This is a genomic window from Occallatibacter sp. (assembly GCF_035317045.1).
Taxonomy (GTDB): Bacteria; Acidobacteriota; Terriglobia; order Terriglobales; family Acidobacteriaceae; genus Telmatobacter.
In genome coordinates this window covers 1-57,671 of record NZ_DATHHT010000042.1, presented here as the reverse complement: position 1 = coordinate 57,671, position 57,671 = coordinate 1, and the positions used below count along the sequence as shown (strand labels likewise).

The window sequence follows — 57,671 nt, the reverse complement described above, 5'->3', positions numbered from 1 at the left end:
TTCTGGCCGGCAGAGTCGAGGATGCCCTTCACGTCGGCCGAGTACGGTCCACTGGGATCGAGTTCTAGATACTTTTGATAGGCTTCGCCGCAACCTTCAGGCAGAACGATGCGTTGGGTCTTGGGGTCGACGGTCGCCTTGGTGATGAGGGCCTGTCCCTTGAGATAGTAGGGCACAGCGTCGTTGGGATTGGCGGCGATGGCTTTGTCAGCAGCCGCGGCCTGGCCATCGCTGTTACCGACCTGGGAGTAGATCACGGCTTCGTTCTTGTAGTAGAAGCCGGCCTTGGTGGGGTCTGCCTTGACGGCGGCATCGTAGGCCGCTGCGGCTTCAGGAACCTTGCCATTGCGGGCATAGATTTCGCCCAGGCCGGAGTTGGCGAGACCCTGGATCTCGGGACGAGGTTTTTTCGAAGCGGTATCAAGGTCGATGGCCTTCTTGAAGGCGGTTTCGGCATCATCGTATTTCTTCAGCCCTAACTGACCCTGCCCCAGGTAGGCAAAGAGGACTGATTCGGTCGGCCGGAGCTCGGTGTCCTTGGTCATGAGGGTCACGACATCGGTGTACTTGGCGTTCTTGATTTCGGTCTCTTTGGCCGCGAGATCGGTCTTGGATCCAGAGGCACCGACTTGCTGAGCGGCGGTGGCTTTGGCATTGTCTGCGTCGTGAATATCTGCCATCGCGGCTTTGAGATCGGCGTTGAGATTTTTGATGACGGCGTTTGCCTTCATTGCCTCGGCATTGTGCGTCTTCATCTCAGCGAGCGACTTGCGGGTTTCTTCGGGGAGCGCGTCGATGTATTCCTTGCGCGACATGTCGTCGTCGGCAGCGGTGTCCTGTCCGACGACAATCTTGATGTTCTCGATTTTGTCGGTCTCCTTGTCGGGAGCCAGGCCGGGCGTGCGATAGACGAGGGTGTAGGAGCCCGGAGGTGCGGAGCCGCTGTAGTCACCGTTGGCGTCAACGGGGAAGGAAGCCACTTCCTTGGTGTCCTTGTTGAGAGACATCGTGCCATTCCCCTGAGCCGCGCCGGTGGGGTTGGTCACATGACCGTGAATCTTTCCAGTTGGTGCAACGTTGGCGGGCGCGGGAGTCTGGGCGAGTGCAGCGGGCAGTACGGCGAGTGCCAGCAATCCGAGTAATCCGGTCCAGAGCGAAATCGTGCGTTTCATGTTCTTCTCCTTGGGAGCTTGGGCGGGTACCAGTCCGCATGCTCGATCGAAAAATTGTCGTATCACTCCAACATCAACGAATCTATACCTGCTCATACGGTTGGATGCACTTGCGGTGGTATACCGGACTGCATCCAGGATCTCGACGTTCTTGCAAGGTTCCCCATATGCGTTGCCAACCAGAAAAATGCCAAAGCGAGCGGGTTGCAGGAGCAAACAGTTGCGAACGCAAGCAACTGCTCTTCTCGGCACGAATCAAGGTAAATCCAACGGATACTTCAGCACAAGGCCGGAAGACGCAACAGTCCCGCATGCCGACCCGATGTGCCGTCAGGCCTGCACGCTTACCGATGGTAGTTTGCGCCTTGGGATCCTTCTTGTGGCGCGCATCACACCCTACAATATCGACATGGCAACCACGATTCGACCGGCGGTGGCGGAGGATGTGCCGCAGATTCTTGAGTTTATTCGTGCATTGGCACGATATGAGCGCGAACCGGATGCCGTGACCGCGACGGAGGCGGACCTGCTGCGCGATGGGTTCGGGCCCAACCCGTACTACTGGTGCCTGATGGCGGAGCATGATGGGAAGCCGGCAGGATTTGCGCTGTGTTTTTTCAGCTATTCAACCTGGCTGGGGCGAGCGGGGGTGTATCTGGAGGATCTGTTTGTGTTTCCGGAGTTGCGCGGGCTGGGGATCGGCAAGGCGCTGCTGCAACGGGTGGCCGCCATTGCTGTTGAGAAGGACTGCCCGAGGCTTGGCTGGGAGGTTCTGGACTGGAACGCGCCGGCCATCGATTTTTATCAGGCAATGGGGGCGGAGTTCCTGGATGCGTGGCGGAATGTGCGCATGACCGGCGAGGCGCTGAGGCGGTTGGCAGGAGTTGAGGAGCCGGCACAATGAGAATTCGCGTGATTGGCGGAGGGCTGGCAGGACCGGAGGCTGCGCTGACGGCGGCGCGGCTGGGCTGCCAGGTGGACCTCTTCGAGATGCGGGCGATGGTGGATGGGAAACCGCGGCTGACTCCGGCGCACGAGACGATTGAATTTGGCGAACTGGTGTGCTCGAACTCGTTGAAGAGCGAGTCTCCAAATACGGCGCCCTGGCTTCTGAAGCAGGAGATGCGGCGTTTTGGTTCGGCGCTTTTGAAGATCGCGGATGAGACGGCGGTGCCTGCGGGGCATGCACTGGCAGTGGATCGCGTGGAATTTTCGCGGAGGATTGCGGAAGCGATTTCGAACGAGTCCGCGATTCGCGTGATTCGCGAAGAGGTGACCCGGCTCGACGATTCGGCAGATCAATATGCGCTGACGATTGTGGCGACGGGGCCATTGACGTCGGGTGCGTTGAGTGAGGAAATTGCGCGGATCACGGGAGCGGAGCACCTGGCGTTCTACGATTCGATTTCGCCGATTGTGGATGCGGAGTCGATTGATATGGAGCGGGTGTACTTTGCGGCGCGTTGGGACAAGGGCACCGCGGATTACATCAACTGCCCGATGAATCGCGAGGAGTATGACCGCTTTCTGGATGCGCTGCTGGCGGCGGAGGCGGCGGAAAGCAAGGAGTGGGAAAACCTTGATTATTTCGAGGGATGTCTTCCCATCGAAGTGCTCGCGACGCGGGGACGCGACACGCTGCGCTTCGGGCCGATGAAGCCGGTGGGGTTGCGTGATCCGCGAACGGGGCTGCGGCCGTGGGCAGTGGTGCAGTTGCGCAAGGAGAATGTGCGCGCGGACAGTTATAACCTGGTGGGATTTCAGAATCATTTGAAGTGGGGCGAGCAGGCGCGGGTACTGCGGATGATTCCGGGGTTGGAGAACGCGAAATTCCTGCGCTATGGACAGATTCATCGCAACACTTACATCTGTGCACCTGTTTTGCTCGACGAGTTGCTGCGGCTGAAGACCACACCGCGCGTTTTGTTCGCGGGGCAGATTTCAGGCGTGGAGGGATATACGGAGTCGATCGCGACGGGGATGCTGGCAGGGATCTATGCGGCGGCGCTGGCACATGGCGTTGAACCAACGCCGGTGCCGCGGGGAACGGCGCTGGGATCGCTGGTGCACTACATTACGCACGCGGATGCGAAGGATTTTCAACCTGCGAATATCACGTTCGACTTGCTGGAGCCGCTGGAAGAAGAAGTACGGAAGAAAGTACGCGACAAGAAGGAGCGGCACCGGATGGTGTGCGAGCGGGCGCTGGAAAAGTTTGAGGCATGGTGGGCTGGCCAGCAGACTTCGGCTTCGGTTCGGTAGAGGGGGCGGCGAAGAACTTCCGAATCGTTCACGACTCGACCGCAACCACCGGGACCGAGTTCTCAGTTCCATCCACGCACGCCTCACAGCTTCGCGAAACTCAGGATCGTCTGATAGATTCGGTAATACTTCCGGAGCACCTCCATGAGATTCCTAGGCCCTGCTGCGCTGACGCTGGTGATCTCAGCTATTCCGGTGATCAGTCAACAACCGTTTCAGCCACCCGTCACGGGGGTAGTCTCTCCCGGCCAGCACGTTTACGATCTTGGCAGTGACATAGCCGCACCCGAGCTGATTCCCGCATCCCAGCCGACCACTGATGATCAAAGTTGCCGCCAGCATCTGCATGGCAAAGTGACTCTGAACATGGTGTTGGATAGCAAGGGAGTCCCACAATCCTTCTATTTCATCGAAGTATCAGGAAACGTTCTGGATGAGCTGGCCGTCGTGATCGTTACGGGCGACCGATTCAAACCTGCAATGCGCGACGGTGTCCCCGTTCCGGTGAGGCAATCGATTGAGATTGTTCTTCGCGCCTGCGGCACAACAATTGCGGATATTTCAGGGAAGCAGGTCCCCGGATTTCGTCTAGAATCGCAGCCATCACAAACGTTTAGGTCATTTCGTGCCCCCCCATCAAATATGCCTTTGGTGAGCAAGGGCGTAACTGCTCCGTTTCCTCTTCTTACTCCCATCGCAATGTACACCGATGAGGCCCGAAGGGAGAAAGTAAATGGAACTTGCCAAGTTGGCCTGATCGTGGATGCTCATGGGATGCCGCAGAATCCCCGTGTTTTGCGTTCTCTCGGTTACGGCTTGGACGATATGGCAATCGAGGCAGTCGAGCGTTATCGGTTCAGACCAGCAATGCGTCAAGACCAGCCCGTTGCTGTGATGATGTCCGTCGATGTGAATTTTCGATTGCGGTAAGCCACTTTTCGGGGGCGGTTAACCGTCTATGCGGAGGTAAGCGTTTTTGTGGTTCGAAGGTTCGGGAAGGACAACCGCAGATGTTTCGACTGCCCCTTCGCTACGCTCAGGGTGCGCTCAACATGGCAAGCCTCTCTTACCGCTCATGGTGAATGGCAATCCAACCGAAGATAACCCGCAAAACAGTTCCACAAAAGTTGGTCTATTCCAAGTAGCAATGCCTACTATTTACGGCACCCTTGGCGGGTTCAGAGGGTAGCACTTGCATGGAACTGTCGGGGTGAGGTCTGCGTAGTCTGCATGGTAGGCTGGGTTCCCCTGGGAAAGGTGACGGACATGTACTCCATTTCTGCTGCAGATGCTATTTCCCCTGCAATTGAACGCACCAAGGCACTTCTGTTCAGGCCGTTCAAGTGGGGGACGTTTCTGAAGCTTGGACTGGTCGCCTTGATTACGGAAGGGCTGGGGAGTAATTTCCGATCGTCGTCGCCATCGCGGGGCGGCGGCGGATATACGCCGGGTCGTGGACCCATGATCCATTCGCTTGGCGACATTCAGCCGCTATGGATCGCCGAGGGTGCGGCGATGTTGCTTCTGCTGTTGGTGATCGCCGCGGCAATCTTCTACCTGGTCACGCGGTTGCGATTCGCGTTCTTTCATTGCCTGGTGCACAACACCAGAGAGATTCGGCCGGGATGGGAACTTTATAAAGAGCAGGCATCGCGCTTCTTCTGGCTGAATATCGCCGTGGGAATCTGCTTCCTGCTTCTGATGGGGTTGATTGCAATTCCATTTGTGGCGGGATTCTGGCGCGTTTTTCATGAGATGCAACCGGGCGGCGCTCCGAATTTCGGAATGCTTCTGGGCCTTATCCTTCCCCTGCTGCCCATTGTCTTTGTGCTGGTAGTGACGGGGGTCGCGCTGGACATCATTTTGCGTGACTGGATGCTGCCGCATATCGCGCTGGAAGACGCGTCGGCGGGAGAGGCGTGGGGTTCAGTATGGGCGCGGATCAAGGCGGAGAAGGGACAGTTTTTTGCGTACGCTTTGCTACGCCTGATTCTGCCAGCGATTGCAGGGATCGCCGTGTTCTTGATCCTGCTGATTCCTGGATTGGTGCTGGCAGGAACGGTCGCGGGCGTGGAGCTGGGCATTCACTCGGCATTTGCGAATTCGACGGGCTCGGCTTCAGTGGCAGGAGTGATGCTGCAGGTGTTCTTCGGACTGGTGGCATTTGGTTTCGCGCTGCTGGCGAGCATTTGCCTGGGCGGCCCGCTGAGCGCGGGCACACGCGAGTACGCGCTGCTGTTTTACGGCGGGCGCTACCCGGTGCTGGGGGACCTGCTGTACCCACCGGCGTTGCCGCAGGGGTCGACGCCCGCCGTGTAAGCCTCAATCATTCGACAGAGTGGATGATTGAGAAGACAAGATGTATGCGGCACACTGCTGTTCAGACGCGAGTGCGATGGTCGGCCCAGGCCTGCTGCAGCATGGATGCCGCTTTCTGGACAGGCATTGGCTTTCTCATTTGCTGATTGCGATACGCGGCCCATGCGGCAGCCAATGCAGAAATTCCGAGAAGATATAAAGACAGACGGAACATCAGAAATTATCCCTCCGTGATGACACGTTCGATGCACGGATTGCGGCGGGAGATGGGCTGCGGCTCAGAAAGAGAATGAGAGCGGCGCGGGTGCTCGTGCCCTTTGATGTTGCGCGGAGAAGTGCGCACGCGAGACATGATAGTTCCGTGGTAGGTTTATCGCGGAGCGAGCGTGGCTTCTCTGCGGATCAACGTTGCGGTCTCAGTCCTGTTCACCCTTTTCGGCGGACCGGGAATTCTGCTGGCGCTGATTCCGTGTCGTGTGACGCACTTTAACGTTCCAGCAGATGAACCGACGTGGCAGCTTGCATGCTGCACGGCGTTGATTGTTGCCGGGCTTGTCCCGTTGCTTGAGTCGATCTGGCGGTTCGTTGTGGTGGGACGTGGCACGCTGGTGCCGGCAGTGCCTCCGGAGCACCTGGTGGTGAGCGGGTTTTACCGCTATGTACGAAACCCGATGTACGCAGGGGTGATCTCGGTCATCACTGGCGAAGCGGTACTGTTTCGCAGCAGAAGCCTGGCGACCGAGGCTTTCTGGGTGTGGGTCGCGATTGAATTGTTTGTCCGGCTCTATGAAGAGCCGAAACTGTTGCGGATATTTGGCGATGAGTACACGAATTATCGCCTTCATGTGCGCAGGTGGCTGCCGCGGTTGACGCCGTGGGTTTCGTCACGTGCCTAAGTTGCGAACATTTCCGCCGTTGACGGTGTCAAAGAAGAGGTGTGGCCTGTCCACCGCGCCAGGCGGAGGATCCCGCGCTAACGAACCGGGTGGTAGCCTGAGATTGGGAGTCAACGGGATGCGGTGGATGGCGATGGCGGCGGGTGCGGTAATTCTGGCTGGTGCCGGGCTGCGCATGGAAGCGCAGCAGGCAGGGCCGAAGAAACCTGCGCCGATGATGGTGACGACGGGCACGCCCACCGCACCGAAAGAGAAGCCCCTGCTGCCTGAGACATTTGCTGGTTGGAATGCGGCGGAGAAGCCGAAGGCTGTTGGCGATCCCGCGCAACTGGACAATGCGAACGTGGCTGCTCTGAAAGAGTACGGCTGCACAGGCGGCGTTGTGGCCGATTACAAGCGCGGCAGCGAGACGCTGAGCGTGAAGGCGTTGACATTTAATGACGTAAGCGGAGCGTATGGCGCGTATTCGTTCTACCGGCAGGATGGCTGGCCAAAGGCGGACATCGGCATCGGAGGGACGTCAGACAACAATCGCGTTCTTTTCTGGAAGGGCAATACGGTCGTGGATGCGACCTTCTCGCACGTTGGGCCTATGTCGGCGGCTGAGATGCGGGAGCTGGCTGAAGGCCTTCCTTCGCCACAGGGAAACCGGGCGCTGCCGCCGCCGATTCTCGGCAGCCTGCCGCAAGGTTCGCTGGATAAGCAAACGACGCATTTTGCGCAGGGACCGGCGGGCTATGCAGGGGCTGGCGGCGTGCTGCCGGCCGAACTTGTGGGATTCAGTCTCGATGCGGAGGCGGTGACCGCGAACTACTCGCTCACTTCAGGACCGGCAACGCTGACGCTGATCGACTATCCGACACCGCAGCTGGCCGAGGCGCAGGAGAAGAAGATCCGCGCGTACATCAAGGCAGGCAGCGGGGCACAGCCGACGTTTCCGAAGCCACTGACGGATTCAGACCAGGCATCGCTGGAGGTGCTGCACAGCGGGCCGATTGTGGCGCTGGTGAGCGGCGATGCGATTCCGGATGAGAGCCACAAGTTGCTGGCGCAGGTGCATTACTCGGCCGAGCTGACGCGGATGCAGCAGGACAAAGAATCCGAGGTTGTGAAAACGAGCCAGTTCCTGATGGGTGTGGCGATGCTGGTGATCGTCGGGTGCAGTGCAGCGGTTTTGCTGGGGTTCTTTCTGGGCGGAGGCCGGGCACTGTATCGGGTTGCCCACGGCAAGCCAGCTTCATCGGTATACGAGGCGGAATTTATCCGGCTGCATCTCGAGGATTGAAATTGAAGAGTGACAAGTGTCACTGATGGCATCCGAACCGTTAACTGAGACGTTTTTCCTGTGGAAAAACGGCCGTAAACCCTAGAAAACACCCAAAAAACGCGGTACTAAACGTAGTTTAAAAGGCGAATGTCCAGCGAAGACATGGAGAGATGCGCAGGAATTTAGTTCGCTGTAAGTTATTGTCGATATACGTAGTTAAATCGATTCGGATTTATTCTTGACACTCTGTTCCCCCGCACCTACTATGCAGCCAGAAAGTTCTGATGGTTTTGCCTCCGTTGGAACTATTCTCCCTGAGGAAGGAGCTGCCCTGTTGCCGGGCGGCTCTTTCCGTTTTTTGGCTGAGAATTTGTCTCGTCACGCGCTACAAGTCACCCATAACATTTGCGTTCCTTCGATTCCCTGGCCTGTGTCAATGTCGAGCCTGGTTTTCCGAGACCTGGACAATACGGTCAGCGCGTTTTTGGAGGTTAACGACGGATGAAAGCTTTCTTTCTTGGCGAAATTGGCTTGTGCGCCGCACTCCTTGTTGGCGGCGCAGGTGCCTCAGAAGTGCAGAACTTCCCGCTGACAGATGCTTCGGGGCTTTTACCACACAATGTGAGCTTTGAACCCGTGACCTACCTGGGCCGCAAGGCGATTCGTATGACAACGGTGACCCACGGCGATGATGCTGGACTCGCGGTGCTGGCCGGCACTGATTTTCAGGACGGGACGATTGAAGTCGATATCGCGACCAAAATAACCACTCCGCCGGGCACGCGGATGCCGGGGTTCACGGGAGTGGCATTTCGATCGAAGCCGGATGGCAAAGAGTACGAGCTTTTCTACCTGCGTCCGAAGAATGCACTCGCAGAGAACCAGTCGATGCGCAACCATAGCGTGCAGTACTGTGCCGAGCCGGGGTATGGCTGGTACAAGCTTCGGCGCGAGTGGCCGTTTGTGTACGAGAGCTACGCCGAAATTGAGCCGGAGACCTGGACGAAGGTGAAGATCGAAGTCGCAGGACGCACGGCGCGGATCTTCCTGAATGGGTCAGGCAAGCCGAGCCTTGTGGTGGATGGATTGAAGAGTTCGAATCTCCACGGCGCCATCGGCCTGTGGGGTTACGCAGGGGAGGAATCGTATTTCTCAAATTTGCGGATTTCCCCGGCAGCGCCTCAGCCGATCAAGAATGTTTCGGAAGCGAAGGGCACGTGGGATGTAAAGGTTTCGAGCGATGCCATTGGATTTCAAACATCGATGAAGCTGACGCAAGATGGAAACAAGTTGAGCGGGACTCTGGAGGCTGGCTCGGGAGAAACGAGTCCGATAACGGGGACTTGGCGCGACGGCTACGTGGAGCTGTCGTTCCCATTCAACTGGCCTGCTGGTCGAGACGGTGCTCCGGGCCCCACCACAGCATTCATGGATGGCTGGATTGATGGGGATGGCGCGAAAGGCCGCGTCCGCGTGGATGGGCGCGCAGACGGAATGTGGGTGGCTCAGCGCAAGGCGGAGTAAGCGCGGTGTTGGCGGTAGAAAGGTTAGCCGGCTGGTTGAATTTCCGTCGAATCGGGAATGGGGTCGGACCAGGTGTAGCCGCAGGACTCGCAGAGCCAATTGTTGGAGGGTTCAACGGATTCGAGGATGGGATCTTCGGCTTTGCATTTGGGGCAAGTGGGGACTTCGTAGGCTGGAATCTCTTTTTCTTGCTTAACCTGATCGATGACGTCTTGCGGGATCGGTTGGACGATCACCGCTCTGGCTTGCTCGAGCTGGTCGGCGGCGACGTTGATCTGAATGTCACCCACGCCGAGTTCGTCAATCCAGGGAATAATGAATCGCGATCCGGGTCGTTGTACCCAAGTCTCAATGCCGGCGCGACTCAACATCTCGCACCATTGAGCCGCCTCGTCAATTGAATTGCAACGGCAGAGCCCTGTCTTCCACGTGTACTCGGTGGCTGCAATTTCGGAGGCGTTATTATCCGGGTCGAGATCGCTATCTTCCCTCCCATCCCAGTGGATCAACGAATTGTCTGGGTCGGGTGAATGAACGCTCTGGGCAACGGATTTTTCGGGAATGCTGCGCTTTTTCAATTCATCGCGGAGAATTTGCTGCGCATTAGGCGTGAGGTCGTTGATCTGGTCGACGAGGTCGCGAATTTCGATGTCGCCCATTTCGCTGTAGAGCGTGGTGAGGCGACGCCATTCTTCCATGGGGTCTTGTTGCATGGGGAGCAGTATAGCGGGTTGTTGGCGGTGGGAAGGAGTTCGAGAAGATCTTGGTATCCCCGGTCTCAGAATCGAGACCGGGGGCACCCGGCTTGCGGGGCTCAGGATGACAGGCCCTCATGCACAATCAGAACGCCATCGCGTCGCACGAATGAATGAGGACTGAGCTTCGCTTTAGTGGAAGGTGTTCCAGCCAATGTCGGAGAGCATGGCGCGGCCGACAACGAGAGCGGTAACGAGGAGGGCGGCGAGAACACATGTCCAGAAGCCCATGCGGCTGAAGGGAATGAAGAGAACGCTTTGCCTGCCGGCTAGGTTGACGCCTGCCTGGTTGGGCAAGAGGGCTTCGACAGCCACTGCGATCAGAAAACCTGCGGCCCAGATGAGGGCGATTCTGAAGGAGAGCTGCAGGGTAATGTTCATCATTGAATCGATCGACTCCTCTCGCATCGAATATTGAAGGGACGCCGCGCACGACGCTTTGGCTGCCTTTGACGCCAGCTTTACCGATTACCAGCGCAACGATACAATCGTGAAGGAGACACGAACTGCGGCGCTGTCAGTGTGCCCGTTCGCATCACCCCACAAACCGGGTTTGCGGGGACCCCATTTCATCGGCCGACGTAGCTCAGTTGGTAGAGCAGCTGATTCGTAATCAGCAGGTCATCGGTTCAAGTCCGATCGTCGGCTCCATCTGATTCGAACCGCAGGAATTCCCTTCTAAAAACTTAGACACCGTGGAACACGGGTGCGGGCAATTGGGTGTGCATTGCGCCTGAAGGTGAACCAGTTCTGCGGGGTCTGTGGTTGCCCGCTCATGGCGCGATAAAACCACGCCATGACGAGGGCAACCAATGATGTGTCAATTGACGTTTTCCCGGGTCTCAGAAGCGAGACCCGGGGCACCCGGCGATGGTTTGTCCCTGGCTATTTAATGATGACGACGTTCATGCTCCACGGAGCGAGCGTCAGAGTCAGCGGCAGGTTCTGCGCACCCATATCCGCGGTAGTGGGGTCGGCCCAGACGTTGTTTTGCGATTGGTCGTAGATCGCTTTGCTGTAGGTCTCGACGCTGACGTCGGAACTCGTGTTTTGCGCGGAGAGCGAGACCGCAACTTGCTCGGTTGCAGTTTGACTGACGTTGAACAGGACCAGCACCGTGCCGCCGCTGTGGGTGGCCGCATAAGCGCGGACGTTGGCGGTATCGCCATTCACCGTTGCGCTGAGCGCGCTTTCACCGTTCACAGCCACCTTGCTGAAAAGTTGGAAAGCGCGCGCCGTGGGCGACATGGTTCCGATGGGACCGGAGCCGGCGCAGGGGGCGTCGGTTGGGCCGTCGGCAAAGACGTTGTAGCCGCCGAAGTTCTGCCAGCCGTAGAGCGAACTGGAATCATTTCCAGCGGTGCCGTTGCAGTTGCCGAAGCCGATCCACCAGGTGGCGCGCGAAACGCCGTCGTTCATCATCTCTCCCAGCACCTGGCCTGCGTAGAGTCCCTGGGTGATGGAGAGACTTTGCTTGCCGGGGTTGGTGTAGACGGAGCCGATCTCGCCAACGTAGATCGGTGTGTCGGGCTTACCGGCAGTGGCCAGTTCCGCCTTGAGCGCATTGATCGAGGTGGTGAGGCCCTGCGCCGCCTGCTGCACAAGGTAGGCGTCGCTCTCGAGGCTGGGGGCCTGCGGATAGTAGTGGTACTCGACGAAATCATACTTCGAACCGGCGAGCACGGTCGGATCCCATGCCGGGTTGTTGCCGGGATTGACGTCGACTCCGACTAGCACGCTGGAATCAGCCGCCTTGATTTGCTGGTAGTAACCATTGCTCGACGAACTCCCCACGGCGGCAGCGTAGGTGGTGGCGTCGTTCTTGAGGGTGTGGTCATCGTCTTCCCAACTGCCGTACTCTTCGTTGCCCACGGTGATGTGGCTGACGTGCGGCGTTGAGCGACTTTGCCTTGGTGATCCAGGCTGCGGCCTCTGAAGGCTGGCCCGGGCCATTGCATGTGGTGTTGGTTCCGTAGTTCGCGGTGAGGGCGACGTCGAAGTTTCCGGGAACGACGAGATCATTGACGAAGTTTGTGAAAGTAGCGTTGCTGTTGGGAGTATTGCCACACATCGTATTGGTGGCCCAGTGATAGTCGTCGGACCAGGAACCGCCCGGCCAGCGCACGGCCTGAATGCCGGCCAATTGGAATGCGGGCACGACGGCCGAGGTGGTGGGGTCATACCACGCGGCCATGTTCATGCCGAGGATCTGGTCGCTGACGGCAGGCCCAACGCTTGCCTGATCGACTGCCACGGTGGTGGTTGACTTCGGCGCTGCAAAGGAAGCAGTGACCGTGGTGTTCGCGCTGAGTGTGACGTGGCACGTGACCGTGGCTGCGGTTGTGCAACCCGCCCACGACGTGAATGTGTTATTGCCGATCGCGGCAGGCGCGGTGACTGTGACTGTCATACCGGAGTTGTATGTCCGAGTGAAAGCTGCGTTGCCGTTGGCCGCGCCATTATTGTCGGCCGGAGAGACTGTCATCCCTACGCCGGTGGCCGGATTAGTCGAGGCGACGGTCAGGGTGTAGGTGGTGGGGGGTGGGGGGGCCATAGATCCGCCGCCTCCGCCGCATGCTGTCATTGCTGTTGCGAAACTCAATGCCACCCAAAGCGCTGCATTCTGGCGCAAATTCTTCATGAAGGTGCCCCGTATTTCAGGGTGAATCGTTTTCATGTTTCCGAGCCCCGCGAGTGCTGCAGAGCCTCAGTGAAAGCGATTTACGACGTTTCAGGACCGCTGGAAATTTTGGCGCAATCATATCCCATCCAGCGAACGAAAGGCGAGATGGAGGGCGGATTCGCAAGTGACTTTCAGGCAGAGGAAGAGTGGACCTCGGGTTAGTTGAATGCCTGCAGGGGGTTACACCCCCCGATCCTGCCCTGAAGAGTGAGTTGGTGTCATTCGTGGGCGAAGAGTTTCTTTAACTTGTCCAGAAGGCTTTCGCGGAGGGAGTGAAGGCACTCAACGGCTTCAGCTGCTTCGGCGGCGCAATTTTCGGCATGGAGAGTGAGGATGTCCACGCCACAGGCATGGAGTTGCTGGTGGAGCGAGGCGATCTGGCGATAAATGGGGGGGCGGCTCTCGAGGGAGAGGGATTCAGAGACTATCCATGCACCGAGACGGCATTGCGTAGGGTCGATCGAGGGCGGCACACGGCGCTTGCCGTGAAGAAATGCCTCGATGGCGCTGACCCACGCGATGTGTTCCGCGCCGGCATAGAGAAGCGGCCGGTCGGCGGGGTTAAGGACGGCGACATTCGACCACCCGGGATACGGGGTCCAGGAGGCGACCCAACCCGGAAGGTCGGTTGCCGGCATGGGGCGTGCGATGCCAAAACCCTGCGCAACCTGGCAACCGAGGCGAAGCAGCAGAATTCCCTGCTCCATGGTTTCCACGCCCTCAGCGACGGCGACCCGGCGAAATGCCGTTGCAAGGCCAAGCATCCCTTCGACGATGGTGAGGTCTTCAGGATCGTCGAGCATATCGCGGACAAAGGTCTGATCGATTTTGAGCACGTCGACGGGAAGCCGCTTGAGAAAGGCCAGCGAAGAGTAGCCAGTGCCGAAGTCGTCCAGCGCAAAAGAAACTCCGAGTTTCCCGCAGTTGTGAATGACCTGAGAAACCAGTGCCATGTCGGGCAGGGCGCTGCTCTCGAGAACCTCGATTTCGAGGCGGGAGGGATCAACGGAGGGGTGGGCGGCTAGCAGCTCATGCAGGCGGGCGGGAAAATCTGGCTGCTGCAACTGCTGCGCCGAGATGTTGACGCTGACCGGAATTTTGAGGCCGCAGGTCGCCCAGGTTTCCATCTGCAAGAGTACGTTCTCGATGACCCATTCGCCGATTTCGAGAGCAACAGGGTGCCCTTCCACGATGGGCAGGAATGCGCCGGGCGCAAGGAGGCCTCGTTCAGGGTGCTGCCAGCGGATAAGGGCTTCAGCACCGACGATGGCGCCGGTGGCCATATTCATTTTGGGCTGGTAATGGAGCAGGAATTCATTGCGAGCAAGAGCAGCGTGGATGCGCTCCAGGTCTTCGTGATGTCCGCGGGTAGAGCGGGCGAGCGAGGAATCGTAGAGGTGATAGCGGTTTTTTCCGCTGATCTTGGATTGATAGAGTGCTTGCGTAGCCTGGCGCAGAAGCTGGTCGGCCTCGACATCTTCGACCTGGGGATAGCAGGCTATTCCCGCACTGGCGGAGAGTTGAAGCGACGTATCCCCGATGAGAACAGTCTGAGAGGCGGCTTCGAGAAGCTGCCTGACTACGGGCAGACACTGGTCAGGAGTGTCGAAGTCGCGGAGCACGGCAATGAATTCGTCTCCGCCGAGTCGGGCGAGGGTGTCGTCGTGTCGCATGCAGGCTGTCATGCGATGGGCAACAGTGGTGAGGAGTTCGTCACCGACGGTATGACCAAAACGATCATTGATGCTCTTGAAGTTGTCGAGATCAAGACAGACGACGGCCAGGGTGTTGCCGCGGCGCTCGGCCTGGGCCATGGCTTGGCGCAGGCGATCGCGGAGGTGCACGCGATTGGGCAGACCGGTGAGCAGATCGTACAGAGCCACGCGTTCCAATTCCTGCTCGTGTTCCTTTGTCGATGAGATGTCAGAGAACAGGGCGACATATTGCTGCGTATTTCCTGACGAATCGCGCACGGCCGTGATGGTAAGCATTTCCGGGAAGACGCGGCCGTCCTTACGGCGGTTCCAGATTTCGCCTGACCAATGTCCGCTCTCGATGAGGTCGCGCCACATGTTGGCGTAGAACTCCTTGCTATGCCGGCCAGAGCGCAACAGACTGGTCCGGAGGCCTACTGCCTCATCGCGGCCGTTGCCGGTGATTCGCGTGAACGCGGCGTTGACATCGAGAATGATGCCGGCGGGATCAGAGATGACGATACCTTCCGACGCGTGGGTGAAGACGCTGGCAGCGAGCTGGAGACGGGACTCAGAACGCTTGCGGGCGGTAATGTCTTCGGTGAAAAGGATGATGCCCCCTGGATCTCCGGTGCCGGTAAGCCAGGGCCGCACTTCCCAGCGAAGATGCTGCACGAAACCGTCGGAGCGTTCAAAGCTGTCTTCATCGCTCTTGATGGTTTCGCCGCCGAGGGCGCGGCGATGAACGGTGAGCCAGCGCGGCGGGAGAACGGGAAATATTTCGTAGTGGGAACGACCCAGAATGTCTGAACCGCGAAGACCGAAGTCATCGCACCAGCGCCTGCTGACGGCGATATAGCGCATATCGCGATCGAACATGGCGAGAGCGGCCGGGGCATGCTGGATAAAGAGCTGAAGCAACTCCTCGCTCTGGCGGAGATCGGCTTCGGTTCGCTTTCTGTCGGTTATGTCCTGGATGGTGCCACGCATGAGGACGGGTTTGCCCGCTTCGTCGCGCTCGACGCGCCCCATGGCGTGGACCCAGCGGGGCGCGCGATCGTTTTGGCGGATAATGCGGTATTCGCGGTCGCAGAGCATATCCCGACCGAGCGCTTCCTGATCAAAATATGCGGCCATGTTGTCGCGATCTTCGGGGTGAATGAGCGCGACCCAGCCGTCGACGGAGCGATCGTATTCGGGCCTGATTCCGAGAATTTCATCAAGGACATCTGAGGAAGACCAGAGCCTGGTGTGGAGATCAAGCGTGTAGCTGCCAAGCCCGGCGATGCGCTGGGCCTCCTGTAATGAGCGTGCCAAGTCAACGAGGGTGCGGTCGGACTGCACGTCGTTGACAAGCTTGTCCATAGGTCCCGGGACTCACACTCAGGGCGTCGAGGCTTGATTAAGGATGAGCGGGGTCAAAAGTATCACAACCCGCAGTCAAAGCATAGGGGCTTACCTTACCTCAGAAGAAAAGCTACTGCGCAAGACAATCGGCGACTCGGCTGCGGGGAAACGCAGCGATCCCCAAAAGGGCGGGGCAGCAACGATACGGAAACGCGAACGTGATCTGCTGAAAATGGTGCTGTTTTTGTGCAGATGGAATCCGCCATGACACTGGAACCAAATGAGGTACGAGTTATCCACTCACTTTTTCATGCAATCTTGTTTCGTCCCGTCTTATCCACGCATATTCTTGGCATAATCCAAGCTGTAGCGTGACCTTCGCAGGGTGCGAGTTGAGCGGTCGACTTACGGGGTGTGTTTTGAGTCAGGGAAGACGGCCGCAGGTTGCGAACGAAAGACACATGATCGAGAGCGGTTCCTTTCGTCGCTGATCCAAGAGCCACGGGCAGGAGCAGAATTGGGAATCGATTTTTCAGGACCGAGTTCGAATCCTGCGGACCTGCGGACCACCGCGATGCAACCGGAGCTTGAAGAGTGAACAGCTTTAGCCGCCAGGATGTGTTGAGAATTCTGCAGATCAGTTCCCGCCAGTTGCAAGGGTGGGAAAGGGCCGGACTCATCAGCCAGCGCGAAATCTACACTTTCCAGGATCTGGGCCAACTGAGAACCCTACGTTCGCTGCGCGAGGACGACGTACCGGCAGCGTCGATCCGGCATTCGGTGGCGGCCATGCAGGCTGTGGCGGGGATGTCGAATCCGATGCAGGAGGCTTCGCTGGTTCGGACCGGGACGCGTCTTGCGTTTCGATGCGACGGTGCGATGGTCGACCCGATCCGCCGGCAGTTGCTGTTTGATTTCGAGCGCATGGAACGGCAGACGGGGAATGCGGGGGTATGCGCGCTACGGCGCGTACAGGACGATTTTCGCGGTGTGCAGGAACTGTTCATAGCGGCAGTGCAGGCGGAGGAAGCCGGCGAGAAACATCGCGCGATTGTCCTATACGAGGAGATGCTGAAGGTCGACCCCGACTACGCGCCGGGCTACATCAATCTTGGCACGATCCATTTTCATCTCCGGCAGTATGTCCGCGCCGAGGAGTTGTATCGCCAGGCAACGATGAAGGACCCCGGGTACGTGCTGGCGTTCTTTGATCTGGGCAACGTGCTGGATGAACTGGAGCGGCCGGACGAGTCGATTGCTGCTTATCAACGGGCGGTTGCGCTGGCACCCCGGTACGCCGATGCGCATTACAACCTGGCCCTGGCCTTCGAGCGCAAAGGCGAACCGCGGTCAGCCCTGCGCCACTGGCAGGCCTATGTGAAGCTGGATAAATCGGGGCCGTGGAGCGAGCATGCGCGAGTACAGATCCGCAAATTGCTGGACGGCGAGACCCTGTCGATCTCGTGGAGAGCCGCAGGGTACATGGCTCCGCGCAGGGGCATGGCGGCACTGCAGGTGCTGCACCGGCCGAGCTAGCTCTCCGAAAGATATTGACGGACAACTCCGTCGTGCGGAGTGCGGTGCCGACGGCAATCCGCTATTCTTCTAAAAACGGCGAGGCTCCGAGCACCGGCCTTGAACCGGAACTCCAGAGACTTGCTACTCGCATGAATCCAGCCCCTTACAACCGCCGGAATTTCCGAAGCTTTGGAGTGGCGGTGGTTTCAAAAGTTAGGCAAGCCACAACTTTGTAGTGGCATTGGAGTCTAAAAAGAGGGGCTAATGACTGGCGGTAGTCCAGAGGGCTGCCCCGACACACGTTGCGCCGTTGGCTGTTTCGCTTCCCCCTCATTCGCGAAGATACTCACCGCGCAGCTTGACATTGGCTTGACTCAAATATGGGCCGGTGCGGCTCACGTCTGGTCTCAAACCGTTCCGATTTCAAGGATGGCTATGATTACGAAGCTGCTTCAAGGTCAGGACAGGCTTCGGGTATGCGGGTGGATTGCTGCCTGTGCTGTGGCGACGACCGCCATGGCCGCACAAACGCCGGCTCCCCGCATTCGAAGCGAGATTAGCAACGTTGCGGTTTCGCCGCTAAAGGCAACTCAGCAGCCGCTCGGGTCAACCGAGCTCGATGCCGGGCGGATGCCGTCCGATGCCCGGCTCAATGGCATGAGCATTGTGTTCAACCGTTCGGCCGCCCAGGAAGCGGACCTGCAGGCGTTGATTGCGGCGCAGCAGGATCCGCGGTCGCCGCAATATCACCAATGGCTGAGCCCAGAGCAGTTTGGCGCGCGGTTTGGCATGGCGCAGTCGGACATCGACCAGGTGCAGACGTGGTTGCAGCAGCAGGGCTTTGCGATCGACTCGGTGGCGAGAGGCCGGACCATGATCCGCTTCTCGGGCACGGCGCGCCAGGTGGAACAGGCATTCCAGACCCAGATGCACTACTTCAGCGGCAACGGTGAAAAGCATTTTGCCCCGTCAACGCTGCTCTCGGTGCCGACGGCCATTGCGCCGACCATTGCCACGGTGCGGAACCTGAGCGACTTCAGGCCGCGGCCGATGCACATTTCCACGCACCGCGCGTTCACATCGAGCCAGTCTGGCAACGTGTTCTTTGCGCCGGGTGATATCGCGGTGACCTACGATATCAATCCGCTTTACAGTGCCGGCGTGAACGGTACGGGACAATCGATTGCGATTGTGGGACAGTCGGCGGTACTGGCAAGCGATATCGAAGCGTTTGAAAATGCGGCGGGGCTGCCTGTGAAGGATCCGGTGATGGTGCTTGTGCCCGGGTCGGGCGCCTCAACGGTGGTTGCTGGTGGAGACGAAGGCGAATCGGACCTGGATATCGAGTGGTCTGGAGCGATTGCGAAGGGCGCGACTATCGATTTTGTGTTCACGGGCAGCAGCACGAACTTCAACGCATTCGACGCGATCGCATATGCGATCGACGAGAAGATTGCGCCGATTGTGAGTATCAGCTACGGCGCATGCGAGACGGCGCTCGGCGGGTTCTCACTGGAAACACAACTGGCCCAGGCTGCGACGCAAGGACAAACGGTGGTAGCCGCATCGGGCGACCAGGGTTCGACGTCATGTTCCGGCGACACGGCTAACGGCCTGACAACAACACAGGAGTTCGCGCTGGCTGTGAATTATCCCGCGAGCAGCCCGAATGTAACGGCGGTTGGCGGCACAGAGATCAGCGCTACGAATGATGTTGCAACGAACGCAACCTATTGGTTGCCACAGGGCACGAACGATGTGCTGACCTCCGCGAAGACTTATATCCCGGAGATTGTGTGGAACGACGATTCGACACAGTTTGGGCTCGGAGCAAGCGGCGGCGGCACTAGTGCACTCTTTAATCGGCCGACTTGGCAGACTGGCGTACCCGGCATTCCGAGTGGCACCAAGCGGCTGGTGCCGGACGTTGCGCTATATGCTTCGGCCGGATTTCCGGGCTATCTGTTCTGCACCAGCGACCAGTCGAACTGGAATACCACGAATGCTCCGGTCCAGGTGGCGAGTTGCAACAGCGGGTTCCGTGACAACACTACAGGGGACCTCACCGTGGCCGGCGGCACGAGTTTTGCAACGCCGATCTTTGCCGGCATGCTTGCGCTGATCAACCAGAAGCAAGAGTGGACGGATGGACAAGGCCTGGCGAATCCAACGCTCTACACGCTGGCTGGAGGCGCGAATTACTCGACCTTATTCCACGACGTGACGAGCGGGAACAACAACTGCACCGCCGGAGCGACTTTCTGCGGCACCACAACGACGGGTTTTTCGGCAGGAGCGGGCTACGACGAAGTGACGGGCCTGGGGTCGGTGGATCTGGCGAACCTTGCCGGTGCCTGGCCAAAGAATGCGACGCCGCTGGTGGCGACGACGACCACGGCTTCGGCAGCGAGTTCCGCTCCAAATGTAAGCACAAATGACACCGTCACGATCACGGTAGCACAGGTGGGTGGAACAGGAACCCCAACAGGTACCGTGAATCTGTCGATTGACGGAAGCGGGACCGCATACGGCGCCACCGGCAGCACGGTGACACCTGTGACGCTGACAGCGAACGGCACCGCGACCTACACGGCAAACTTCGCGACCGCGGGTGCGCACACGATAGTGGCGCAATATGCGGGCGACACCGCGAATGCTCCTTCGACGGGAAGCGTGGTGATCACCGTGGGTGGAACGAGTTCTGGAAAAGGGACCTTCGCCATGGCGTTCAGCGTGCCGACCCTGACATTGAAGCAGGGAGCGCAGGGGAGTGAAACGCTGACGGTCACTCCTTCAGGCGGATACACCGGGACGGTCAACCTTACTTTCGCTACATCGAATGACACGGCGCTTGCCAACCTCTGCGTATTTGCAGGCACGGGTACCAACGCGAACGGATCGATCACTGTGTCGAGTTCGACTGCGGTTCCTGGGCAGATTACGATCGATACGAATGCATCCGATTGCGTGAGTTCAACTGGAGCGGCGCTGAAGGGGCGCGGGCTGCGCGTGATTCCGCACACGAGAGGTTCGCTGAAAACAAACAACAACACTCCGAAGAAGAGCAACCCGGTTCCAGCAGGGATCGCTTTTGCGGGGCTGGTGCTTGCGGGGTTCCTGGGACGGTCGTCGCGCAAACTGCGGCAACTGGCTTGCGTGATGGCTCTGGCATCGCTGGGGCTGGTGCTCTCGGCTTGCGGCGGCGGCTCAAGCAGCAGCAGCTCCAAGGTTCCGAATCCGACAAAGGGAACCTATACGATCACTTTCGCGGGACAGGATTCGGCCACATCCACGATTACAGCGCAGTCTTCGTTCTCGCTCGTGATCGACTAGAAAACTGGATTGGGTTGAAGGACGGTCGGGGCAGACTTCGCAAGAAGTCTGCCCTTTTTGTTTTCTCCACGCGAAAGCCTCGGCGACGGGTTTGACGGGAGCGAATCGAGTTGCAGCGGCGGAGGCTTGTTTGCTTACCGATGCGGTCATCGAGCGCCATGGTCTGATACACTCCGATGCCGGAGGCATTGATTTCCTTGTCTGACAAGAGCCATTCCCCTTCGCCGCTGACTCATTTGACCGAAGAAGAACGCATGTTTTTTGCAACGGTGCGGAAGTTTGCGCAGGAGACGATCGCTCCTGCAGTCCGCACGATGGACGACGAGCAGCAGTTCGCGCCCGGCCTGGTAAAGAAGCTGTTCGAGCTTGGATTGATGGGGATTGAAATTCCCGAGGCGCTGGGCGGTGCGGGTGGAAGCTTCTTTGACGCGGTGCTCGCCATCGAGGCGATTGCCATGGTTGACCCGGCTGTTGCCGTGCTTGTGGACGTCCACAATACGCTGGTGGTGAATGCGATTCGGCGATGGGCAAACGAAGAACAGAAGCAGAAGTGGCTGCCGAGGCTGGCCGCGGATACAGCCAGCGCTTATGCGCTGAGCGAAGCAGGCTCGGGATCGGATGCGTTTGCGCTGCAGACGCGGGCGGAGAAAATTGACGGCGGATATCGGCTGAGCGGGCGCAAGCTGTGGATCTCGAATGCCAGGGATGCGGGACTGTTTCTGGTTTTTGCGACACTCGATGCGGCGGCAGGATATCGAGGGATCACGGCGTTTCTTGTAGAGACCGGCACGCCGGGTTTTTCAGTCGGACGCAAAGAAGACAAGCTGGGAATTCGCGCCAGCAGCACGTGCGAGTTGGTGCTTGACGGGTGCGTGGTTCCGGCGACGAATCGGGTGGGAGAGGAAGGCAAGGGGTACAAGATCGCCATTGAGTCGCTGAACGAGGGACGCATCGGAATTGGCGCGCAGATGCTGGGACTGGCCGAAGGCGCGTGGGGACATGCTGCGAAGTACGCGAAGGAGCGGCGGCAGTTTGGCAAACCGATCGCGGAGTTCCAGGCGGTGCAGTTCTCCCTGGCCGAGATGGCGACGGAGATTGAGGCCGCAAAGCTGATGGTCTACAACGCGGCGCGTCTGAAGGATGCGGGGCAATCCTACGTGCGCGAGGCGGCGATGACGAAATACTTCACGTCGCATGTTGCGGAGCGTGTGGCGAGTCAGTGCGTGGACATCTTTGGCGGCAATGGGTTTGTGCGCGATTATCCGGCAGAGAAGTATTATCGCGACGCGAAGATAGGCAAGATCTACGAAGGCACGTCGAATATGCAACTGATGACAATTGGGAAGATGGTCCTGGGGTTGCGATAAGCGTTGTGCTCGGGATGGCGAGGGTCGTACGCACTTTACTTGTCACTGCCCGCCTTCGCGACCGGAAGATGATCGCGAAGACGGGCTATCCAAGGTGTTCGTGTGCCCCGTGCAAAAGGGCAACAATCCGGTTGAAAACCCGCCAAAGCTGACGGATATGGGGAAGAGTGGAATCAGGCTTGCGATCTGACTTCCTGTTTCGATTCGTGACCTGAGCCGCTTCTTGCTTCTTTGGGAATCTCGATGACTCCGAGTTGCTGCATCATTGTTGCGAGATTCCAGTTTGCGTACTCTTCGGCGATCTTCGAATTTTCGAAACGGTAGATCGAGGTGCCGTCCACGCTGAACTTCTGGTTGGTGGGTTGCATGCCGAGGAATTGTCCCTTGTGGGTTCCGTGGGCTTTCCAGTGGACAACGACTTCGTTGCGTTCGGCGATGGTGTCATCGATTGTGAATTTCAAATCGGGGAATGCCTTGCGACAACCCTCGATGTGGTTTTTGATGTTTTGTAGTCCGGGGCCCAGGTTCGGAAAGACTGGATCGTGGAATCGGACTTGGTCGGCGAGATACTCGGAAACCTTGTTAAGGTTCCCATGGTTCCAGCATTCATCCACGAACCGCTGGACGACCTGCTTGTTTACTTCGGGATTTTGGTTCGGTTGAGGCATCGTCCGCCCTCCTTTCCATGGGCCGAAATTATAGGCCTGGATGAGTCACGTGCTGATTGCAATTTGGGAGATTTTCTGAGGAAATCGCATGGGGTTTGGGGACTGCTGCGTTAAGACTCTTGTTTGCCGCAAGATGATCGAAGCAGCCTCTGCAACCATTGCATCTGTTCGAGTTACACACTGAAGTCTGATTCTAAACAAGAAAGAGATCGCCGATTTTCAGGGGGCGATTGGCCTTGTTGGCCGGACCAAAAGCTGTGTTTCGAGATGCAAGCTGGATTGGCGAAGCTGCGGGGATCTTCCTACCAGATTCCTCGGCCGGCGTCGGCGATTTGGCGTATGTGAGCGGGGCGTGTGCGGCAGCAGCCACCGATGATCTGCGCGCCGGCGGCGAGCCATTCCATGGCCATTGCCCCATATGCCGGTGGGTCAGATGTGCCGGTCCAGCAACGGTTCTGTGCATTCCAGCCTTCGCCGGAGTTGGGGTAGACGACGATAGGCTTGTCGGAGGCGGCGCGCAGTTCTGCAATCAAAGCGGGAATGAGAGTGGGATGCGTGCAGTTGACGCCGATGGTGACGGTCTGCGGAAATGCGGCGACGGCCGCAGCGCATTGACGGAGCAACTCTCCGTGGGCGACGTGCACGCGATCGGGACAGGTGAAGGTGAACCACGCGGCAAGTTCCGGATGCGGCGCGAGTGCCTGGCCGATGGCTTCGGCTTCAGCGAGCGAAGGCAGCGTTTCGAATGCGAGCAGATCGGGGGCTTCTCGCCCACTTGCGTTCGCCAGTATCTTGATGCGATCAGCGTGGAATTCAACCAGATCGTTGAAGGTGCAGGTGTAATTGCCGTGGTATTCGGCACCGTTGTGAAGGGCTGCACCGTAGGGGCCGAGCGACGCGGCGACGACGATGCGGCGGCCGGGAAATGCGATGGCAGCCTCACGGGCGAGTGCAACGGATCGAAGGAGCGCGGCGTCGGCGCGGGCGGGATCGAGGCCAACTTCGGCATAGCCCATGCGCGAAACCTGGTAGCTGGCGGTTTCAATGACGTCCGCGCCAGCTTCGATGTAGGCACCGTGTACTGCAAGGATTTTTTCGGGAGACTCTTCGAGAACTTGCGCGGACCAGAGCGGGCCGTTGATGTTGGCCCCGAGGTATTCGAGTTCGGAGGCCATGCCGCCGTCGAGGACGTGGACGCCGTGGAGAATACCGAATCTCAACTGAAGACCTTCCAGAAGAATGTGAGGTAGACGGCGATGGAGCAGAAGAGTGCACCGATAATCCACTCGATCCAGAAGAGCCATCGCCAGCGAGGGCGCAGTGCGGCCAGCACGGCGAGGGCGAGGAAACCAAGCAGGAATGGGAGTGTCCGAAGATCAGTGTTGTAGGCGGCCTGGCCAAGTTTGCTCACGCCATGTGCGAGATCGAGCAGCAAACTGGCGCACATGGTAGCTGGAAAGAGAACCAGCAGCCAGGTGCCGACGACACGCCGGCGGGTGAACTCAAGAACGGTGCAGGCGACGAGAAGGATGACTGCGAACCAGCAGAAGAGAGTTGCCACAGGGATTCCTCCTCCAGCTGCGGTTGCTGGAATGGTAAATGAGAGGGACGGCTGTCACTTCGTTGGGCAGAAAGCGAATGAATAAGATACCGGAGGGATTTTGCAGGTAGAGAGAGAAAACAACTGCAGGTCCTTCGACTCCTTCGCTGCGCTTGGTCGCTCAGGATGACGGGCAGTGGTTTCGTTTAGAGCTTTTGGGTGCGCTGGACGGTGCGGACGCCTTGCACTCGGCGGATGCCGAGGACCATGCGGTTCAGGTGGCGGAGGTCTTCGGCTTCGACGACGAATTCGATGATGGCCTCGCCGTTGTCGTCGTGGTGGATGTCGACACCGCGGATGTTGGTGTTGTCGTCGGAGATGACAGCAGTGAGCTCTTTCAACATGCCGGTGCGATCGTCGCAGTAGACCGTGATCTTGACGGGATAGCGTTGTGGGCGGCCGGTATCATCGCCTACGCGCGACCACTCGACGTTGATGCGGCGGTCGCTCTCGTAAAGCAGATTCTGCACGTTGGGACAACTGCGCGCATGTACCGCGACGCCCTTGCCGCGGGTGACGTAGCCGACGATCTCTTCGCCGCGAATGGGATTGCAACATCGCGCGCGATAGACCAGCAAATCGTTCTGGCCTTCGACCTGGAGCGAATCTGACCCGGTGAGGTGCAGCTTGCGCACCGCGTCGGACATGGCCTGATCGACGGTGCCGGGCTGCTGCGGCTCAGCGGTCTGCGAGCCGTCTGGCGGATTGGCATAGCCGGGCGCGAGTTTGTTGAGCACCTGATGCGCGGAATGCTTGCCGGCGCCGAGGGTCGCGAGCAGGTCGGCAGCGGTAGCTACACCGTATTCGCCGGCGATGCGAGCCAGATCCTGGTCGTCGATCTGGCTCATGGGCACTTTGAATCGGCGGGCTTCGCGCTCGAGCAACTTGCGGCCGATCTCGACGGCGCGGCGGCGCTGGTCTTCGTTGAGCCAGTGCTTGATCTTGTTGCGGGCGCGCGGGCTTTTGACGAAGGTGAGCCAGTCGCGGCTGGGCTTGTGGTCTTTCTGCGTGACGATTTCTACGATGTCGCCGGTGCGGAGCTTGGTGCGCAGAGGGACCATGCGACCGTTGACCTTGGCGCCGACGCAGGTGTGACCGACTTCAGTGTGGATGGTGTAAGCGAAGTCGACTGGAGTGCCGTCGGCCGGGACCACAACGACTTTTCCCTTGGGCGTGAAGGTGTAGACCTCGTCGGGGTAGAGGTCCATCTTCAGGCTGGAGAGGAATTCGTTGGGATCCGTCATCTCCTTCTGCCACTCAACGAGCTGGCGAATCCAGTTGAGGCGCTCTTCGTCGCGTGCGGTAAGGACGTCGTCCTTGGTTTTGTATTTCCAGTGCGCGGCGATTCCCTCTTCAGCGATGCGATGCATCTCTTCCGTGCGGATCTGCACTTCGAACTGATGTCCGCCTTCGCCGATGACGGTGGTGTGGAGGGATTGGTAGCGATTGGCGCGGGGGATGGCGATGAAGTCCTTGATGCGGCCGGGCACCGGACGCCAAAGCGTATGAATCAGGCCGAATACTGCGTAGCAGGCGGCGAGGTCATGCGTGATGACGCGAACGGCGAGCAAGTCGTAGACCTGGTCGAAGGTAACCTTGGAGCGCTGCAGCTTCTGGAAGATGGAGTAATAGCGCTTGATGCGCCACTCGACGCGTGCATCGATGTTGTTTTCTCGTAGCTGCTCGTTAAGTGTGTCTTCAACGCCGCGTAGGAACTGCTCGCCCTCGACGCGCTGGGCTTCGACGGCCTCGGCGACTTTTTCGAAACTGACGGGATCGGTGTAGCGGAAGGCGAGGTCTTCAAGTTCGCCGCGGACTTTGCCCATGCCAAGGCGATGGGCGAGCGGGGCGTAGATGTCGAGGGTCTCGCGTGCAATGGCTTCGCGGCGGTCGGGCTGCAGATGCTCCAGCGTACGCATGTTGTGCAGGCGGTCGGCGAGCTTGATGAGGACTACCCGGACGTCGGAGACCATGGCCAGAAGCATTTTGCGGACATTCTCCGCCTGGCGGTCTTCGCGGTTCGCGAACTGAATCTTGTCGATCTTGGTGACACCCTCGACAATGTGGGCGACCTGGTCACCGAAGTCGGCCTCGATCTGCTCGCTGGTGGCCGGGGTGTCTTCAACGGCGTCGTGAAGGAGGCCCGCGGAGATAGCGGTCGCGTCCATCTTCATTTCAGCCAGGACTTCTGCCACTTCAAGGGGGTGGATGACGTAAGGCTCACCGGATGCACGCATCTGGCCCTTGTGATGCTGTACGCAAAACTCCCAGGCTTTGCGAATAAGTCCAATGTCTTCAGTGGGTCGGTTTACTTGAACGAGGCGGAGGAGTGTTTCGAATCGACGGTCGATAACAGTCTGGTCGACAACCGGACGGACAGGCGCGGAGGGCGCTCCCGGTTCCCCGGTGGCGCTGCGAATCTCTGTCGGTGTGGGCTGGCGGACGGTCGCCATACTTCATTATAGGCTGCAACTGTTGAGCCTGCGTCTATGTGGGGGTCGGCAACGACCGGGTGTACGGGGCGAACGCGCCGAGCGAGTCGCTTTTGGAACAAATGTCTGGTTGTTTTCGGTCGGGTCGAGTCGAAGCAAGGGTTGGCAGGCTTCGGTTGTTTTAGATGACTCTCGGACGGTCCTATCGGTTCTCATAGCATAGTTAACGAAGTTTTCTAGAAATGCATTTATGCTTTCGTTATTAAGCAAAAACAGCAATAGCCTCACACTTTTAGGCTATGCGCTGTGTGTTGGCCATCACTGCCCGGTATCCATAAGACGGGCGTAGAGTCGGCTTCGGACTAGAGGTCCAGAACCGAGGAAATTATGCTGAAAAGCCTCTTAGTTACAGCTGTGGCCGCGACGCTTGCGGTTAGCTTGAGCTTTGCAGATCAGTCTCAATCGAAGGTAGTGATTCCTGTCAACAAGACCGCGCCGAACGACGGCAAGCAGATGTACAAGAATTATTGTGCTCCATGCCATGGCGCAGACGGAAAGGGAAGCGGGCCTGTGGCATCATCGCTGAAGGCACGTCCGACCGATTTGACGGAATTGACGAAGATCAACAAAGGGAAATTCCCTGACACGCATATCGTAGCCATTCTGCAGTTTGGCGCGGATGTTCCGTCACACGGATCGGCTACCATGCCGGTGTGGGGACCAATTCTTGGTACGATGAACAGGACGAACATTCAGGATAAGCAGCTCAGAATCAGTAATCTGACTCGCTATCTGCAGACACTTCAGGCACAGTAGACGCCGGCGGCATTGCTCCCCGTAGCGGCGATGAGCCCAAGGGGACCAATGACAAAGGCAAAGAAGCCCAGATCTGACCGGAATGAAAAGGCGCCCGAAGCATCACTGCAGACGGCGCCTTCTCTGCGACCTGGTAAGAAACGGCGGCCGGATGAAACGGTCGTTGCACACGAGACGCCCAGGCGCGACTCGAAACGAATTCCCTATTCCCAAGACAAAGCAGCGAGACAGAACGCGACCTCGCATGAACACGGGTTTGGTGCGCGCGTAAGCCGGCGCGCGGCTGACCGCCTGCGTGCGGGGCACGTGTGGGTGTACGCGTCGGATGTGGAGTCGCTGAACGCGGGCGAGGGGGATGCACCGGCACTGCTGCCGGTGGCGGACAGTCGCGGATTGCTGCTGGGGACGGCACTGTATAGCCCGACGTCGCAAATTGCGCTGCGACTGGTGGCGCGGGGGGCGATCGGGGAGTCGGAGTGGCTGGAGCTGATGGGGCGACGGCTGAAGAACGCCATTTCTCGTCGGGTGCCGGAGTTCAATTCGGAGAAGATCGATAGTGACTCGTTCCGCTTGTGCTTCAGCGAGGCGGACGAGATTCCGGGGCTAATTGTCGACAAGTACGGCGAACTGGTGATTGTGCAGTTGCTTGCGAAGGGGCTGGATTCGACGGCAGTGCGACAGAAGATCGTTGCGACGATTCGGGAGTTCATCAATCCGGCGTCAATTCTGGAGCGGCCCGATCCGCGTATTCGCGAGTTGGAAGGATTGTCGGCACCCTCGCTTGAGCCGCTGTACGCGGCTGATCCGAAGAATCCATTGACGGCGACGCAGTTCCGGTTGAACGGACTGACGTTTCACTATGACGCCAGTGCGGGACAGAAGACGGGGGCGTTTCTGGACCAGCATGCGAACTACAAGGCTGCCGAACGCTACGCCGGGCAGCTCGCCCCAGGAGGGAGGGCGCTGGATGTATGCACGTACCAGGGTGGATTCGCTCTGCACCTGGCGCGGGTTTCGAAGCGCGTGACCGGAATCGACACTTCACGTTCATCCCTTGAAGTGGCGGAACGGAATCTCGTCGCCAATCGTGACCAGTTCTCTGCCGCGGTGGATTGGGTAGCGGGCGACGCGTTCGAGATTCTGCGTGACTGGTCGGAGGCCGGCGAGAAGTATGACACCATCGTGCTCGATCCGCCGGCATTTGCAAAGACACAACGCGCGGTGGAAGGTGCGCTGCGCGGTTACAAGGAACTGAACCTGCGCGCGCTGAAGATGCTGCGGCCTGGCGGTCTGCTGGTGACTTGTTCGTGCAGCCACCACGTGGGATGGAAGGATCTGGTGGGCGCAGTAGCTGCGGCCGCTTCTGACGCCTCTCGGCGTGTGCGACTGCTGGAGCGGCGTGGAGCAGCGCTCGATCATCCGGTGGTACTGAATCTGCCGGAGACAGAATATCTGAAGTGCCTCGTGCTCGAAGTGGAGTGAAGGCGCACCGGACTGTGTGCGCTTGCCGTCGTCGAGTATTCGGTGCCTGAAAAATGCAGCGAGTCAGCGTCGCTTTCGCGACGTGGCGGGTTAGCAGGTCAGCAATTTCGATGGAGTCCGGAACAGCGAGTTATGTCTACGCGGGGCCACGCCAGTGAGGCAGAAGGCGGGCGCGCCATGATGATGCTGAGCGGGATTGAGGCTGGGGTACCGGATCGGTTTGCGCTGCGGCGTGAATCTCGCTCAGGGCTTCCTTCACCTGGGCGCGCAGAGACTCCGCCTCAAAGATGCAGGAGCGAAGGTAGGCGGAGACGGTGAGTTGAGCGGCTGCGGCGCGTTCGTGGAGTTGAGCCTCTTCTGCTTCAGTGAGGCGAATGGTGATGCTTGAGGTTTTGCGCTTTTTTTCTTTGTTGGCGGGATGAGCTAGCCGAGTCGTCGGCGCCGAGGGAAACTGAGATTCATTTTCGGGCAACGCGGCGACTGGCGGGACGCGGCGATGCGATCGGAGAGCCTGCTCGTAGCTGATGGTGGCGACGTCGTCGGCCAGCGCGCTGTCATCCCACGATGGACTCGTGTGCTGTAGAGAGCCGGTGAGCGATGCGAGCAAGCTGGCGAAGGTGCCCACATCCTTTGGCGGCGAAGTTGAAGCCGGATCGGACATCGCATAAAAGTCTATGCAGCCGCATAGTCGGTTTCAGCAAATTCGCAACCTGCAGGTTGCAAGGATTCCCATAAACGGAAAACTGCCACGCGAATTTCGGAATCGGGCGCAACTGAGGCGACGAGACGAAGGCCACTGGGGCTGAACAGGCTGCGGAAAAAGGAGTGATCACGGGTCAGCTTCCTCGAATGCATCCCGCAGCGGCTAAAGCCGACCTTGATTTGATTGGCTTTATCGGCACGACTGAAGTCGTGCCCTTTCAAAACAGAGGCTCCGATTGAGTTTTTCCGCAGCCTGTAAAGCCCTCTGTTTTTTTCCTGTTTTTCCCGGCATGACCGAAGGCATGCCCTGATACAAACCAAGGTCTACCTGCTCAAGGTCTATTTTGCGCTCGGTGATTTTAGTTTGGTTTTTATGGGCGCATCCGTCTCCGTCCACAGGAATGACAGCTGATCGGCATCGTCCTGAATCTGCTGTTCGACGCTGACGCCTGCGGAGTGGCCGCCGGCGGTGCTGTAGTGGAGCAGGATGGGCCGGTCGCTCTTCGATTCGGTTTGCATCAGTGCGGTCATTTTGCGCGCGTGCAGCGGATCGACGCGGGTGTCGCTGTCGCCGGTGAAGAACATGATGGCGGGGTAGTCGGAGCGGGACTTCACGTTTTGATACGGGGAATATTTCAGGAGATAGGGAAACTGCTTCTCGTTTTCGGCAGAACCGTACTCCGTTGTCCAGTGCGGGCCTTGTTCGAATTTGTGGTAACGCAGCATGTCGAGCAATGGGTAGCCGCACCAGACGGCAGAGAACAGCTCAGGATGCTGCGTGAAGGAGGCGCCCATCAGCAGGCCTCCGTTGGAACGGCCGGTGATGGCGAAGTGCTCGGGCGAGGTGTATTTGTTGTCGATGAGGTAGTGAACCGCGCCGAACCAGTCGTCGAAGACGTTCTGCTTCTTCTCGAACATTCCCTGCTCGTGCCAGCTCTCGCCATACTCGCCACCGCCACGCATGTTGGGAACCGCGAACCAACCGCCTTGCTGGAGCCACCAGGCCCAGGCGGGATTCCAGGCCGGCGTCTCGCTTAGGTTGAAGCCTCCGTAGCCGGTCATTAATAGACGGGCGGATCCGTCCTGCGGCAGGCCTTTTTTTCCGGCGATGAACATGGGGATCTGCGTGCCGTCCGTTGATTTGTAGAAGACCTGCTTGAGTTCGTACTGAGCGGTGTCGAAGGGGGTTTTGGGCTGCGCAAAGACTTCGCGTTTGCCGGTCGCAGTGTCGATGCGATAGAGGGTGGGCGGCTGAATCCAGGATTCGAAACTGAAGAAGCCGTAGCGGTCGGTGGTGCGGCCGGCTACACCGGAAGCGGATCCGATGCCCTCAAGATCAACCTGTCCTGCCGGCTTTCCATCGAGCGTGTAAACGCTGATCTCGGACTTCACATCGTGGAGGCGCTTGACGTAGATCTTGTCGCCAACGATGGAAAATGTTTCGAGAACGTCTTTGCCTTCGGGAACGATGGTTTTCCAGGCTTCGGGCATGATGCCGGGATCGGCGCGCAAGATGCGGCCGTCGGGCGAGCTGTAGTCGGTGCGGACATACCATGCGCCTTTGGCGTAGATGGTGGAGAAGCGCGAGTCCAATCCCCAGACGAGAACTTCGAAGGGCGAACCAGGCTTGGTGAGATCGCGGAAACAGATGTCGACGCGTTTGGCCGGCACGCCGCGCTCGATGGTGATAACGAGGTAGCGCGCGTCATCAGTGATCTGCGCGCGGAAAGTATCGATAGGGCCGAGCAGTTCGCCGTGAAACTCGCGGCCGAAGATCAGCTTGTCGTCGGCTGTGCGTGTGCCGATGGTGTGCAGGTAGAGCAGCGTGCCTTTGCGGTCGGTGCGCGCGTAGTAGAGACTCTTTCCGTCGGGAGAGAAATCGAGCGAGTAGTAAAGGCCCGAGGGAATTTCGTCTTCGAGGGGCTTCTTTTTCACGATGCTGAAGATGCGAACTGTGGCCTCGTCTGCGCCTCCCTGGCGGACCTGGTAGGCGAGGAGCATGCCATCGCGCGAGACGGCGGCAAGACGCACTGACGTGTTGGGGTCGCGGCTGAACGCAGCGGGATCGATCAAGCGCTGGTCTTTCGGCGCTGCGGGCTGGCCTTTCAAGGCTGAGACCATCAAGCCGTGGCGCACGTAGATGGAAGCCTGCTCTTCGCCGGCGAGACGCTTCATGAAGTAATAGTTGCCGGCGCGCTGGATGGGGATTGTCCAGCGGGAGGTGTGTTCGAGCGGGTCTAGGTCGTCGAGGGCCTGGTTGTGGATGGCGTCCTGTCTCAGGTAGCGGGTTGTATAGACGTTCTCTTCGTTAATAAAGGCGCGGGTCTCGGTGCTTTTGGCGTCTTCAAGCCAGCGGTAGTTGTCGGTGATTTTTGTTCCGAAGTAGTTGTCGATGACGGGATCGGATTCGGCGACGGGAGGCGCGGAGAGAGTGATGCCGTCACGGCTGTGGATGGACTGGGCAGCCGAGTGGGTGGCGAGCAGAACGATGAAGAGGAACAAAACACCAGCGGGACGCCGCATCGAGAACCCCCTGCCAGACAGGATACTCGGGGGAAATGGGCCAATGCGCGCTGGAATCTGCGCAGAACGAACAGTCAGTTGACGCCGTTGGGACCGCGCGTGTGTTGCATGCGCAATGCGACCCACCGACATCTGCAACCCCGGTAGAATCGACAGGAGTGAAAGACTCATTGCCAACCCAACCGCGCGCGGGCGCTCCTTCAGCGCTGACACGCGCGCTGCATGCGCTGCGGCCTTCGCATGCGCATTCGGCCTTTAGCGCGACGGTGGTGCTGATGGCGTCGGTATTTTTGTCGCGCATCATCGGGTTGGTGCGGGTGAAGTACATTGCATGGCTTCTGGGAAGCGGGATGAAGGCCGATGCGCTGAACGCGGCGTTCGTGCTGCCGGATATGATCTCGTACTTTCTGGTGGGCGGCGCAGCGTCGATCACGTTTGTCACGATCCTTACGCGCTATCGCGAAACAGGGCGCGAGAAGGAGGGCGAACGCTCGCTCTCGGTGATTCTGACCACGATGTACCTGGTGCTCGGCGCGGCCATCGTGCTCGGAGAGATTCTGGCGCCTCTATTTGTCAGCTTGCAATTCAATGGATTTGACGCAGAGAAAGCGGCGCTTTGCGTCAAGCTCACGCGCATTCTGCTGCCGGCGCAGTTGTTCTTTTTTGCGGGAGGCGTATTTGGCGCAGTGCTGCTGGTGCGCAAGCAGTTCACTGTGCAGGCGGTTTCGCCGCTGATCTATAACCTGGGAACGATTGTTGGCGGCTTGCTGCTAGTGAAGCAGTTCGACGTGTCTTCGCTGGCAATCGGGACTGTGGCGGGCGCGTTCTTCGGTCCATTTTTTCTTAACTGGCTGTTTGCGCGGCGGGCGGGTGCGCACTACAGGCCGATTCTCGACTGGCACGATGAGGGACTACGCGAATGGGTGCGGTTATCGTTGCCGCTCATGGCGGGCGTTTCGCTGGTGACGGCGGATAACTGGATCATTGCGCACTTCGCCTCGAAGATCGGTGGCGCAGTGTCGGAGTTCAACTACGCCAAGCAGTTTTTCACGGCGCCCATGGCGGTGCTGGCCCAGGCTGCCGGAGCCGCATCGATGCCGTTTTTCGCAAGCTTGTGGGCGAAACAGAGCCGATTTGAATTTGCCGGCGTGGTCGCGGACTCGGTTTCGCGCGTCTCCTGCATGGGATTGCTGGCGGCATCGGGGATGATCGCGCTGGGCAAGCCGGCGATTGACCTGGTGTTTACGGGCGGCCGCTTCACGGCCAGCGATGCGAGCCAGTGCGCAGCTTATTTCGCGGTTTTCTCGATATCGCTGTTCTTGTGGTCGGCGCAGGCTATCTACTCGCGGGCATTTTATGCAGCGGGCAATACGATTGTGCCCATGGCGGCTGGAACCATCGTGACAGTGGTTTCGCTCCCGATTTATGTTGGACTGTTTCACGCATTCGGTGCGATGGGACTGGCCTTTGCGTCTGACATCGGGATCGCGATGCAGACACTGGCGATTGCCGGTCTGCTGCATCGGCGGCACATGGTGTCGCTGGCGAGCCTCGACTATCGCGAATTAGGTCGATGCGTGGCCGCGGCGCTGACAGGCGGAGCTGTCACCTGGATCGTGTTTTCGTGGATGGCGGGAGAACTGATCCAGAGAATGCACCTGGCGGGCCATCGCCGTTTGAATGATGGCGTGGTACTGGTCGCGGGCGGGCTGCTTTGGGCGGCGGTTTCGATGGCTGTGCTGAAGAGGACGGGATCGGAATTGCCGCAGGTGATGATGAAACGGCTGCGGCTGGCGTGATTCTCTCAAAAACCCCAATCTTCAAAGCAGGAATCTGAAGTTTCAGATTTCCCAGGATTCAAAACCGAGATATGGGGCACCCATGGTCAAATGTGGGCCTCCCGCCCACCAGAGTTGAGGTCAAGCATTGGTGAGACCCGGACCACCCGCCCCCGCTGAAACATTCTGGAGAGATTTATCAAGCCACAGCTCGTACCAGTCCAGAAATCCCATCCTATTTCCATGTTCATCGACCTCGGGGAAAATTCCTTCTCCGGTGGCTTGGCTGTCCCGCCACACTTCCCCTTCGCATGATCCACAAACAATCAGAAAGATGCGAATTGCACATCCGCAATGGCAAAGATAGAGAGCGCCCGGAAGGAACACTCCAACATACTTTCCACCTTTATCCCATTCCACGCCTTCCAAATCTCCTATGCTGAGGCCCCGCTCCCACTCATCTGGATTTAAGGAAGATGTCCACAGGAATGGCTTTCCATTGGACCCGTAAGCCTCGAAGCCGACGCGATGAGCGGGCACAGACCCTTCCGAGGGCAGGTCAGCTCAGGGAGAGTTGAGTGCGCCACCCGCCAACATATCGATACCCCGGTCCCCAAACGCGAGGGACCGGGGGCACCCTCATCGTGTCCGGGAAAGGTCCCCGGACCGGAGCCACGCGCCACGACTGAAGTCGTGCCCTGTTACAAGACTCGAGTGTGAATGGGTTCTCCGCAGTCTGATGAAGCCCGTTTGCTGCCAGAACACAATTCGTGAGGCTGCAGCCTGAGGCTCATTGCGACGAGAATTCCGTGCGAAGCACACAAAGGCAATAAAGCACCGAGACCCCTGCCGCGACAGGGGTCTTTGTGGTCAGAGAGAGCGGCAGCGCGCTACGAGTGCACTGCGACTTTGGCGGGCTCGGACGGCACGGCGGTCGGCTTCGAATCCGGCTTGCGGATGTCGATGCCGCCCTTGAAGAATGCGCCGTCTTCAATGCTGATGCGGGCCGCTGCGACGTCGCCGGTGAGGGCGCCTTCGGCACGGATATCAACGCGGTCGGTGGCGTTGACGTTGCCCTTGAGCTTGCCGAGAACAACGATTTCGCGGGCATTGATGCTGGCCGTGACGTTGCCGTTCTTGCCCACTGTAACGCGATTGCCGGGAATGCTGATGCTGCCCTCGACCTTGCCATCGATGAACAGGGATTCGGTTCCGGTAATCTCGCCCTTGATGGAGAGACCCTTGCTGATGCTGGCTTGCTCGCCGACAGACGATGATGCGGCCGGGCGTGGCGTTTCAAGAGTAGGTGCCACCGGCGTGGGGCGAGCGGGCTCGGGGGTCGAAGTCGGGGAGGGTGATTGTCCTTGCTGGGTGGGTTTCCACATAGCGCTCAAAACTATTCCTTTTCTGTCCTGACGGGACTTAGGTGGTGCCAAGGCAGGGACCACAGAGGTGGACCCAAAGACTTAAGATTCCCGGACGGGCGCCCGGATAATGGTGAGCACGTGCGTCCGCATATGATTTCTGTCCTTGCTCGGTCTTACCAAGCATGGTTGTTGCCGTTATTGTAAGACGACGGGGCAAAATTGCACGAATGTGGAGATTACCGTAGTTTTCCGGTTGCCATCTCTGACAACAGGCGGAAGCGAAAAACCCTGTGAATTGAGGCGATTTACCTAGAATCCCCAAAGTGAGGACCGAAACATGCAGGGTTGTGCCCGTTTTCCCCTGGTTGTGTGTGGAGTGATTGCGTCGCTGGCGATGAGTTTGTGCGCCCAGCAGGCTGCGGACTCCGGACCGTTCGACGTCGTGATCCTGCATGGACACATCCTCGATGGCACGGGATCGCCGTGGTACGCGGGCGATGTGGGGATTCGAAACGGACATATTGCCGCGATCGGAGACCTGGGAAGCGCGCCGACAAAGCAGAAGATCGACGCGCAGGGAAAGATCGTGGCACCGGGATTCATCGACATGCTGGGGCAGTCGGAGCTGACCATCCTGGTCGACCCGCGACTGCCCTCGAAGATTTACCAGGGCATCACGACGGAGATTACGGGCGAAGGCGGCTCGGTGGCGCCGGCGAATGACGCGATGCGGGCGGCGGATCGCGCGGGCTACGCGCACCTGGGCATCACGCCGGACTGGCGGACACTGCGCGAATACTTTGCGCGGCTTGAGAAGCAGGGGATGGGCATCAACCTGGCGACGTATGTGGGTGCCACTTCGGTACGACGTATGGTGCTGGGCGACGCGAACGTGCAGCCGACACCGGCTCAACTCGACCAGATGAAGGCGCTGGTGGACCAGGCGATGCGCGATGGCGCGGTAGGCCTGTCAACGGCGTTGCAGTACACGCCTGCGCCCTATGCGAAGACCGAAGAACTGATTGCGCTGGCGCGCGAGGCGTCAAAATACGGCGGCATCTATGCGACCCACATGCGCAGCGAGGGCGATACGGTGCTGGAGTCGATTGACGAGGCAACGCGGATCGGGCGCGAGGCACAGATTCCGGTAGAAATCTGGCATCTCAAGGCAGCGGGCAAGGCAAACTGGGGCAAGATGCCGCAGATTGTGGCGCGCATCGATGCGGCGCGGGCCGCGGGCGTCGATGTGAGTGCGAATACCTATGCGTACACGGCGTGGTTCAACACGTTTTCAGCTTTCGTACCACCATGGGCGCATGATGGCGGCGATACGAAGCTGGTGGAGCGGCTCAAGGATCCGGCGATGCGGGTGCGGATTCGCAAAGACATGACGAGCAGCGGGAAGGATTCGGCAGGCGAGAACTGGGACAACGAGTGGCAGGAGACCCCGGGTCCCGAGGCGATTCTGATTGCGGTGGTGCAGAATCCGGAGCTGGTGCCGCTGCAGGGAAAAAAGCTATCGGAGGTGGCGGCGTTGTGGCATGAGGACGCAATTGATGCGCTCTTCGATGTGCTGATCAAGGACAAGGCGTTCACCGAGGTTGCGGTCTTCGGGATGGACGAACCGGATGTGAAACTGGCACTGAAACAGCCGTGGGTCTCGATTGACAACGATTCGCAGGGAACTTCGCCGGAAGGGCTGCTGGCGGGCGAGCACCCGCATCCACGGGCGTATGGGACGTTTCCGCGGATTCTGCGGAAGTATGTGCGCGAGGAGAAGGAGTTGACGCTGGCCGATGCGATTCGCAAGTTTTCGGCGCTGCCGGCGCAGCGGATGCGGCTGACCGATCGCGGCGTGCTGAAGCAGGGGATGTGGGGCGATGTGGTGGTCTTCGATCCAGAGAAGATCACAGACAAGGCGACGTTTGAAGAGCCGAACCAGTTGTCGGTGGGAATGGAGTACGTGCTGGTGAATGGGGTGCCGGTGATTGCGGAGGGGAAGATGACGGGGGCGCTTCCGGGGAAGGTGCTTCGGGGAAGTGGGTACGTGCCGTAGTCTGGGACTTCATCGCGTCGATTTCGGCCTCAAACTCATCTCTTCATTGGAACGGAATAATACATACTTCATGAGCCATCCTCTTTTTTCGCCTTTTCAGCTGCGTTCTGTTGTGTTTCCCAATCGCATTGGAGTTTCGCCGATGTGCGAGTACTCGTCGGTGGACGGGTTCGCGAATGACTGGCACCTGGTGCACCTGGGCTGCCGCGCTCAGGGTGGCGCGGGGTTGGTGATGACGGAGGCTTCGGCGGTGACGCCGGAGGGCCGCATCTCGTCGGCCGACCTGGGCATCTGGAAGGACGAGCACATTGCAAAACTCGAGCAGATCGCGCAGTTCATTCATACGCAGGGCTCGCGGGCGGGCGTGCAACTGGCCCACGCTGGGCGCAAGGGCAGCATGACAGCTCCGTTTGGTGGTGAGCGTCTGCTGACGCCAGCGGAAGGGCGCTGGGAGCCGCTGGGGCCTAGCCCGATTGCGTTTTCGCCGACTTATGCTGTGCCGAAAGAACTGGATGAGGCGGAGATTGCGGGGGTGGTCAGAGCATTTGCCGATGCGGCAAAGCGAGCCGACAATGCCGGGTTCGACGTGGTTGAGATTCATGCAGCGCATGGCTACCTGCTGCACGAGTTTCTTTCGCCGCTGGCCAACCAGCGCACCGATCAGTACGGCGGCAGTTTCGACAATCGTATCCGGCTGCTGCTGGAGGGGGTCGATGCGGTTCGGGCAGCGTGGCCCGAGCACCTGCCGCTGTTTGTGCGCATTTCTGCGACGGACTGGGCTGAGGGTGGGTGGTCGCCGGACGAGTCGGTCGAGCTCGCACGGCGGCTGCGCGAGCACGGCGTCGATCTCGTGGATGTTTCATCGGGCGGGCAAGTTCCTAACGCCAAGATTCCGGTTGGGCCGGGGTTCCAGGTGCCGTTTGCGGCGCGAATCCGCAACGAAGCCGGAATTCCGACGGCTGCCGTGGGGATGATTACCCAGCCTCAACAGGCTAATGACATCGTCGCAAAAGCCGAAGCTGACATTGTGCTGCTGGCGCGGGAGATGTTGCGAGATCCCTACTGGCCCCTGCATGCTGCCGCGGCGCTTGGCGAAACGGCGAGTTGGCCGGTGCAATATTTGCGCGCTGCGCCGCAGGGATCGACGGCGCGGCAGTCGATTGAGCGGCCAAAGTAGCGGAAAAACCGGTGATTGTGGCCCGATTTTCAACAAGATTCGGCATCTTCTGAGGGTCAAGCCGCGCATTTTGCTTCACTTCGGCTGCAATTGGTGGCCTATACTGCGTCTAAGCAGTGATCCCGCGCACCCTGCGGGCCTTCTGTATTTGCTATGGCATCGCACCCATCCCCGAAGCGCGCTGTTGAAACCACGACTATCCCTGACCGTCTTTATTTCAAAATCGGGGATGTTGCGCGCATTCTCAAAGTCGAGCCCTATGTGCTGCGCTTCTGGGAGTCGCAGTTTCCGCAGCTAAAGCCGAACAAAAGCGGCACCGGGCAGCGCCTGTACCGCAAGCGCGATGTCGAGGTCGCGGTCGAAATCAAAAGGCTTGTCTACGGCCAGGGCTATACACTGTCTGGCGCCCGACAGGCCCTGGGACAAGCGAAACGGGCTGAATCTCAGGCTGCCGTTGCTGCTCCGGCACCAAGTCACACCCAGGCGCCCGCGACAACCGTTGGAAAGAAGCGCGATAAGGTGGCCGAGGTCGTTGTCCGCGCGCGCGCTGAGTTGCGCGAGATTGCCGCAATGCTGGCATCGCCGGGGAGCGCTGCCACGCCGCCCTTGCAATCGCTGCGTCGCCGTACGCGTTCGTCGCCGGCGGAGAGTGTCTCCGGCTCGCTGTTCGACGCGTAACTCTCGGTTCGAAGCGCCCATGGTCGGAATCCGCTAATTTGAATTGGCCTCCAATTCCACTTTCTGCGGTATGGCGATATTCTCTTCGATTGCTTACCGCGAAGTGTGATGGTCCTGATCAATGCCACGACGGCTTACCCCAGGAAGATGCTGAGCCATAGCCTGTCTGCAATCCTCGGGGATCATGCGCGCGACGGCTAACAATCAAGTGACATTACACTGACCGTCGACTGACACTTGTCATTGCCGAAAACCATAACTTCGAGTAATGAGATTGGTATTCGCGGCGATTGCCGCGCTCATCCATATTCCACTTTTTCTCAGCATCGGTCTTCGCGGGCTGGCGTTCCCTTCCAGCAGGCTCGAAAACCCACTTGCCGCCGAGGAGAGCGCATGACGCCCAGAACAGGCCAAGTCCGCAAAACTCTTACACCTGGGCGATCGAATCCCTTCGATGTTGCAGGGCTCGAAGCCAGCCTGCAAGTATGCGCCAACGTCCTCGGAGTTCCGGTGAATGCGCTCGATATGGAGACTGCCCTCACGCATATCGAGCATGCTCTAAGCGTCCGCAGGAGAGGCTACATCTGTATGGCTGCAGTGCACGGCATTATGGAAGCGCAGCGAAAACCAGAAGTGTTGAAGGCCTACACCGAGTCGTTCATGACTCTTCCCGACGGAAGGCCGACGGTGTGGGTGGGAAGATTGCAGGGCCTTCAACAGATGGAGCAGGTTAGCGGCCCCGAGGTGATGCTTGAAGTTTTCCGACGGAGAGCCTTTGACCCATACACGCATTTTCTGTATGGCGGCAAACCCGGCGTTGCACAAGAACTCGCCGACAGGCTGTCCCGGCAATTTCCGTGGGCACGCATTGTCGGCACGTATACTCCGCCGTTCCGCGAGTTGCAACTGCAGGAAGAGCGGCAATTGATTACGACACTGCGCAGGCTGAACCCCTCTTTCGTGTGGGTCGGGATTAGTTCGCCGCGCCAGGAATTATTCATGCATAGGTACCTGCCTCATTTCCCAACCACGCTCATGCTGGGTGTGGGAGCGGCATTCGACTATCACACGGGAAGAATCCGAGACAGCGCAGATTGGATCAAGCGCGCAGGGCTGCAATGGCTTCATCGCCTCATGCAGGATCCGAAGCATCTACTGTGGCGGTATCTGCGCACCAACCCTGCATTTCTCTGGCAAATCGGCCTGCAATTGACTGGCCTGCGGAACTACGCGATCCCCGGCGAATTCAACCTCCGGGACGAAGGAACAAATTCACGATAGCAATCCGTCCGTCGACCTTTGCACTCGGGGATGCGGTTAATAGGGGGGCTTCGCGTCGCGATCGTAGGGTTGACCGTACATAGTGGTGTGGGGCGTGGCCTTGAGCAGCACGGGCGGAGCCTCAATTACTCCCAGATCGCCCGAGTCCGGTGTTACGCGAACGCGGCGAACCATGCGATTGAGAAGGGGTTGCGCGATGCCTTCGATCCAAACGTGCAACTCGTATTCCCCTTGCGGCACATGGACGATGTGAAAGCTTCCACCAGAATCGGCAGTCGAAAACAGACTTGTCGACAGGGTGAGAACCACCGCACTCATTTCGGGATGAATGTTGCAAAAGATATAGGAGACGCCTTCGCGAGAGAACGTCACTGATTTTGTGGAGCCAGCTTCGTAAAGCCCGAGATCGAACCGCTTTCCGTCAAACAGTGAGAACACATTATGAAAAAACGGGTCCCTGTTCGGAAAGTCTACGATGCTGCCCACGGGAATCACGAGAAGGTGGGGCTTAAACTCGCGGTTCTTCTGCAATAGGGTGTAGTGCTGGTCGGGAAGAAATGGCGATGCAGGCGTTTGCGGCAAAGGGGCAAGCCACGCAACGGCAGAGGGTAGCGCGCGTTTTGTCTCGTGCTTCGGAGATTCGATCCGCAGATGCACATCGACTGTCGGCTCATTCTGTGCGTCAGCAACAGATGTGAAAAGGGCGAATCCGACAATTGATATGCATATCAGTCGTCCTCGCATCAGAAGCTGTACCCCGTTGCAATTCCGATGATATGGCCTGTCGTGGAGTAATTGTTCACCGGCGAGCTTTGCAGATGGCGATACTCGAGCGAAAACGTCAGGTAGGCGCTCGGACGATAAATCACATTGCCTGTATAGGTGAGACTGCGCGCCAGGTTCAAGTAATATGCCGTGACACTCCCAGCATAGGGGCGGAGCTCCGATGCTGGCACCTGATCTGTCCCCAGCGCGGCGTTGAATTCGAGCTGCTGGTTGACTCGGGCCTTGAATTGCGTCCATCCGCCAAGGGCGTGGAGGTTTTCGAAGGAATACCCTATCGGAGAAAGTGGATCAGGCGCAATTACGTAGTCCTTGAATGCGCCGCCTCCAAGTCCACCGAGGGCGGCGCCCCAGTAACCGCTACCACTAATTGCAGCATGTGCGGCAAGGGGAATACGGTAATCGAGCGTGCCTGCCCACGAATTGAAGCGCGTTCCTCCAATTGACTGGTGCGGAACAAAGAGTCCGCCTGCGCCAAGTTGAAGCCCGGAATCTTCGGCGCCGCCAAGAAGCGCGAGCCTGCCTTCCGCACCTGGCCAACGACTCATTTCCGCAGTTGTCGGTGTCGTGATCGGCGTAGTGGATGAGCTCGACCCGGCATAGATCTGCACCGGATTCATCACATCAATCAAGGCTGCCTGCGTGCGAAACCGTTGCGCACCCGGCAAAGGAAAGTCCTGCCTTACTCCGACTTGAGGGTTCCATGTCCAGAGATTTCCCGACCAACCAAGAGCAGGAACGGCTACCGCGGTAAACGATGTGGGCGTGTTGGGACTCACGATCGGACGATCCAGGGCAAAGAATACCTGCGTGTGATCCCATTCCAGATCGGCGTGGGCGGTACGAAGCCGGAGCAATCCCTCTGGGTACGCATTCGCCGTGGTCCCGGCTGAAACTGCCCCACCATCGAAATCGACCCGTACATCTGCGTGCGTTTGAGCGTTGAACAGGTGAGGCCCTCGCGCATCAAGGCCCAGCACGGTCTGCCGCATCGACGCTCCCGTACTGCCTCCCCCTGCAAGAACGATCGATGGCGAGATCGGATTATCCACGAGGGCGGTATTCACGAACCCGGTCAGGAGCACCAGGCCGCTGACCTTCAGCGGGAATTTCGACTCGCTTTCGACTTTGGCCTGTTCGTGCGTGGCGATCTGCGTTTGCTCGAGCGCCTGCTGTTCGCGAATCTGATCGACCGCAGCCGAGAGCCGCGCGGAATCAGATTCGGAGGCTCCCGGGTTTGCCGAGGCAATCTGCTGCTGAAGCGCCGTCATCTGCGCCCGCAATTCATCGAGCTCACGCTGAGACTGCTCGATCTGTTTCTGAGCCTTGCTTAGCGCGTCTGTAAGCTGTCGCACCTTCACTTCGAGGCTCTCATCCGCTGCCGGCTGGCTCTGCGCAAGGCTGCAGGCTGCGCTTAACCAGAGACCAAGCATCGCTCGTCCGGCGATTCGAATAATCCATTCGATTTTTTTGGCACGTGCGCGAAGCTGGCTCATCCCGCTGCCCACCTTCTTTGACTGGAATCTTCTGGCGCCGTTTGCTGTTCGATTCCCCGGTCGATTGTCATGCGAAATATTGTTTCACCGGGTCCTGTTGTTACCAGCAAGACTTCGCCGCCATGTTCGGCAGCTACGCAGTGCGCAAGCGTAAGTCCGAGCCCTGAGCCCTTCTGCTTGCCCTCGCTGACGAAAGGCTGAAACAGGCTGTTGCGAATGCTCTCGGGAACGCCGGGACCGTTATCTTCCACCTCGATAACGATCATCCCGTCATGAATATCGAGGCGGGCCCGGACGCGCGCCTCGCCTTCGCCGGTTCTCGCTGACTGGCAGGCATTCAGGAGCAGGTTGTAGATCGCCCTTTCGACTTGCTTTGCGTCAACCAGCGCAGGCGTCTCCGCAGGATCGCAATGCGTCGCGGTCAACTGAACTCCAGCAGCATCAGGATGGGCGCGAAGCAGCGTGAGGGCGCGCTCAAACAGAGCCGAAACCAACTCGTGAGAACGCCGTATTGCTTCGCCGGTCCTGCTGAAGATCAGCATCGACTCGATGAGCTCGGTGGTGCCGTGCACCGCAGTACGGATATCGCCCAGGATTTCAGTCCGCTCCTGTTCCGACAATGGCGATGACGCCAGAAACTCAGAATTGGCATAAACGCTGGCAAGATAGTGACGCAGGTCATGCGAAACCGAACTTGCCATTCGGCCGATCGTAGCGAGCCGCTCAGACTCCAAAAGAGCGTGGTTAGTGCGAAGGATCTCATCGCGCATCTTCTCAAATGACAGACTCAGCTCACGTACCTCGCGGGTTCCGTCATTGGGCAGCAGGTGGGCACTGTCTCCAACGCCGAAGGCGCGTACGCCAGTCGCGAGTTCTTCGAGCGGTCGAGTAACGATGCGCGACAGCCAAATCATTAATAGTGTTCCAACGATCAGCGCGAGCAATCCCGCGATCAACACGAGCCGGTCGATTTGATGGATCGATTTTTCTGCCTGTTCAAACGATTTCAATACGACCAGGCGCAGCGGAACGGGCGCACTGAGATCGCGTGTAGCGGCAATGAAGCGTTGGTCGCCAACCTTGATCGTGACCGGCGCGTCTGGCTCTGAACCTGAGGTTGCCGGCCATTGAGAAATCTGCTGCAATACAGGTCCGTCCAGCGTGCTCGCAAGGGAGTGTCCATTGCTCAGAAATGCAGTTTCAACGCTGGTCGCCTCACCAATCTGCCGCAGCAGATCAGGGCCAATCTCGAATCCGCTGATCACGTATCCCAGCAGGACTCCATCTTGCGCGCTGCCAAAGAAGAGCGGATGAGACGAGCACGCGTAGAGACGATCGGAGCTGACCAAGTATCGAAAGGTCGGCCTGGCAAATAATGGTTGGAGGTCCTGGGCCAGCGGTCCGGCATCGCGCAGACCCCTGGCATATGCCGCCACCACGTGCCCCTGGTTGTCTGCCAAGGCGAACAGATCGCTATCGCTCACCTTCCAGAACTCAACCCCGGCATCCTCGATGGTCCGCTTATCGCTGGTCGTCATCAGCGCTTTAAGGCTGGGCAGATCAGCCAGAAGAGCATTTTCGCGCTCCAGCGCACTCAGTCGCTGCGCCTCGAGGTTTTGAAATGTGGTAACGGAGTGAGCGAGATCTTTCGAGAGATCCTGGGTAACCTGGCTTTCGAGCTGGTGGCGAACGATGAGGAGACTGCCGAACGTTGCGCTCGCAATGATCAACGCCATTGCGGCGACCAGCAGCATGCGGGTCCGAATCCCTTTGCTCTCGCCCATGCCCGCTTACTCCTGGTGCGCTTCGAGACCGCCCAACTTGTTAGCTTCCGGGTACAAACTTGTAGCCGGCCCCATAGATTGTAAGCATGTGCTTAGGATTTGCCGGATCGGGCTCAAGCTTTTGCCTGAGCTTCAGAATCTGGTTATCCACGGTGCGGGTGGTCGGGTACGAATTGTATCCCCACACTTCGTTCAGCAGGAGCTCCCGGCTCAATACGCGTTCCGGATTTTCAGTAAAGAACCGCAGCAGCTTGAACTCATGGGATGTGAGCACGATGGGTTCGCCTGCTCGTTTCGCTGTCATCTTCTCGAAATCTAGCTCGCACTCGCCAAAGCGGTAGAGAGCGGACCTTGAGGGGCGCTTCCGACGTCGTATTGCCGCCTGAACCCGCGCCATCAACTCACGCGGGCTGAACGGTTTGGTCACGTAATCATCCGCGCCAAGCTCCAGGAGAAGGACCTTATCTACAACCTCTGTGATCGCGCTGAGCACGATGACTGGCGTCTCAGGCGATAGGGTCTTCATTTTCTGGCAAAGCTCTCTACCCGAAATCTGGGGCAAAATCAGGTCGAGCACGACGGCTACAGGCTGCCGAGCGCGAAACAGCTCGAGCCCCATTTTCCCGTCCCCGGCAATTTCGGTCGCATAGCTCTCTTCCATGAAGATCCGCGAGAGAACTTTCTGCATCCTCGGATCATCCTCAACGACCAAAATCATTCCGAGTTCAGGGTTCGGCGCCGGTCGTTCCGCGATACCTTCCAGAAGCAGCTCCTGATGATTCACCATATATTTCATTTTGCCCTTCGAACTGGCCCTAAACAAGCAAATCAACACAAATTACAATTGTTTGACATTCTTTGACATTTCTCGCTTGGGACAGGTTGAGGTTGGCAACTTGCCTGCAAGAGCCGTCACAGTCTATGGGGCGATATACCGCACCTCACTTGAAGCACCCAAAAGTCGTTGAAACAGGTGGGTATGACAGCCTGCTGCTTGGAATGATCTGACAATTTTCGGGGAATTGGACGTCACTGGCTTGCTGCCCAATTGAACAGGAACGGGGCGGATGCCGATTGCTTTTCGGTTTGGCGAAAAAATTCCTCTCTTGCCCGAAATCCAAGTCAAATCCGACGTGGCGGCTGCTACCCTTGGGCGGATTTCAAGGGTTGGGGTGCTTCGGGATCAGCAGTTTCGAGCGAAATTGCCCCGGCGCGAATAGAGCGATCATCGAGTGGGATTGCCGCGGGATTTGTGAAGCTGAGCACGCCGCCAGCCACTCTTTATCGCGGGTTGCACATGGAAGCTGGCGGAAGCGCGTGTGAGTCGAACACACCGTCGCCCGTTAAGGACGACCGCCGGTTTTGAAGACCGGGAGGATCACCGGAGCCTAAGCACTTCCGTCTTATGACTCTCTCACATGCTATCTTGCCCAGGTTGCGAGGCACGGATGGATGATAAGAATGGAAGGACATGGGCTTGGATCAAACACAATCGGTTCGCTTGACACAGCAGGTAAAGGCCGGCGGATGCGCCAGCAAACTCCCAGCCGGAACTCTCCGACAGGTGCTTTCCACGCTGCCGACGCAGGCCGACCCGAATCTACTTGTTGGATTTGAGACTTCCGACGATGCAGGCATCTACCGTATCGGTCCGGGAATGGCGCTGGTGCAGACCGTCGACTTTTTCACTCCGCTGGTGGATGACCCATTCACTTTCGGTCAGATTGCGGCGACGAATGCTCTCAGCGATGTTTATGCGATGGGAGGCCGCCCGCTGACTGCTCTCGCGATCGTTTGCTTCCCACAGGACGCCGCCCTTGAAATCCTCGAGCAGATCATGCGTGGAGGGTTGTCGAAGATGGCCGAGACAAGATGCGTTGTGGTGGGTGGGCACTCCGTTCGCGATGCCGAGATGAAATTCGGCTATGCGGTAACGGGTCTTGTCGATCCGGGACGCGTTTATACGAACGCCGGAGCGCTTCCCGGGGATATTCTCATTCTCACCAAGCCCATCGGCACTGGCGTTATCACGACTGCCCTCAAGCAGGGAAAGTCTGAAGCAGCCTGGGTGGAGCGCGCCATTCGTTCCATGACAACACTGAACGGCACCGCCTCCACCATTGCCATCGGTTGTCCCGGCGTCCATGCAATCACCGACATCACCGGCTTTGGGCTCATGGGTCACGGACGCGAGATGGCTTTTGGCAGTGGCGTCACGCTGGAAATCGAAACCGATAAGGTACCTCTCATCGAGGGCGCACTCGATGCAGTGGGCGCCGGCGCGATTCCCGGCGGTCTGCTTGCAAACCGCGACTTTGCCGAGTGTGTAGTCGCGGATTCTCCCGGGAGCCGCATCCCGGATGACCTCCGTGCTTTGCTCTATGACCCGCAGACATCGGGCGGACTTCTGATATCTGTTGCCGCCGAAGATGCGCCAACATTGCTCGCGGCGCTCTTGAATGCCGGCCTTCCTGCGGCAGCCATCGGGCGCGTCTCAGGCGCGTATACCCCGGGTGCTGGTGCCTCGGCGATCCATCTGCGATGATGAGCTACTGAATCTGAGAATTTCGCAATGGCCATTCACGATCTGCAACACGAAGATGAAACGCTTCAAAAGCTCTTTCGCGAGCTGCCGTCAATCAACGAAGTCTTGTTGATTCCTGCATGCCGCTCTCTGCTCGACAAGCACCCGCACGGCGCTGTGTTGCGTGCGGCCCGCGAGGCTCTCGCCGCACTGCGCACAGAGACTTCCGCCGGGTTGCATTCAGAATCGAGCCTGAAGAAAAGCATCGCCCTGCTGCCCGAAGAAATTGCCAACCGCCTCGCAGCTGGTGCCCAATACTCACTTCGCCCCGTCGTCAATGCAACCGGCGTAATTCTCCACACCAACCTCGGCCGCGCTCCATTGAGCGCCGGAGCTCTTCGTCACGTGGTTGAAGTAGCACAGGATTACTGCAACCTTGAGTTCGACCTTGAAACTGGCTTGCGGAGCCGCAGGGACTCTCACGTTGAATCCCTTGTGTTGCGCGCCCTGGGCGCGGCCAACGCGCCTGCAGCTGATGCCGATCGACACGGCGTCATCATCGTGAACAATTGCGCCGCAGCCACGATGCTGGCGCTGAACTCGCTGGCCGAAAAGTCTGAAGTCATCGTCTCTCGCGGTGAACTTGTCGAGATCGGCGGAGGATTCCGCATCCCTGAGATTCTTGAGAAATCCGGCGCAATTCTCAAAGAGGTCGGCACAACCAACCGCACCCGACTCGCCGATTATGAAAGCGCAATCGGTCCCGGCACAGGCCTCCTGCTTCGCGTGCATCGGTCGAACTTCAGCATCGAAGGATTTACCGAGCGCCCATCGTTGAAGGAACTGGTCGAGCTTTCAAAACGTGCAGGCATACCCTTGTTTGAGGATCAGGGCACCGGCCTTCTTTCCTCGCTTGAGCGTTTCGGGATCAGCGGGGAACCCAGCTTGCTTCAGTCCTTTGAGAGCGGCGTGGGCCTTATTGCCACCAGCGGAGACAAGTTGCTGGGCGGCCCCCAATGCGGCATTCTCGTCGGCAGAATCGATCTGATTGACCGCATCCGAAAGAACCCACTCCTCCGGGCTTTGCGGGTTGACAAGCTCACCTACGCGGCGCTCGAGGCAACGTTGCTGGAGCATCTTTCTGAGGAAACGAGTTCCATTCCCGTTGAACGCATGCTCGGTGTTCGGCCTGAGGATCTGATGCGGCGTTGCCGCGAAATCACAGGGCGCATCACTTCCTCTCAACTGGTTTTTGACGTCGTTCCAGTCTCCAGTCTCGTCGGTGGAGGCACCGCACCCAAGGCTACTCTGCAAAGCTGCGCGATCTCTCTGCGACACGCATCTCTACCAGCCGCGGATGTGCTCGCAAGTCTTCGCAGGCTAGAACCACCGATCATTGGCCGGGTTTCTGACGATGCGGTTCTGCTGGATCTTCGCACGATACCTCCCGAATTCGATGAGGAACTGGCTTCTCTTTTAAGTAGCCTCTAGATCGAGCAATCGCAACGAGCGTTTCTCATTGGATAACTCTGAATGACCAATACGCCCAGTTCCATCGTTGTCGGAACCGCTGGTCATATCGACCACGGCAAGACCACGTTGGTCCGCGCGCTCACGGGCATTGACACGGACCGCCTTCCTGAGGAGAAACGACGCGGTATCACCATCGACCTGGGTTTTGCTTCTTTCGACATCCCGACTCCGAACGGATCTCCACTTCGCATCAGCTTTGTCGACGTTCCCGGCCACAGCCTCTTCATCCGTAACATGCTCGCCGGAGCTGGCTGTGTTCCGGCAGTCATGCTCGTTGTCGCGGCCGACGAAGGCATCATGCCGCAGACGGTGGAGCATCTCGCCATCTGCGATCTCCTTGGCATCTCGCAAGGGCTGACTGTCATTACCAAAGCCGATACGGTCAGCGCTTCCCAGTTGGAGGAGGTCACGGGCTCGATCGAGCGCTTTCTACAGGGAACGTTTCTCTCGAAAGATCACGCGCCGGTTTTATCTGCCAGTGCGCCAACCGGAGCGGGCCTTGAAGTTGTGCGAACTGAGCTGCTGAACCTGGCGATGCGTACTCACCTTGAGACCTCGGATGCCTTGATTCGCATGCCGCTCGACCGTTCTTTTGTCATGAAGGGATTCGGCACGGTAGTCACCGGAACCCTTCTATCGGGAACAATTCGTGATGGCGAGACGCTGCACTTACTTCCCGATGACCGCGCGGTCCGTGTGCGCGGCCTTCAATCACACAGCGAGCGTGTCCCATACGCACAACCTGGCTCGCGGGTCGCCGTGAATCTCTCGGGAATCGATGCAACTCAGGTCCGTCGCGGCCAGACACTGGTATCACCCCGGACGCTTTTGTCTGTGGATACTCTCGATGTTGAAGTGCGCCTTCTCCAGACCGCTCCAGCGTTGAAGCATCGCGCAAACATTCACTTCCACGCATTCACTTCCGAGACCATGGCATCTGTGTCTCTCTACGGTTACGAAGCAGTTCAACCGGGAACCTCGCGGCTTATGCGCCTCAAGCTTGCCGAGCCAATCGTGCTGGTGCCCGGTGACCGGTTTGTCCTGCGGCAACCCTCGCCGGCCGGCACAATCGGAGGGGGTCGTGTCCTCGATGCCCACCCACTGCCTCGACAGAGAAAGTCCGCCACGCAAGGCTGGCTCGAACAATCGCGCGCAGCCTCTCCAGCCGAGCAGCTTTCACTCCGTATATCCCGTCGCGGCACCGACGGCATTACTCTTGACGCGCTCTCTGCCGAAAGCGGTTTGACCCCCGATGCAATTCGACGTCAGATCGGCCCAGCCATCGAATCCGGTGACATCCATCTCATTTCGAACAATCTGCTTCTGAGCCGCGAAGCTTTCCTCACAGCCGCGCGCGAAATCACTGCACGCCTTCAAACCGGCGAGCGCGTGAAGGCCTCCGAGCTGCGCGGCCAGGCGGATCTCAGTCAACCCGTGTTTGACTTCGTGGTCAGATCCCTCGCAAATCAGAAGAAGATCCAGCTCCGTGGCGAAACCGTCTCCCTTTACAACGCTGGTGCTCCGACTTCGAATCCGGAGAGCGACCGGCTGGCGGCAATCGCCCATGCGTACGAGGAGTCCGGGCTCGCCGCTCCCTCCGTCCTGGAACTTGCCCAGCGGTTCAACATAAAGGAGTCCGACATGCGCCGTCTCGTAACAGCGCTGCAACGAGACAAGACCATCGTTCGCATGGGCAGCGACGACTTGTTCATCCACGCTGCCGCGCTGGGCCGACTTGTTGCGCAGCTGACCCCGCTTCGCGGGAGCCTGATGGATGTTGCTCGCTTTAAGCAACTGACCGGCCTCTCGCGCAAATATGCGATCCCCCTCCTCGAGTACCTTGACCGCCAGCGCATCACCCAGAAGCAGGGCGACCAGCGGCTTATTCTCTAGGAGTCGTACCCTTTCAAAGAAGCAGTTTTCCGCGGACTGCTATGTTCCTGCTAGATCGCGAGGTGGATGTGTACCGCGTAGCCATCGTGCTATATTGCGGAATACTTTGCAGGAAAAGTGCGTGGCAAACTCCGACAGCGAAACCAAAATCAAACTCATCGAAGATCGCGACGCCGCTGGCGAAGTGGCCACGGTCTACGACGAATGGCGTGCCAAGTCAGGCCGTCAAAAGGTCCCCGGCATTTTGAAGTGCTTCAGCCACCGCCCCGACTTCCTGCGCGATGTGATCAAATTCAGCGATACGGTTCATTTTTCCCACGGCCATTTGGATCGGAGAACGAAGGAAGCGATTGCGAGCTGGGTTTCGTGGCTCAATCGCTGTCCATATTGACTGGACTCGCATGCATACTTCCTGCGTGTACAGGGAGCCGAAGAGAATATGGTGCAGGCGATAGCAAACGGCAAACTGGAAGAAGCCGGCTTGAGCCCAGCAGAGCGCGCCTTGCTTGATTACGTAACAAAGGTGACGGAAGCGGCGTATCGCACCACCAACGAGGATGTGCAGAGGCTGCGGGATCATGGCTGGACGGAGCCGCAGATCGCTGAAGCTGTATACATCACCGCGATGTTCGCTTTCTTCAATCGGGTTGCGGATGCCTTTGGAATAGCACCACAGGGCTATCTCGAGATGAATGAGATGACGAAGTAGGAGACCGATGGACATCACAAAGAAGAAGCGCATACGGAATTGGGTTGCCAGTATCGCCGCTCTCTGCTTTATCGGATGGCTTGGCCTCGTTGGATACGTGAACTGGGCCATGCGTCAGCCGCCGGAGGTCTTCGGCCATGTGATGGCAAAGATGCCCATGCCTGCCTACTTTGTGCTTCCCTTCGAGACTCTTTGGATGCGGGCTCGCGACGGACACTTGAATGTCGGTGACGCCGCACCTGGCCTGGTGGTGAAGAAGCTTGAAGATCACAGTCCAACCGATCTGGCCACACTTTGGGTGGAGCGCCCAGTTGTTCTCGTTTTTGGCAGCTACACTTGACCGCCTTTTCGGCGGGAGGTTCCCGCCCTGAACAAGCTCGCGGAGCAGTATCGCGGCCAGATCGACTTCTATGCTGTCTACATTCTTGAAGCGCATCCCACCGACGTTTGGCAGATGCGTTCGAACGTGCGCGATAACGTCCTCTTCAGCAGTCCAAAGGATGAGGTTGAGCGCGCCTATGTTGCCGGCGCGTGCGTGCGCAAGCTGGGGATCAAGTTCCCCGCTCTGGTGGATGGCCTCGACAATCGAGTCGAATCCGCTTACACCGGCTGGCCCGATCGGCTCTACCTGATCGGCAAAGGCGGCCGCGTTCTATTTAAGAGCAAGCCCGGCCCGTTTGGCTTTCATCCCAATGATTTGGCACAGGCCATCAAAACATCGCTCTATCCAAACTGAATACGGCTTCGCACAGGGTTCGGGCGCTTCGGCAGTTCCAAGCGGAATTGCCGGTGCGAATCGATTTGAAAAAGGGAATTCAATGGTCGGGACGGGCAGATTTGAACTGCCGACCCCTCGCACCCCAAGCGAGTGCTCTACCAGGCTGAGCCACGTCCCTTTGGAATCAATAGTTTATATGGGTTGTCTCCAAATTTGAGTACTCGCTTGGAGAAAGCCGATATGGGATTTTCAGAGTTCACCCGCGAACGCCAATTCCTCTCAAACGTCTCACCGTCAACGCTGGAGTGGTACAAGCACAGCTTCAAATGGCTACTCACGGAATCACCCTCACAAGATGACCTGAAGGCCGCCGTGGTCCGTATGCGCGAAAAGGGATTGAAAGCCACCGGCTGCAATTCGGCCATCCGCGCTATCAACACTTACCTCCATTGGGCAAGTGCGGGCTCGGAGGTGAAATGCGGTCCCACTTGCAAGCATCCGAAAATTGCTCAGCTCAAAGAGCCGCAGCTTGTGTTGCCTACGTTCACCGAGCAGCAAATCCGGCTGATTGTAGCGTGGAAGCCCAAGGACAAGTATCAGGAGCGGCTTCATTTGCTAACGTTGTTCCTGCTTGACACCGGCTGCCGCATCTCAGAGGCCCTCACGTTGCGTGTTTGCGATTTGAACCTTGAGAATCTGCTTGTCACGCTGGACGGCAAAGGACGCAAGCAGCGGGTTGTCCCCTTCAGTTTCGAGTTGCGGAAAGCAATAGTGCGCTATTGCAAGGAATCGAATCGGACGACGGATCACTTGCTTTTTGCCAACTGCACGCAGACAAAGTTGGGTCGTCGGAATGTCTTGCGGGATGTGAAGCTGCTATGCCGGAGGCTTGGCTTTACCCCTCCAGGTCGCACCCTCCACGCCTTCAGGCACACATTCGCGGTGAATTATTTGCGACGCGGCGGCTCCGTCTTCCATCTTCAAAAGGTGCTCGGACACTCGACGCTTGAGATGACAAGAAGATATGCAAACCTTGTGACATCGGACCTTCAGGCCGTGCATGAGCGAGTGAGCCTTCTCGCGAGGTAAGATCATGCATCAGTCCTTGCGATGCCAATTTCCCCCCCACGTTGACTTCTGCGATCTACACGGTCTTCGGAAGAATGGATTCCGCCAACCCTTCGATGTAAGTAGTTAGGCCCAATTCCTCGGCATACGCGCTCAAGGTGACGCCGTCCATGTACCACAGACCCACACTCCTTGCGTATTTTTTGGCATTAGGCTCTAGGTCGGATGTAGTCCAGAATGCATAGAGCGTCGGCATCAAGGGGGCAATGGCAGACTCCGTTGACATGCGATGCCTCTTCAAAACGGAAGCGCCAACAAATTCCCGAAGCTTTGTCTCGGAGATGGCGTTTCCTTCCTTGTAACGCTTCGCCTGCCCTATAACTACTCCGTGGCAGGATGCGGGCATTGGCAGAGTTCCATGAACGATCTTTAGCTTGGTAGCAGTAAAGTCGATGCCGCCGTCCGCAGTTCGTTGCGTAGTGGCCGCGTCAGCTCCTAGTGTTTGCAGAATTCGAGCACAAACTCGCTCAAATTCGAAAGGATCAATCCGCCTTAACTTATCAAGGATAGTTGGGCGTCGGGGAAAGATTCGCCGGATGTAGGGTGGGGTTTCCTCATCTATCTGGATGTCCGCTATTTTTCCGTCTATTATCCTGTCCGCAATGTCGTTACGTAAAACCTCTGCGATGTATCCAAGATGATCGTCAACAAATTCCTCGATGGCCTCCTCGGGCTTCGTCCAACGCCGACGCACAGCGGCAATTGCTACACTCCGTAGAGGAGACCAACCGGTGTCCGCAAGCTCTTCCTGGACCCACAACGCAATAATCTGAGTGGAGGGAATGCCCATCTTCAGCTCTGTTGACCGATGAGGCTCTCTCTGTCCTTAAGTGCTTGCGTTATTTTGTCCTTCAGCTCAACTAAGCTACTCAACGTAGATTGATCGAGCGACCGCAGCTTATCGGGAGTTAGCGAGTTGACTGCGGAAGCAGCAGCGGCGACTTTGGGATACCAATCCTCGGGATGATCCACCTCGAAACGGAGAACTGCGCGGCTCAGACTTCCCTCAGGCGATCTAAGTATGTTCATCGCGCTATCGTCGGAGAGAATCTCAGAAAGCTCGCGAACGCTTTTTGCTTCGGGTAATTTAGGGCTCTGCCCATCGTCTCCGGGAATTATCCAAGAATAGAATTCCTTTACGCGTTCCTCTTCGGTGAATCCTTCGTCGTCGTCGCTCCAACTGAGCCAGGTGCGTACGTTTGGCCGTTTAAAAACCTCTTCAAAGTAGCTATACATCCGGGGCACCGCATGTTCGCCGTACTCCTCATCGTTCTTCATCTGTTCAAGTGCTAAGTAGCACTTGTAGGCACTGTTCGCTGCCCGTGTCGAAAGGCCTAGACTCTGCGCGGCATCCTGCGAAGAGAGGCCGCTCTTGCGCAAAGCATATACCGCCTTCGCCTTCTGATATGGACCCCACTCCTTTATGCCTGAGACATGCCTCAAGCCCGGTAGAATCAGACTCGCGGTACTTGGTGCGGCTTCATCATCTAGCAGTAAGCACTCCAAATTAGTGAAATTGTTCAACTGTTCCGCCGAAAAGTTCTCCTTGCCAATCTCGTGCAGGCTAATAAGCCAACGCAGCGCAGTAAGGCGCCTGTTACCCTCAATTACGACGTACTTGTCGTCCGTCCCCGTGGGGTTACCACGCCATCGCCTCACTACCATTCGATCCATCGGGAGGAACCCGAGAGTCTTGATTGTGTCCTTCAGTTCGGAGACATCGAAGACATCTGCACGCATTTTATCGAACGTAAAGGCTTGGACCTTTTCGTCCGCGAAGCGCCCTTCGGAAACGTTATTTAGATCCTCTCCAAGCTCCGAAAAGCGTGGATTGTTCGGATCGAGCAACAGTTGTTCAATCTTCACCGTCAAGGGGCTGAGCATTTCTGGAAGGGCAGTCATCTATTGGTCTCCGTTTTGAGGGAAGGGTATCATAAGGCCTTGTCGGTACATGCTCCCTCGCCCGTACAAGGAACGCCCCGACGACCGGGACACCAGCATGGGCTTGGGTAGGGTAAGTCAAAATCTTGAAACCCGTTCATCTCTAGGCGTTGTCCGAAGGGAATGTGCTCAAGATTTGACCCGCACTCCACAGGAGTTACGCTGTCATCGTTCCACAACAAGATGTAGGCAGTCCCGGAGGCCCGAGGAGTCATATGGCAAGAATCGCTGAACAAATGTTGAAATGCAGCGTCACTCTGACTACCAAGCAGGCAGTCGCGCTCAGGGACTTGGGAGTGGAACTTGATTATCGGTGCCCGAACCCCGAATGCAATGCGCCGGTACTAGTAGTCACCAAGGGCAAAGACAAGGCCGGGGTGAAGTACAAGGCGCACTTTGAGCACCGTAAACGAAACCCGAAGTGCCATTACGGCGTTGGCATAAGGCAAAGCGCCGCAGACGTTCAGGCAGTAAGCGCAGCAGCCCCCGGTCGAGCGGATACCTACAGCGCCGGATAGGGGGAGGCGGGTCTAAATCTTGCAGCGATGCACGCTGTAGCCCTCCGCCGATCAATTTGATCCATACACGGAGAATTATTGAAAATGTAAGTAAGTGCTTGCATTCAAGGGAAATAACCACATATTTGCGAATCGCGCTTGCTAAGTTATTGAAAACATTAGCTTATGCCACTTTCGCACGTCTTGGAGGGTTTACCGATGGAATCCGGACTCTTGTATGGCGGAAAGAGGTCGCCAAAAAGAGAGGCAGCGCGGCGTGGGACTAGCCCAATGGCGCAATATGGAGTAAGCACAAGGGGCAACCATGCGGGGCAGGCCACACGGGCGGCAAATTCTCTTCGGTCATGCGCAAGGCGCTTTCATTCCAGAGATGCACGTCGTATGCGGCTGGGACAAGCTGTTAGTCGAACTGGATTTGACTGAAGAGGCGGCACGGTTAGCTGTGGCGAGGAATGACAAGCTCGGGGCTAAGTTGCGGACGTTTGCGCTGCGCGTGCACCGAGTACGCTATGTTCCCGAGAATGTGTTGGTGCTGTTGGATCTGAGTCGGGCATCGATCTGGTGACAGTTTGACCTGCAATCGCCTCTTATACTTCTTCGGTTGGCGTTGCCGCTTCAAGTTCTGCGATACGGTCAAGGATTATGCGCCTGAGACGGGCTACTGACGGGGAATTGAGGTCTCCGGTGCGGTCCAGTCTTTCGAGAGTGAGGCGGAGCTGTTCCAGTTTGTCTTCTTGTGGCCCGGGGATCGGTGCGAATCCCATATCCTCTTGGTGACGTTCGCACCCAAAACGTTTCAAGATTTTCTACAGAAAAGTCTAGTATGGGGCATGCCCCATATTGCACTCCATGTAGCCCTTGCGTTTGTTCTGGTGTGGCTGGGACTCAATGTCCTCTTGGGCATCGTGATAGCCGTGCTAAACCTAAAGTCAGCAAGACGGAGCAGAGCTGCCGGAAAGGACTGTGCATATGACAACGGTTGCCCCGCCATTCAGATGCCCGAGATGCGGCAAGGAAGTTGACTACACTTACGACGCAAAGACGGGAGCCTACATGCCCCGTGAATGCGGAAGACCGAATTGCCCTAAGCCCCTTGTCAATTAGTGCTCTTGCGATTCTTCGGTGTTGCCCACGTTCCCATGACAAGTGAGTCCAAACGGTCTTGCCGCCCTTTAATCCATCGCGCGTAGTGCTTCTCCGTGGTCTTGATTGACTCGTGCCCAAGCAGCTTTGAAACTTCCTCCAGGGGCACGCCCTTGGTGAGTAGATCGACAGCAAACGTGTCACGGAGTCTGTGGCTGACCATGTGACCGGAGTGCACACCGGCAGCTAATTCGGATATATCAATCTTTGTGTAAATAAAACATCCCATGTGGGCTACTGCCGGGACGTGTTCGAGATTTTGCCCCCCCTCAATCGGGGCGCTTATGCAGGCTTCGCAATGCCTGCTGTATGTCGGTCTTTGGAAGAAAGCCACGTGGGCCAATCCTCAGAACTTGCCCCACTACTTGAGGCACCAGAGCTTGCTTCGTGGCGGCGTTTAGCTTCACCGGGAAATACTGGAGGCGACCGCGTTCATCTTCCTCCTGGGGCACACAATCCCCGCAACCGATTCGGCAACGATAGCTGACGTACCGGCCGTGTTTTTGGCCGATAGCTGCGGCATCCCGCCATTCCCACAAAACCTCCAAGCGCGTTGCTTCTTTTTCACATCCGCATAGCCACTTCATGAGTTCTCCTCCGTGTGCCTGCTCTCCCCCGGTGTCACCATTGTCAGACGTTGGGCCTCAAAAACCTTGTTTTTATCGTAAGCGTACGCCGAGTCCCTACTAGCGAGAGTGATATTGGAGAGCCGAAGATCGGCTCATGTCTGACGCAGTAGGGTTGAGTACGGATCGTCGCTTTCGCCGTTTCCGGTCGATTTCGGAGAAGCTTCAGATTGTGCAG

Annotated in this window: 48 protein-coding genes, 3 tRNA genes and 1 pseudogene (1 of these 52 running past the window's edge); 28 read left to right on the top strand and 24 right to left on the bottom strand. The window is 58.2% G+C overall.

Features of this window, described 5'->3' with window-relative positions; all coding sequences use genetic code 11:
- Positions 1-1,172, bottom strand: partial view of a tetratricopeptide repeat protein gene (locus tag VK574_RS21325; RefSeq protein ID WP_472801901.1) — the 5' portion only. Its footprint begins 37 nt before the window's first position; 1,172 of the gene's 1,209 nt are visible here — the first part of the coding sequence; the start codon lies at positions 1,170-1,172; the stop codon falls past the left edge of the window.
- Positions 1,173-1,392: 220 nt separating this feature from the next.
- Here VK574_RS21325 and VK574_RS21320 point away from each other — a divergent pair, with 220 nt between their 5' ends.
- The 7 genes from VK574_RS21320 (at position 1,393) to VK574_RS21290 (ending at position 9,440) form a co-directional block, all read left to right on the top strand.
- Complete coding sequence (locus tag VK574_RS21320; RefSeq protein WP_472801900.1) at positions 1,393-2,076, top strand: GNAT family N-acetyltransferase; 684 nt, start codon at positions 1,393-1,395, stop codon at positions 2,074-2,076.
- Positions 2,073-3,434: a methylenetetrahydrofolate--tRNA-(uracil(54)-C(5))-methyltransferase (FADH(2)-oxidizing) TrmFO gene (gene trmFO / locus VK574_RS21315; protein WP_472801899.1), complete on the top strand. Its 1,362-nt coding sequence runs from the start codon at positions 2,073-2,075 to the stop codon at positions 3,432-3,434. The genes VK574_RS21320 and trmFO overlap by 4 nt, the downstream gene beginning before the upstream one ends.
- A gap of 144 nt (positions 3,435-3,578) precedes the next feature.
- Complete coding sequence (locus VK574_RS21310; RefSeq protein ID WP_472801898.1) at positions 3,579-4,364, top strand: energy transducer TonB; 786 nt, start codon at positions 3,579-3,581, stop codon at positions 4,362-4,364.
- A gap of 300 nt (positions 4,365-4,664) precedes the next feature.
- Positions 4,665-5,753, top strand: coding sequence for a DUF7544 domain-containing protein (locus tag VK574_RS21305; protein WP_472801897.1), 1,089 nt, complete (start codon positions 4,665-4,667; stop codon positions 5,751-5,753).
- A 386-nt stretch (positions 5,754-6,139) separates the two neighbouring features.
- Positions 6,140-6,649 (top strand): methyltransferase family protein, encoded by a 510-nt coding sequence (locus VK574_RS21300; RefSeq protein WP_472801896.1) that lies wholly within the window; start codon positions 6,140-6,142, stop codon positions 6,647-6,649.
- 118 nt (positions 6,650-6,767) lie between these two features.
- Complete coding sequence (locus VK574_RS21295; protein ID WP_472801895.1) at positions 6,768-7,934, top strand: DUF6599 family protein; 1,167 nt, start codon at positions 6,768-6,770, stop codon at positions 7,932-7,934.
- A gap of 483 nt (positions 7,935-8,417) precedes the next feature.
- Entirely contained in the window at positions 8,418-9,440 is a 1,023-nt protein-coding gene (locus VK574_RS21290) for a hypothetical protein (protein WP_472801894.1), read from the top strand.
- Between the two features lie 23 nt (positions 9,441-9,463).
- Here VK574_RS21290 and VK574_RS21285 read toward each other — a convergent pair whose 3' ends face one another.
- Positions 9,464-10,138 (bottom strand): hypothetical protein, encoded by a 675-nt coding sequence (locus tag VK574_RS21285; protein WP_472801893.1) that lies wholly within the window; start codon positions 10,136-10,138, stop codon positions 9,464-9,466.
- A gap of 189 nt (positions 10,139-10,327) precedes the next feature.
- On the bottom strand, positions 10,328-10,579 hold the full coding sequence (locus tag VK574_RS21280) for a hypothetical protein (protein ID WP_472801892.1): 252 nt from the start codon (positions 10,577-10,579) through the stop codon (positions 10,328-10,330).
- A 191-nt stretch (positions 10,580-10,770) separates the two neighbouring features.
- Here VK574_RS21280 and VK574_RS21275 point away from each other — a divergent pair.
- Positions 10,771-10,846: transfer RNA gene (locus tag VK574_RS21275), tRNA-Thr, on the top strand.
- A 234-nt stretch (positions 10,847-11,080) separates the two neighbouring features.
- On the opposite strand, the gene VK574_RS21270 is transcribed toward VK574_RS21275, so the two are convergent.
- From VK574_RS21270 to VK574_RS21260, 3 genes are all read right to left on the bottom strand, one after another.
- Positions 11,081-12,067: a hypothetical protein gene (locus VK574_RS21270; RefSeq protein WP_472801891.1), complete on the bottom strand. Its 987-nt coding sequence runs from the start codon at positions 12,065-12,067 to the stop codon at positions 11,081-11,083.
- A complete protein-coding gene (locus VK574_RS21265) occupies positions 12,030-12,749 on the bottom strand; it encodes a hypothetical protein (protein WP_472801890.1) in 720 nt (239 codons plus the stop codon). The genes VK574_RS21270 and VK574_RS21265 overlap by 38 nt, the downstream gene beginning before the upstream one ends.
- Before the next feature lie 347 nt (positions 12,750-13,096).
- Positions 13,097-15,937: an EAL domain-containing protein gene (locus VK574_RS21260; RefSeq protein WP_472801889.1), complete on the bottom strand. Its 2,841-nt coding sequence runs from the start codon at positions 15,935-15,937 to the stop codon at positions 13,097-13,099.
- Positions 15,938-16,513: 576 nt separating this feature from the next.
- Between VK574_RS21260 and VK574_RS21255 the strand changes: the two genes are divergently transcribed.
- The 3 genes from VK574_RS21255 (at position 16,514) to VK574_RS21245 (ending at position 22,137) form a co-directional block, all read left to right on the top strand.
- The gene (locus VK574_RS21255; protein ID WP_472801888.1) at positions 16,514-17,455 is read left to right on the top strand and encodes a tetratricopeptide repeat protein; all 942 of its coding nucleotides are present in this window, start codon (positions 16,514-16,516) and stop codon (positions 17,453-17,455) included.
- A 417-nt stretch (positions 17,456-17,872) separates the two neighbouring features.
- Positions 17,873-20,770, top strand: a complete 2,898-nt coding sequence (locus tag VK574_RS21250) for a protease pro-enzyme activation domain-containing protein (RefSeq protein WP_472801887.1) — start codon at positions 17,873-17,875, stop codon at positions 20,768-20,770.
- 176 nt (positions 20,771-20,946) lie between these two features.
- A complete protein-coding gene (locus VK574_RS21245) occupies positions 20,947-22,137 on the top strand; it encodes an acyl-CoA dehydrogenase (RefSeq protein WP_472801886.1) in 1,191 nt (396 codons plus the stop codon).
- Positions 22,138-22,310: 173 nt separating this feature from the next.
- On the opposite strand, the gene VK574_RS21240 is transcribed toward VK574_RS21245, so the two are convergent.
- The 4 genes from VK574_RS21240 to VK574_RS21225 form a co-directional block, all read right to left on the bottom strand.
- The gene (locus VK574_RS21240) at positions 22,311-22,805 is read right to left on the bottom strand and encodes an ester cyclase (protein WP_472801885.1); all 495 of its coding nucleotides are present in this window, start codon (positions 22,803-22,805) and stop codon (positions 22,311-22,313) included.
- A 302-nt stretch (positions 22,806-23,107) separates the two neighbouring features.
- Positions 23,108-24,025 carry a homocysteine S-methyltransferase gene (mmuM, locus tag VK574_RS21235; RefSeq protein ID WP_472801884.1) on the bottom strand — a complete coding sequence of 306 codons (918 nt, stop codon included), beginning with the start codon at positions 24,023-24,025 and terminating at the stop codon, positions 23,108-23,110.
- On the bottom strand, positions 24,022-24,366 hold the full coding sequence (locus VK574_RS21230; protein WP_472801883.1) for a hypothetical protein: 345 nt from the start codon (positions 24,364-24,366) through the stop codon (positions 24,022-24,024). Before VK574_RS21230 ends, mmuM begins: the two co-directional genes overlap by 4 nt.
- 185 nt (positions 24,367-24,551) lie before the next feature.
- Positions 24,552-26,858, bottom strand: coding sequence for a RelA/SpoT family protein (locus VK574_RS21225; RefSeq protein WP_472801882.1), 2,307 nt, complete (start codon positions 26,856-26,858; stop codon positions 24,552-24,554).
- A 366-nt stretch (positions 26,859-27,224) separates the two neighbouring features.
- Here VK574_RS21225 and VK574_RS21220 point away from each other — a divergent pair, with 366 nt between their 5' ends.
- Positions 27,225-27,653, top strand: a complete 429-nt coding sequence (locus VK574_RS21220) for a c-type cytochrome (protein WP_472801881.1) — start codon at positions 27,225-27,227, stop codon at positions 27,651-27,653.
- Between the two features lie 48 nt (positions 27,654-27,701).
- Positions 27,702-29,135 carry a class I SAM-dependent rRNA methyltransferase gene (locus VK574_RS21215; protein WP_472801880.1) on the top strand — a complete coding sequence of 478 codons (1,434 nt, stop codon included), beginning with the start codon at positions 27,702-27,704 and terminating at the stop codon, positions 29,133-29,135.
- 136 nt (positions 29,136-29,271) lie between these two features.
- On the opposite strand, the gene VK574_RS21210 is transcribed toward VK574_RS21215, so the two are convergent.
- From VK574_RS21210 to VK574_RS21200, 3 genes are all read right to left on the bottom strand, one after another.
- Entirely contained in the window at positions 29,272-29,796 is a 525-nt protein-coding gene (locus tag VK574_RS21210; protein ID WP_472801879.1) for a plasmid mobilization protein, read from the bottom strand.
- 11 nt (positions 29,797-29,807) lie between these two features.
- Complete coding sequence (locus tag VK574_RS21205) at positions 29,808-30,059, bottom strand: hypothetical protein (protein ID WP_472801878.1); 252 nt, start codon at positions 30,057-30,059, stop codon at positions 29,808-29,810.
- A 117-nt stretch (positions 30,060-30,176) separates the two neighbouring features.
- Positions 30,177-32,360: a prolyl oligopeptidase family serine peptidase gene (locus VK574_RS21200; protein WP_472801877.1), complete on the bottom strand. Its 2,184-nt coding sequence runs from the start codon at positions 32,358-32,360 to the stop codon at positions 30,177-30,179.
- A gap of 170 nt (positions 32,361-32,530) precedes the next feature.
- Here VK574_RS21200 and murJ point away from each other — a divergent pair, with 170 nt between their 5' ends.
- On the top strand, positions 32,531-34,159 hold the full coding sequence (gene murJ / locus VK574_RS21195; RefSeq protein ID WP_472801876.1) for a murein biosynthesis integral membrane protein MurJ: 1,629 nt from the start codon (positions 32,531-32,533) through the stop codon (positions 34,157-34,159).
- 120 nt (positions 34,160-34,279) lie between these two features.
- Here the strand turns inward: murJ and VK574_RS21190 are convergent, their stop codons facing one another.
- On the bottom strand, positions 34,280-34,678 hold the full coding sequence (locus tag VK574_RS21190; RefSeq protein WP_472801875.1) for a hypothetical protein: 399 nt from the start codon (positions 34,676-34,678) through the stop codon (positions 34,280-34,282).
- A gap of 350 nt (positions 34,679-35,028) precedes the next feature.
- Positions 35,029-35,523, bottom strand: a complete 495-nt coding sequence (locus VK574_RS21185; protein ID WP_472801874.1) for a bactofilin family protein — start codon at positions 35,521-35,523, stop codon at positions 35,029-35,031.
- A 319-nt stretch (positions 35,524-35,842) separates the two neighbouring features.
- Between VK574_RS21185 and VK574_RS21180 the strand changes: the two genes are divergently transcribed.
- The 5 genes from VK574_RS21180 (at position 35,843) to VK574_RS21160 (ending at position 40,697) form a co-directional block, all read left to right on the top strand.
- Positions 35,843-37,561, top strand: a complete 1,719-nt coding sequence (locus tag VK574_RS21180; RefSeq protein WP_472801873.1) for an N-acyl-D-amino-acid deacylase family protein — start codon at positions 35,843-35,845, stop codon at positions 37,559-37,561.
- A 70-nt stretch (positions 37,562-37,631) separates the two neighbouring features.
- Positions 37,632-38,738 (top strand): NADH:flavin oxidoreductase/NADH oxidase, encoded by a 1,107-nt coding sequence (locus tag VK574_RS21175; RefSeq protein WP_472801872.1) that lies wholly within the window; start codon positions 37,632-37,634, stop codon positions 38,736-38,738.
- Positions 38,739-38,891: 153 nt separating this feature from the next.
- Positions 38,892-39,416, top strand: coding sequence for a MerR family transcriptional regulator (locus VK574_RS21170; RefSeq protein ID WP_472801871.1), 525 nt, complete (start codon positions 38,892-38,894; stop codon positions 39,414-39,416).
- 268 nt (positions 39,417-39,684) lie between these two features.
- Positions 39,685-39,813, top strand: coding sequence for a hypothetical protein (locus tag VK574_RS21165; protein WP_472801870.1), 129 nt, complete (start codon positions 39,685-39,687; stop codon positions 39,811-39,813).
- On the top strand, positions 39,810-40,697 hold the full coding sequence (locus tag VK574_RS21160; protein ID WP_472801869.1) for a WecB/TagA/CpsF family glycosyltransferase: 888 nt from the start codon (positions 39,810-39,812) through the stop codon (positions 40,695-40,697). Before VK574_RS21165 ends, VK574_RS21160 begins: the two co-directional genes overlap by 4 nt.
- Before the next feature lie 36 nt (positions 40,698-40,733).
- Here the strand turns inward: VK574_RS21160 and VK574_RS21155 are convergent, their stop codons facing one another.
- The 5 genes from VK574_RS21155 to VK574_RS21135 form a co-directional block, all read right to left on the bottom strand.
- Complete coding sequence (locus VK574_RS21155; protein ID WP_472801868.1) at positions 40,734-41,354, bottom strand: hypothetical protein; 621 nt, start codon at positions 41,352-41,354, stop codon at positions 40,734-40,736.
- Positions 41,355-41,440: 86 nt separating this feature from the next.
- Positions 41,441-42,976 carry a hypothetical protein gene (locus VK574_RS21150; protein WP_472801867.1) on the bottom strand — a complete coding sequence of 512 codons (1,536 nt, stop codon included), beginning with the start codon at positions 42,974-42,976 and terminating at the stop codon, positions 41,441-41,443.
- Positions 42,973-44,760, bottom strand: coding sequence for a sensor histidine kinase (locus VK574_RS21145; RefSeq protein WP_472801866.1), 1,788 nt, complete (start codon positions 44,758-44,760; stop codon positions 42,973-42,975). The genes VK574_RS21150 and VK574_RS21145 overlap by 4 nt, the downstream gene beginning before the upstream one ends.
- A 40-nt stretch (positions 44,761-44,800) precedes the next feature.
- A complete protein-coding gene (locus tag VK574_RS21140; RefSeq protein ID WP_472801865.1) occupies positions 44,801-45,556 on the bottom strand; it encodes a response regulator transcription factor in 756 nt (251 codons plus the stop codon).
- Between the two features lie 509 nt (positions 45,557-46,065).
- Positions 46,066-46,160: transfer RNA gene (locus VK574_RS21135), tRNA-Sec, on the bottom strand.
- A gap of 77 nt (positions 46,161-46,237) precedes the next feature.
- Here VK574_RS21135 and selD point away from each other — a divergent pair.
- The 7 genes and pseudogenes from selD to VK574_RS21100 all read left to right on the top strand — a co-directional run.
- Positions 46,238-47,305: a selenide, water dikinase SelD gene (gene selD / locus VK574_RS21130; RefSeq protein WP_472801864.1), complete on the top strand. Its 1,068-nt coding sequence runs from the start codon at positions 46,238-46,240 to the stop codon at positions 47,303-47,305.
- Positions 47,306-47,332: 27 nt separating this feature from the next.
- A complete protein-coding gene (gene selA, locus VK574_RS21125; RefSeq protein ID WP_472801863.1) occupies positions 47,333-48,775 on the top strand; it encodes an L-seryl-tRNA(Sec) selenium transferase in 1,443 nt (480 codons plus the stop codon).
- 42 nt (positions 48,776-48,817) lie between these two features.
- Positions 48,818-50,710: a selenocysteine-specific translation elongation factor gene (gene selB / locus VK574_RS21120; RefSeq protein WP_472801862.1), complete on the top strand. Its 1,893-nt coding sequence runs from the start codon at positions 48,818-48,820 to the stop codon at positions 50,708-50,710.
- A gap of 121 nt (positions 50,711-50,831) precedes the next feature.
- Positions 50,832-51,101, top strand: a complete 270-nt coding sequence (locus VK574_RS21115; protein WP_472801861.1) for a hypothetical protein — start codon at positions 50,832-50,834, stop codon at positions 51,099-51,101.
- Between the two features lie 48 nt (positions 51,102-51,149).
- The gene (locus VK574_RS21110) at positions 51,150-51,419 is read left to right on the top strand and encodes a carboxymuconolactone decarboxylase family protein (protein WP_472801860.1); all 270 of its coding nucleotides are present in this window, start codon (positions 51,150-51,152) and stop codon (positions 51,417-51,419) included.
- Between the two features lie 7 nt (positions 51,420-51,426).
- Complete coding sequence (locus VK574_RS21105; RefSeq protein ID WP_472801859.1) at positions 51,427-51,759, top strand: hypothetical protein; 333 nt, start codon at positions 51,427-51,429, stop codon at positions 51,757-51,759.
- A gap of 12 nt (positions 51,760-51,771) precedes the next feature.
- Positions 51,772-52,155 (top strand): annotated as a pseudogene (locus VK574_RS21100) (deiodinase-like protein); the annotation flags it as partial.
- Positions 52,156-52,238: 83 nt separating this feature from the next.
- Here VK574_RS21100 and VK574_RS21095 read toward each other — a convergent pair.
- Positions 52,239-52,315 (bottom strand) — tRNA-Pro (locus tag VK574_RS21095).
- Positions 52,316-52,377: 62 nt separating this feature from the next.
- Here VK574_RS21095 and VK574_RS21090 point away from each other — a divergent pair.
- Positions 52,378-53,226 carry a tyrosine-type recombinase/integrase gene (locus VK574_RS21090; protein ID WP_472801858.1) on the top strand — a complete coding sequence of 283 codons (849 nt, stop codon included), beginning with the start codon at positions 52,378-52,380 and terminating at the stop codon, positions 53,224-53,226.
- 55 nt (positions 53,227-53,281) lie between these two features.
- Here VK574_RS21090 and VK574_RS21085 read toward each other — a convergent pair whose 3' ends face one another.
- Positions 53,282-54,055, bottom strand: coding sequence for a restriction endonuclease (locus tag VK574_RS21085; protein ID WP_472801857.1), 774 nt, complete (start codon positions 54,053-54,055; stop codon positions 53,282-53,284).
- Positions 54,056-54,057: 2 nt separating this feature from the next.
- Positions 54,058-55,167 carry a hypothetical protein gene (locus tag VK574_RS21080; protein WP_472801856.1) on the bottom strand — a complete coding sequence of 370 codons (1,110 nt, stop codon included), beginning with the start codon at positions 55,165-55,167 and terminating at the stop codon, positions 54,058-54,060.
- Positions 55,168-55,421: 254 nt separating this feature from the next.
- Between VK574_RS21080 and VK574_RS21075 the strand changes: the two genes are divergently transcribed.
- Entirely contained in the window at positions 55,422-55,724 is a 303-nt protein-coding gene (locus VK574_RS21075; RefSeq protein ID WP_472801855.1) for a hypothetical protein, read from the top strand.
- A 1,096-nt stretch (positions 55,725-56,820) separates the two neighbouring features.
- Here VK574_RS21075 and VK574_RS21070 read toward each other — a convergent pair.
- On the bottom strand, positions 56,821-57,096 hold the full coding sequence (locus VK574_RS21070; protein ID WP_472801854.1) for a tyrosine-type recombinase/integrase: 276 nt from the start codon (positions 57,094-57,096) through the stop codon (positions 56,821-56,823).
- Positions 57,097-57,671: the final 575 nt, after the last annotated feature.

Bases quoted from the DNA above. Each gene is read 5' to 3' on its own strand.
- VK574_RS21260 (WP_472801889.1), bottom strand. From the start codon at position 15,937: ATGGACAAGCTTGTCAACGACGTGCAGTCCGACCGCACCCTCGTTGAC.
- selA (WP_472801863.1), top strand. From the start codon at position 47,333: ATGGCCATTCACGATCTGCAACACGAAGATGAAACGCTTCAAAAGCTC.
- VK574_RS21280 (WP_472801892.1), bottom strand. From the start codon at position 10,579: ATGATGAACATTACCCTGCAGCTCTCCTTCAGAATCGCCCTCATCTGG.
- VK574_RS21170 (WP_472801871.1), top strand. From the start codon at position 38,892: ATGGCATCGCACCCATCCCCGAAGCGCGCTGTTGAAACCACGACTATC.
- VK574_RS21265 (WP_472801890.1), bottom strand. From the start codon at position 12,749: ATGGCCCCCCCACCCCCCACCACCTACACCCTGACCGTCGCCTCGACT.
- VK574_RS21080 (WP_472801856.1), bottom strand. From the start codon at position 55,167: ATGACTGCCCTTCCAGAAATGCTCAGCCCCTTGACGGTGAAGATTGAA.
- VK574_RS21220 (WP_472801881.1), top strand. From the start codon at position 27,225: ATGCTGAAAAGCCTCTTAGTTACAGCTGTGGCCGCGACGCTTGCGGTT.
- VK574_RS21305 (WP_472801897.1), top strand. From the start codon at position 4,665: ATGGTAGGCTGGGTTCCCCTGGGAAAGGTGACGGACATGTACTCCATT.
- VK574_RS21150 (WP_472801867.1), bottom strand. From the start codon at position 42,976: ATGAGCCAGCTTCGCGCACGTGCCAAAAAAATCGAATGGATTATTCGA.
- VK574_RS21285 (WP_472801893.1), bottom strand. From the start codon at position 10,138: ATGGAAGAATGGCGTCGCCTCACCACGCTCTACAGCGAAATGGGCGAC.
- VK574_RS21185 (WP_472801874.1), bottom strand. From the start codon at position 35,523: ATGTGGAAACCCACCCAGCAAGGACAATCACCCTCCCCGACTTCGACC.
- VK574_RS21085 (WP_472801857.1), bottom strand. From the start codon at position 54,055: ATGGGCATTCCCTCCACTCAGATTATTGCGTTGTGGGTCCAGGAAGAG.
- VK574_RS21165 (WP_472801870.1), top strand. From the start codon at position 39,685: ATGAGATTGGTATTCGCGGCGATTGCCGCGCTCATCCATATTCCACTT.
- VK574_RS21145 (WP_472801866.1), bottom strand. From the start codon at position 44,760: ATGGGCGAGAGCAAAGGGATTCGGACCCGCATGCTGCTGGTCGCCGCA.
- VK574_RS21180 (WP_472801873.1), top strand. From the start codon at position 35,843: ATGCAGGGTTGTGCCCGTTTTCCCCTGGTTGTGTGTGGAGTGATTGCG.
- VK574_RS21240 (WP_472801885.1), bottom strand. From the start codon at position 22,805: ATGCCTCAACCGAACCAAAATCCCGAAGTAAACAAGCAGGTCGTCCAG.
- VK574_RS21225 (WP_472801882.1), bottom strand. From the start codon at position 26,858: ATGGCGACCGTCCGCCAGCCCACACCGACAGAGATTCGCAGCGCCACC.
- VK574_RS21295 (WP_472801895.1), top strand. From the start codon at position 6,768: ATGCGGTGGATGGCGATGGCGGCGGGTGCGGTAATTCTGGCTGGTGCC.
- selB (WP_472801862.1), top strand. From the start codon at position 48,818: ATGACCAATACGCCCAGTTCCATCGTTGTCGGAACCGCTGGTCATATC.
- VK574_RS21110 (WP_472801860.1), top strand. From the start codon at position 51,150: ATGGTGCAGGCGATAGCAAACGGCAAACTGGAAGAAGCCGGCTTGAGC.
- VK574_RS21160 (WP_472801869.1), top strand. From the start codon at position 39,810: ATGACGCCCAGAACAGGCCAAGTCCGCAAAACTCTTACACCTGGGCGA.
- VK574_RS21090 (WP_472801858.1), top strand. From the start codon at position 52,378: ATGGGATTTTCAGAGTTCACCCGCGAACGCCAATTCCTCTCAAACGTC.
- VK574_RS21070 (WP_472801854.1), bottom strand. From the start codon at position 57,096: ATGGGATGTTTTATTTACACAAAGATTGATATATCCGAATTAGCTGCC.
- VK574_RS21075 (WP_472801855.1), top strand. From the start codon at position 55,422: ATGGCAAGAATCGCTGAACAAATGTTGAAATGCAGCGTCACTCTGACT.
- trmFO (WP_472801899.1), top strand. From the start codon at position 2,073: ATGAGAATTCGCGTGATTGGCGGAGGGCTGGCAGGACCGGAGGCTGCG.
- VK574_RS21105 (WP_472801859.1), top strand. From the start codon at position 51,427: ATGGACATCACAAAGAAGAAGCGCATACGGAATTGGGTTGCCAGTATC.
- VK574_RS21310 (WP_472801898.1), top strand. From the start codon at position 3,579: ATGAGATTCCTAGGCCCTGCTGCGCTGACGCTGGTGATCTCAGCTATT.
- VK574_RS21245 (WP_472801886.1), top strand. From the start codon at position 20,947: ATGCCGGAGGCATTGATTTCCTTGTCTGACAAGAGCCATTCCCCTTCG.
- VK574_RS21140 (WP_472801865.1), bottom strand. From the start codon at position 45,556: ATGAAATATATGGTGAATCATCAGGAGCTGCTTCTGGAAGGTATCGCG.
- VK574_RS21250 (WP_472801887.1), top strand. From the start codon at position 17,873: ATGATTACGAAGCTGCTTCAAGGTCAGGACAGGCTTCGGGTATGCGGG.
- VK574_RS21290 (WP_472801894.1), top strand. From the start codon at position 8,418: ATGAAAGCTTTCTTTCTTGGCGAAATTGGCTTGTGCGCCGCACTCCTT.
- VK574_RS21175 (WP_472801872.1), top strand. From the start codon at position 37,632: ATGAGCCATCCTCTTTTTTCGCCTTTTCAGCTGCGTTCTGTTGTGTTT.
- VK574_RS21215 (WP_472801880.1), top strand. From the start codon at position 27,702: ATGACAAAGGCAAAGAAGCCCAGATCTGACCGGAATGAAAAGGCGCCC.
- VK574_RS21200 (WP_472801877.1), bottom strand. From the start codon at position 32,360: ATGCGGCGTCCCGCTGGTGTTTTGTTCCTCTTCATCGTTCTGCTCGCC.
- VK574_RS21210 (WP_472801879.1), bottom strand. From the start codon at position 29,796: ATGTCCGATCCGGCTTCAACTTCGCCGCCAAAGGATGTGGGCACCTTC.